The organism is Lacimicrobium alkaliphilum (assembly GCF_001466725.1).
GTDB classification, from domain to species: domain Bacteria; phylum Pseudomonadota; class Gammaproteobacteria; order Enterobacterales; family Alteromonadaceae; genus Lacimicrobium; species Lacimicrobium alkaliphilum_B.
Window position 1 is genome coordinate 344,148 of record NZ_CP013650.1, and the last position, 57,671, is coordinate 401,818.

Here is a 57,671-nt window from a genome sequence, read left to right on the forward strand (position 1 = left end):
CCCGCGCCAGACAGCAGCGATAAACGCGTGCTGTACGCTAATGGTAATGACGCCGTGCGCAGTTGCTAAGTCCCATTCAACTGACTAGTGTTTAATAGCGTTTGTTCAGCCAAGTCTTTATTGAAGGAGAATTATTATGCGCACAGTGCAAAGTCTGATTAGTTTAGGAATTTCTGTTTTGGTGTTGAGCGGATGTGGTGTGCAGTCCGTAACACAATGTACTACTGAACCTGAGGATACCTGGCTGGATCAGGAAACGTTTCAAAGCTCGTTAACTGACAAGGGTTATGAAATATCCGAGTTTAAGGTAACAGAAGGCAACTGTTATGAAATTTATGGTCACAATCAGGCCGGTCAGAAAGTCGAGATTTACTTCAATCCAGTTGACGGCAGTATCGTGAAGGAGGAAATTGAGTAGTGAATGGTGTCAGAGTCTATGTTTGGGACAAGGTGGTGCGTATTTTCCACTGGACCCTTGCAGGGCTCTTCGTCACTAACTACTTTGTTCTGGAACCTGGCAGCAATGTCCATGAATGGATTGGATACAGCGCCGTATCGTTAGTGTTGCTAAGAATCCTCTATGGCTTTTATGCGAAGGGTGCGGCTAACTTTTCTCAGATAAATTTCTCTCAAAGTGCGTTTCGGGCCCATTTTTCTCATCTGAAACAGAGGAGCCTGCCGCAAAATGCCGGCCATAACCCCTTCGGGTGGTTAATGGTGTTGGTCATGTTCGTGCTGTTTATCTGGATGGGGTCCAGCGGGTTCCTGCTGGAAGAAACGGACTACTTTTTTGGCAGTGATTTGATGGAACAACTGCACAAACTTGGCGCTGATCTGCTGTTTATTTGTGTCTGTTTGCATATTGTTGCCGTGCTATTGATTGGCATCATAGGGCGTGTATCTCTGATTGCTCCTATGCTCACCGGATACAGAAAATGCCGGGAAGCCAAAAAGTAAAGCATCCAGGTGCGGGCTGAACTGACAATCTGACCGGGCTGAAACAACAGACAACGAACAATGGCAGGAGATTAGCGGGCAGTCCATATAACTGCCTATATTTAAACTATTTAAAATAAAACGGATCGCAAAACATGAGTAATTTCTCCGATGTGCGTGAACTGCTGATGCACAATAAGCAGTTGCATTTGAGAGCGGCAGTACACTACAAACAGTTGGCTGAAGAGACCGGCAACGCCCGGGCCGCCATGCTGCTGCAAACCCTGTGCAAGCACGAAGCGCAGCTTGTTGAGGAGTTGAAGCGTTACATGGAAGAGGCACCAGAGAAAGTGCTTAACACCTATATTCAATATGACAGACGAGAAAACAGTAATGATCTGTTCAACTGCGATTTTGACCCGGTTAGTTGTTCAGAATCCGATGTAGAGAAGCTGGCGAATAAAGTGGATGAATATTTCTGCCAGCTTTACGAGGATATGGCCCGTTCTGCAGATGTGCAGCCGGTCAGTGAGATGTTCGACAATCTGTATGACCATTTAGTCGAAGAAAAGAAACGCTTGTCTACCGATATTTATTCGTTGGCTGATATCTGATTTTCATTCAATACCCTTTAGCTTCTTAGAGCAAAGCCGGGGATTGAGAAAAGCTGATTTACTAATATCGGGACAGTTTTTAAGGTGTTTCTTTGATGCTCCGCTATTAATGGTCGTAGCTTACCACCCGGGTGATCTGCCAGTTGCCGTCCTGTTGTTTCCAGATATGCAGAAATTTGAACACGCCGCAGTCGGGCTCGCCGTTTTGTGCGGTATGGCAGAATCTGTGCCGGCCGGTCTGAATTGCGCCATAACCCGGGATAGGGTGTACTTCGGTAAATTCCGGCAGCAGCTCCCGGTTCAGATCCGTGCCACTGTTAAACATATTCTCGGTAGCCTTCAGGTTTTGCTGGTAGTTAGTGACACCCGCCTTGTCATGATAGAACTCCAGATCCTGACTGAGCATCGCCTTCATCACCTCAATGTCGCGTTCGTTAAAGGCAGTAAACAATCGGGTATCCAGACTCAGAACGTCTTTGGTCAACTGATCCTGTGATGGTTCAGCCAGTGTCTGACCACTGAACATTAGGGCTACAGTGGCAACGGTTAAAAGACGAAACATAGTGCTTTTCCTGTTATCAGTTTTTATAGCAGGGAACAGCATGGCAAAGGCTCGAAGTTAAGCCAACTTTAAGATGTTACAGGTTGCGAAGTCTGAAACATTCAGAGACTGGTATAAAACAAGTAAATAGAGATAAAGGAGGTTGGGGAAACAGAAAGGGCGGACAGCCTGGCTGCCCGCCCTTGTGATCTACTGGGTGTTTAAGACTAGTCCACCTTTTCGCCGTTAATCAGCACGGCTTTAACATGGGTGGTGTACTCGAAGGGGTCACCGTCAAATAACACCAGATCGGCGTCTTTGCCTGTTTCAATCGAGCCAACCTGCTTATCGATACCCCATAATCTGGCGGGTACAATGGTGGCGGCCTCTATGGCTTTTTGCTTATCCAGCCCGTTGGCAATGGCGACAGCCGTTTCCCACAGCAGCACTCTGGCCTTGGGCACATAGCCTTCATAGCCACCGGCAAACACAAAGGGAATACCGGCCTTATCCAGGATCGCGGCAGCTTCTAAGGTGGTATTCCATTTTTCCATACCGGCGGGGCGCTGCATGGCAGGCGCCATAATTACTTTGGCGCCGGCCTGCTTCAGCTCATCCCGGATCAGATAGGCTTCGGTGCCATAATTGATCAGCGGCGCCAGGCCGAATTCTTTGACAATACGCAGGGCGGTGCCAATATCGTCCTCACGATGGGCAGTAAAGATGGCCTGAGTCTCACCACTGAGCACTTTGGCTAATGCCTGCATGGCCAGATCCGGCTTGCGTTTGTCTTCGTCCTGTTCCATCCATTCCCGGGCTTTATACAGTTCGCCACGGATTCGGGCTGCGGTGGCCATGCGGGTGCCCGGGCCGCCACTTTTACCAAAAGCCGATTTGGGTGCTTCGCCAAGATTAAACAGCATCGCCACATTGTTTTTCAGCAACATCTGGTCTGCCACTTTGCCACTGGTCTTAAACAGCGCAGTGGCGCCGCCGATAGGGGCAAAGGGCTGGGGCGTTACATGGATGGTGGTGGTACCGAACTTTCTGACATGTTCTATCAGCTTTTCTGCCGGGTTAAAGCTGTCCAGTACCCGGTATTCTGCACCCAGCGCGTCGGATTGTTCGAACGCGTCCTGATCTGCAGACACATTGTAGGCGCCGTTGATACCGACCAGGGTATGGCTGTCAATCAGCCCCGGCAGTACCACTTTGGCGGTTAGCACCTCGGTATTCTCAGGTACCCTGATATCATTGTTGCTGATGGTCTTAATTTTGCCCTGTTCAACCAGGATCTGAGCATTACTGAGCACGCCCTGCTCAGAACTGGTATAGATTTTTTCCGCTTTAATCAGGGTCGCGGCCTGAACAGGTATCAGCAGGCTGGCGGCAAGCAGACACAAAAGGCGCTTAGAGGATATTTTCATTATTCTTCTCCCAGGTGCGGATAACGGTCAGCCACGCGAAAACCGCCGGTGGCGTAAAGACGCTGTGATTTATCGCTGCGATCATAGACTTTCTGACCATCGATCCAGGTTTGCTGAACATGGGTGTACAGTGACAGCGGATCGCCATCAAACAACACCAGATCGGCATCTTTGCCCACCTCCAGTGAACCCAGTTGTTTATCCAGATCGAGCATCTTCGCCGGATTGATGGTCAGCGCCCGCAGTGCGCCTTCACGGCTCATGCCGCCGCGTACGGCCAGTGCTGCGGTTCTGAGTAAAAAGCGCGAGTCGATAACCCAGTCATCGGAATGCAGGGCGATTTCGAGCCCGGCCTTTTCCAGCTGTGCAGGCCCTTGCAGGCTGACCTCGGCGGCTTCATGCTTACCGCCTGGGCTGTCGAGCAAAATATAGGACACCATGGCATCCCGTTTCGCCAGCTCTTCGGCCAGCTTGTAGGACTCTATGCCATGTTGAAGCACCAGACGAAAACCGAACTCATCCTGCAGGCGCAGTACGGTCATAATATCGTCAGAGCGGTGGGTGTGATGATGGACGATGCGTTTACCATCCAGCACTTCGAGTAAGGTATTCAGGCCAAGATCCAGATCCGGTGCCTTGCTGTCGCTGTCCTGTGCGGCCTTATCACGTTTTTTGCCATAGGTGATGGCGTCATAATATTTTTGTCTCGCCAGTGCCGCCGCAGCCATCCGGGTATTGGGGGATTTATCATCTCCTTTGGGGTTCTCGCCATTGGCCATTTTCAGGCCCCCTACACTGCCCTTTACCAGCATCTCATCGGCCGTACCATCGCGCAGTTTGACATAGATAGTCTGGCCGCCAATTACATTGCCGCTGCCGGGCATCACGTTGGAGACGGTTATGCCTCCGGCCCGGGCCACTTTGATTCGCGGGTCGCTGGCCCAGAAGGAATCCAGAATGCGCAGTTCCGGATTGAGGGTGGCGGAACCTTCGCCGTGATCACCGGCTACGCCCAGATGGCTGTGGGTATCCACTATGCCGGGCATAATAATTTTGCCCTTAGCATCAACAATGGTTGCGCCTTTGGGCACTGTGACCTCTGAAGCCGGGCCGATAGCGGCAATTTTGCCATCGCGGATGACCAGGGTGCCGTTGTCGATGACCTTGTCGGTGATGGGATAGAGGGTGGCGTTGGTGAAGGCAACAGTTTGCGCTGTTGCGAGTGACGCACTGAGCAGGCCAAGGGCCAGTGCTCCCCAACGCAGACAGAATAAGAGGGTATGCATAGATTTACCTTATTTAGTTCTTGTTATTAAAAACCAGTAAACACTATAGCAGGTGGTTGATTCTGTGATCTTTTTTCGACAACTGGCGGTGCTAACGGGATAAGCCGCGCGGGAATGTACGAAAAAAATAAGGATATGAATTCTTAGCAGGCACATCAGGAGCGGAACAATGCGGTTTGGTCTCTCGGCACAATGGGTTTTCGCCTGAACAAGGCAGTGGATAATCAGGTTCCGGAGCAGCAGACCCTGTGGATGCTGTTTCTGGGAGTTATGGCCATAGCCAGTCTGAGAGGGCAAAACCGGGAAGTGCGCCGATAGCAGAAGCCGGCACAGAGAAACCCGCCTTGCAGGTGGTGGTGGCGAGTCCCACCACCACCCGGGGCCTATTCAGGCTGGTGCTTTAACTGATGGTGTAACATCAGTAAATGGGCTGCACTCCAGCTAAAATTGGTTGCGCCCTGCATGGCGCCGGTTTCAGGATTGTAGTTTTCTCTGATGGCTGCGTTACCCTTGAGCCCCTGAGCATGCTCCAGCAATGCTGATGCCAGGGCTCCTGCCTGCTGCGTATAGCCGTAGTGCTTTAGTGCCATCACGCCGAAATACCACTGATCCAGCCATACCCGGCCGCGCCAGTAAATATCCGGGTGATAGGCTGGATTCGTCTGTGATGCGGTACCAAGAGGGATAAGGGTATTAAATTCATCTACTGCCAACATATTCTGAACCACCTTGCGGGCCTGATTTTTCCCGGCAATGCCAGCCCACAGTGGCGCCCAGCCTTCCGGTCCTTTGCCTCTGGTGATCAGCAGTCTGCCGTCACAATCACCGCTATTATCATCAGCGCTGTCTATCTGACGGTCATAGTAAAAGCCGCTCTGTGCATCAAAGAAACACTGATTAACCCGTTGTGCCAGTCGCCCGGCCCCGGCTTCCCAGTCTGCGGCCTCTTCGTCGCGGCCAAGCAACCTGGCCATTTTTGCCAGAAGGGCTTTTTCCATCGCCAGATACGCATTGAGCTCCACCGATTCCTGATTAATGGAAAAACCCAGTAGCTGGCCATTACTTGCGTGATTCTCAAAAAAACGCACCTGCCAGTCCTGTCGTGCTGTTTTCAGGTTGCCGCTATAGTGCTTGTCGGCATATTTCTTAAGCTGTTCAGAAGTGATAAATCCGAAGCGGGCGGCGTTATCCATGCCTGATTCCCACCCTGCGCCATGTTGAGCGCCAATATCCAGCTGTTTATACTCACCGGAAACCAGCACCGATTCGTAGAATGTCATGCCACTGCACCGGTACCAGTCTTCCTTGATGATTTCGCATTGTTGCTCAGCGTGCCTGGCCAGTTGTGTATTGGCAGCAGGTTGCAGGTCGAAAATGATATTGCCCTGCCCATCGTTGTGCAGCGGGTGGGCCGTGGCACCATATTCTGCCAGCCCATTTTGATTGTGATCGCGGTTCTTATACCACCACTGGTGATAGGCAACGAGTTTCGGATAGAGGTCTGTGATCAGGTCTTTATCAGCACTGGCCTGATAAACCTCCCAGACTGCCCAGCTTGCCAGAGGGGGCTTAGTGTTTCTTTCATTCCAGTTGCCGCCATCGTCACCGCGCTGGCGATCTTTGTTATAAAAAATGGCATCGATGATCATACCGCTGTCTTGCGGGCGTATGCCATCATCGGCTTGCACCTGATAATCAAACATGGCGAGGATATTGTTTCTCGCCACGGCCGGGGCAAAGGAGGCCATCGCCACCGCATGTTTCCAGCTGTCCCAGGCCCAGGCACCATTAAACCAACGTGCGGTAACAGACGGGGTCACCACATCTCTGGTGATATGCCCTGCACTGCTGCGCCAGTTTCCAATCAGTGTCTCTATGGCTTTTAGCGCAACCTGGTCAGTTACAGTGGTTATCTGGTGCTGCGCAATGCCACTGCTCAGATAGTGATGCCAGCGCTTGCGGTTGGCCAGCCACAACGTTTCAGGGTGCCGGAAGCTTTGTTTAATAACGGGCTGCTCTTGTTGCCATTCCTGTTCATTGTGTATATAGGTTTGTGTGGTATAGATCCGGGCAGAACTCTTGCCCTTCAGGGTGATACTGGCAGTACTTTTATAGGTATCCTGGTGCATTTCTGAATGGCTCTTTACTGAGCGCTGGATCACATACCGGCTGGCACCGGATAACATCAGATTCCAGGTATCTCTTACTTCTGGCAAAGTAATACTGAGGCCGTTATTATCCTGCTCCCATTGTGGTGACCAGTCAGAGTAACGCTCTGTAAGGGTCTGCTGTGTGTTCCATTTTTTTAATAATGCCCCTTGCCAGGTCAGGGTCAGTTGTTTTTCTTTACCGGTCAGGTTCTCAATATGGGTTCTGATCAGCGCGCTTCGGCCGGAGATAAAAATCAGCTCTAGTTGCAGTGTCAGATCGGGCCAGTGATAATGTTGTTGCAGCCGTCCGGGGAAGGCCTGGTGCTCTGATACTGCATCGGCAAAAGCATATTTCTTATTCCCGGCAACAATTTCCAGTTGCTCTAACTGGCGCGCCAGATACACAGGATACTCTTCGGCTATGATCATCGGCCCGGTAAAGGCTCCGCCACTGTCGTTGTCACCGGGCAGTAAAAAGCCATGCCAGGCTCCTGCATCAAACATTGGATTGAAGTGTTGGTTACCAAAGCTGTCATGTTGGCGCATAAACTGCGGTGAGCCCTGGCGATCAAGGGCAGAGGACCTGCTATCGGCGAGATTTTCTGCGCGCAGGCTTTGGCAGCCGCTCAGGGATACCAACAGGCTGACAGCCATGCTTATGCAAAAATGTCTTCCTCTGCATCGGGTTAACAAGTTCATTCCAGTCATCTTTATGCCTCTGCTAAACGCCCGGATTATTTTGTCATAAAAGGTTCCGAAGCGGCGTTAATAGGTTGTGAAATTTAAATTAAAGTATTTATACTATAAATATTGCAACTAGAAAGATCCAGTAGTAGTATCGAAAAAGCCTTGAAGCTAAAAGGTTCAAAATGAAGTTAATTAATAAACTAAATCAATAAGTTGGCATGCTCAGCGGAGGCAATTTATGAAAGCTAGGAACTGGAAGTTAGGTTATCTTCCCATGCTCGTCATGGTTAACATGGGAATAACATCGACGTCTTTTGCACAAGATCAGCAGAATGCGGAAGGTGACAATGTAGAAGTTATCAGTGTCACCGGAATCAAAAGCAGTCTGGTCCGGGCGATGGATATTAAACAGGGCAGTGACAATATCGTGGATGCGATTTCTGCTGAGGATATTGGTAAGTTCCCGGATCAAAATGTTGCGGAATCCCTGCAGCGTATCACCGGCGTGTCCATTGATCGTGAAGGCGGTGAAGGGCAATTAGTGACAGTACGCGGAATGGGCCCTGAGTTTAATGCTGTGCTGTTAAATGGACGCACGCTGGCGACAGTGGGCGACCCCTCATCAATGAGCTGGAACGGCTCTCCGGGAGGTCGCGCATTCAGCTTTGATATTTTGCCCTCAGAGCTGATTAATGGCGCAGAAGTTTACAAAACCCAGTCAGCAGAGTTACAGGAAGGGTCTGTAGGCGCCACCATTAACATTACCACCATGCGGCCTTTTGATAATCCGGGAATGCATGTCCTGGCCAGCGCCAAAGCCTTGCATGACGATATGTCGGGCGCAACCAAGCCTCAGTTTTCAGGATTATTCAGCAACACTTTCAATGATGACACCTTCGGTGTGCTGGTTTCTGTTGCCAGTTATGAACGGGAAAGCCGCTATGAAGAAGCGAATACCGCCTATTACTTTAAAGTTGAGGATCCGCTTGATGGCACTGACTATGGTCAGGTCTATTTCCCGCGTAACTATGACCAAATCGTACAAACAGAAGACCGGGATCGCTTAAGTGGCAATGTCGTACTGCAGTATGCGCCCAACGACAGGTTACAGATCTCTGCCGACTACTTACATTCCAAATATGATGTCAGCGGCCGCCAGGATATCTACCCCTCATGGTTTACTCCAGGTAACGTCAGAAATCCCGAACTGGACGAAAATAATACGCTGGTGTATGCCGATTTTGTGGATGTCTTTGTTGAGTCCATGGCTCGGCAGTCAGATGCCTCCAGCAAGCTCAATGCCTATGGTCTGAATATTGACTGGCAGGCAACCGAAGACTGGAACATGGAACTGGATATCAGTGCTTCAAAGGCGGAGTCTGATCCGGGCAAAGGTTGGTCTGATGTAGTGGTTGGTCGTCCCGGAGAATTTTCCTATGATCGCCGTCAGGGGCAGCAGGTCCCTACTATGGCCTTTGACCCTATTCAGGCAGGCGATACCCTGACCGCCGGCTGGACATCTTTGCAAGGTACACGATTAGAAGATGAGGTGAAGGCCGCTAAGTTCGACAACAGCCTGTATGTGAAAGCAGGCCCGCTGGTCGAAGTGAACTTTGGCGCACATTATACGGATCGGACTCTGGGCACCGTGTACGGAGAAACGGAGGGGCCTCTGCCGTGGATTTTCGCAGACAACAGCACCCGCATTCCGCTGCCGGACTCGTTGTTTAACCTGTTCGATGCAGACGGCTTTTTGTCAGGCGCTTCCGGCGACCCCGTGAATCAGTGGCCGACATTCAACACTGATGAAATCATGGCGTATCTGAGCAGTGATGAAGTGATTAACATGCTGGATGATCCTCAGGTCGCGCGGGATATATTGAACCGTAATGGTTTTGGCATCGTGCCGGATCGCACCGCCTATGATGTTAATGAAGAGGTGATGGCACTGTATACAGATCTCAGTTTTGAAGGTGATATCGGTGATATGTTCTGGACGGTTGTAGCGGGTATGCGCTACGTGGATACCACCAGCACCTCCAGTGGTCAGCAAATTGCGCTGTTGGATCTTGTTCCCTCACAAAATGAGCCAAACAAGGTCTTCGCTGAATATTCTGACGATTATGTGCCGGTTTCTATCAGTAATGAATACCAGGACTGGCTCCCCAGCGTCAATGCCAATCTTCATATAACCGATGAGTTAATTGGTCGTGTCGCGGTATCCCGCTCTATTACCCGGCCTGAACTGAATCAGATGAGCCCGCTGACCAACTATGGTGATGGTGAAATTGATGGGTTAACTGGTTCGGGCAGCAATCCTAAGCTTGCCCCTTACACTTCTGAGAATGTCGACCTGTCCCTTGAATGGTACTACGACGAGGGAAGCTATGCGGCCCTGGCCTATTTCAGAAAAGACATCGACGGCTATCTGGGCTACAGCACCTTGTCAGAAACGGTGGTCGTGCCGAGCGGTAGTTATGATTATGAAATTTCCCGTCCCATCAATGAAAGCAGCACAGAGGTGGATGGTTTTGAGTTTGCGGTGCAGCACATGTTCAGCAGCTTACCGGAACCCTTTGATGGGCTTGGCGTGATATTTAACCTGACCAAGGTGGACAGCAGCTCTGAGCAGGATGATCTGCCGCTGATTGGTCTGGGAGATTCTGAGAATCTGATACTTTTCTATGAAAAAGCCGGATTCCAGGTGCGTCTGGCCTATAACAATCGTGGTCGCTTTATGCAGACCAAGCCGGTCGTAACCGGTACCAGACAACGAGATGGTCACTATGTTGACGATTATAAGCAGCTTGATTTGAGTGGTAGCTATGACATCAATGAAAACTTCACTGTGTTCTTTGAAGGTATTAATCTGACCAATGAACTGACAGTCAAAAATGCTGAATATAAGAACCAGACGTTGCAGGTAATAGAAACCGGCCCCCGTTATGCGCTGGGTGTCCGGGCGAAGTTCTGAGCGTAAAAATCAGTCTCCCTGTCTGATGTTTTATCTCACCTGAAAATCCCGGAGGCCTGTCGCCTCCGGGATTATTTTTTGCACTGCATAAAAATGTTCGCCCCCTTTCACGACCTGAGAAAAGTCTTACCCAGGAGGATTTCAGCTATGTCACAGCCTCGTCAGCCCAGTCTTACCCAGGCTCTTGTACCCATTCTGGTATTGTTATCACTGTTATTTTTAGCCGTATACTATTTCGGTGATGCGTCGTCGTCTGGTCCTAATCAGGTAGCGCTATTGCTCTGTGCCGGGGTGGCGACGTTGATTGGTCTGTATAATGGCAATCGCCGTGAACAAATAGAACAGGCTATCATTAAAGGGATTAGCCTGACGCTGGGCGCGGTGCTGATATTGCTGGCTGTAGGTTCGTTGATTGGTAGCTGGTTATTGTCAGGCACGGTACCAACGATGATCTATTATGGTCTGCAATTACTTAACCCCGATTATTTTTATCTGAGTTCTTGCATAATTTGTGCGTTAGTCGCCCTTTGTATTGGCAGCAGTTGGACTGTGGCAGCCACTATAGGCGTGGCTCTGATGGGTGTGGCCAGTGGAATGGGTTTGTCGGAGGTGATTTGTGCCGGAGCCATCGTCAGTGGTGCTTATTTCGGAGACAAACTCTCGCCATTGTCCGATACGACTAATCTGGCACCGGCAGTAGCCGGCACCGATATTTTCACCCATATTCGTTTTATGCTCTACAGTACCTTGCCCAGTTTTGGGCTGACCCTCTTACTGTTTCTTATTCTTGGTCTCAGATCAACAGCAGAGACTAAGTCTATTGAGCTTAGCTCTTTAATGCAGAGTTTGTCCTCACACTTTCATATTGCCTGGTATCTGTTGTTGCCGCTGGCCATTACCCTCTTTCTGGCGCTGCGTAAAATACCGGCTTTTCCTGCTATTGGCATTGGCGCGTTAGTGGGCGGAGTAATGGCGGCCTTTTTTCAGCAAGACTTTATCCAGGCCCAGGCCGCTCCCGCATTGAGTGAGCTGAATGGCACGGTTACTGTGATTTGGAAAGCCATGTATGAAGGTATCAGTGTTACCTCTGACGACCCAAGACTGCAGGATTTGCTCAGTGGCGGTGGAATGGGGTCGATGCTCAATACCATCTGGCTGATTATCTCGGCCATGACCTTCGGCTCTGTCATGGAGGCTACCGGACTGCTTCAGCGGGTGGTGCAGGAGTTGTTAAAAGGCGTGAGAACGGTTGCCGGACTGATTATTACCACTATAACAACGGCTTTTGGTACTAACGTTGTAGCGGGTGATCAGTACATAGGTATTGTGATGCCTGCGCGTATGTTTAAGCCCGAATATGACAAGCGAGGCCTGGCACCGGAAAATCTGTCCCGGGCCGTTGAAGATGGCGGCACTGTTACCTCGGCCCTTATCCCATGGAATACCTGCGGTGCCTATATGCATTCTGTGTTGCTGGTAAATCCCTTAGATTACGCGCTCTATGCATTCTTTAACTGGCTTACGCCACTGTTCGGTATACTGTTGGCGTTAATGGGATTGCAACGCCCTGCCTACAAAAGTAATGACACAGCGGTGATCAGGTCAACATTATAATCGGGGCACAAAAGGAAGTGGAGGCTGTCCGCTCCTTCTTGAGCGGACAGGGGGTTTAAACTATATAATGCTCTAGTGGGAATGACGAGGAAGTTTGTCCCGTAGACGACGATACTTAAGCATATCTTCAAATACCCCTCCGCCGTCCAGGTTCGAGACTTTAGCCCGATAGATCTCCTGCCACCAGGTCTGACTTTCAGGATAATGCAGTTCAGGGCTTAATGCTTCACGGCGTTGTTGCAGTTCGGCGTCACTGAGCTGCACATTGACCAGGCCGGTATTCAGATCCACATTCACCATATCACCGGTTTGCAGTAATGCCAGGCCGCCGCCATCGGCCGCCTCAGGAGATGCGTTGAGAATAGATGGTGAGCCTGACGTGCCGCTCTGACGCCCATCTCCTATGGTAGGCAGGGCATCGATGCCTTTGGCCAGCAGGTAGGTGGGAGGTTGCATATTGACCACTTCCGCCGATCCCGGATAGCCTTTGGGGCCGGTATAACGCATCACCAGCATGCAGTTTTCATCGATGTCGAGGGCAGGATTGTTGATCTCCCGGTGATAGTGTTCTGGCCCGTCAAAAACTATTGCGCGGGCTTTAAAGGCGTTGGGCGTAGCGGGGTCAGAGAGGTAGCGGCGGCTGAAATCCTCGTTGATGGCAGATACTTTCATCACAGCAGAATCAAACAGGTTGCCTCTTAATACCTTCAGTCCGGCGTGAGCTTTGACGGGACGATTGAACGGGCGAATCACCTCTTCGTTGTGACATTGTGCATTGTCGCAGTTTTGTGCCAGTGTTGCGCCGGTTACCGTCAGGCAATTGCCGTCCAGTAAGTTTTCTTGTAACAGCCGCTTAACGACCGACGGCACACCTCCGGCATTATGGAAATCTTCGCTGAGGTATTCGCCCACCGGCTGGCAGTTAACCAGCTGGGGAATATGCTGACCTATTTCCTGCCAGTCGGTGATATTCAGCTCGATACCAGCATGTCTGGCAATGGCGTTGATATGAATGGGGGCATTGGTTGAGCCACCCAATGCTGAGCACAGTCGAATGGCATTTTCAAAGGATTGGCGACTGAGAATTTTACTCGGGGTGAGATCCTCAAGTACCATTTCCACCGCTCGTTTGCCTGTGCGGTAAGCCATTTGTGCTCTTTCCCGATAAGGTGCCGGTATAGAAGCGCAGCCCGGTAACATCATCCCCAGTACCTCGGCCAGACTGTTCATGGTCAGTGCGGTGCCCATGGTATTGCAGTGCCCGGAGGAGGGAGCTGAGCTGGAAACCTGTTGAATAAAGCTGTCATAGTCAATTTCACCCTTAGCCAGGCGTTTTCTGGCCTCCCAGATGATGGTGCCGGAGCCCACACATTGACCTTTGTAGGTACCATTGAGCATCGGCCCCACAGAGAACGCGATAGCGGGCAGATCGACACTGGCCGCACCCATCAGCAGCGCCGGTGTGGTTTTGTCGCAGCCGGTGGTGAGGATCACGCCATCTAATGGGTAACCATGCAACACTTCAATCAATGACAGACATTGCAGGTTGCGATCCAGCGCAGCGGTCGGGCGCCTGCCGGTTTCCTGGATAGGATGAACGGGAAACTCAATGGCGATACCACCGGCATCGCGGATACCGTCTTTCAGCCGTTTCGCCAGCTCAACATGAGCCCGGTTGCAGGGCACCAGGTCTGATCCGGTCTGGGCGATGCCGATGACAGGGCGTGACGATTGCAGCTCTTCAATGGTGAGGCCATAATTGAGATACTTCTCAAGATAGAGCGCCGTCATGTCCGGATTGCTGGGGTCGTCAAACCAGGCGCGGCTGCGCAAGTTGATTTTTTTGCTTTTCATCAGCTTAGTTCCTTTTCCTGCGTCAGTTGCGCAAAGCATTTAATGAGTTCTGAAGCCTGCTTGCGAACATCTGACAAGCTCATATCAGGGGTAAACAGTGCGCCACCCAGGCCAAAGCCCTTACAACCGGCCTCTAAATAGGCGGCCATATTGCCGGTGTTGATGCCTCCTACTGCCAGCAACGGGATGTGTTTGGGGATCACCGTTTTCAGGGCTTTAACTGCAGCTGGTGGCAACTGCTCTGTGGGAAACAGCTTGAGCCCGTCAGCCCCGGCTTTAATTGCTGTAAATGCTTCGGTGGGAGTAATACAACCGGGCATGGATAACATGTCGTAATCTTTAGTCATGCGGATCACGTCCGCATCGGTATTGGGGGAAACAATCAGTTTTCCGCCCGCGTCACGAACCTGGGTGACCTGTTCCGTTGAAAGAACGGTACCCGCTCCAAATACTCCCCGTTCACCGAACTGCTCACTGATCATGGCAATGGAGTCCAGAGGCTGCGGTGAATTCATTGGCACTTCAATCATCTCAAAGCCAAGATCCAGCAGGCATTCGGTAACATCCACACATCGGGATGGTGTAATCCCCCGCAGTATTGCAACCAGAGGAAGCCGGTTCCGTTGTTGATAATGCATTATGTTGCTCCCGTTATACCCTGATAGTTTCAGAAAAAAGTGGGTCCATGCCGGCCAGCACAGCTTCGCTGGCACTGTAAAGTTGGCTTGGATAATCAAAATAGGCCAGGGCAGTCTGGTAGCGTTGGCACAGTGCAGGATCTCCCACCAGATTAATCAGGGCACCACAGGGGAGTGCTGCGCTGGCACTGAGAATTTCACTGGCAATGATAGTGGCTGACAGATAACTGCTGACCTGTCGTGTTTCCAGATAGCCGGTTACGGCCATTGCCCGGGACGTAAACAGCTGGTTCAGTAATGCCGGATTGGCCCGCGCATGCTCTAAGCCCAGTTCAAACAGGTCAGGATCGGGATCTTCGTCATTGCACAGGTTGGCCAGCGAACTGTGTTTACGCATGAGGGTGTACAATTCACCCGTCATATAGGTGGAAAACTGTATGATCTGATGCTGTCTAAGTTGAGCCCATTTGCTATGCGTTCCGGGCAGGCAAAACACACCTTCTGCGATACCGCCAAGGCTCGCCGCACCGAAAATCTGTAGCTCTTCACCACGCATCACATCTGGTACTCCTGATGTTGTGATCGTCTTTACTCCGGGGACAATTTCACAGGAAAAGGGCAAGCTATGTTCGGGAGATACCAACTGCTCAGCCAGATCGTTCAGTGTTGCAGGGCAGGAAACATAAGGGGCTTCGTGCCACCCGTTACGACTACCCGCCATACCGCATATCAGTAGTTTTGATGTGCCGTCGAACCAGTGCCCACAGTTTTTCTGCACAGTGGCTTCGAATTCTTCTCTGCTCAGGCGAAGCGCACCTTCATCGGTGTTACATGTTTCCAGTAACCTGCCGTTGTTGAGCAGATAGGCCCTGAACGAAGTGGACCCCCAGTCAATGGCAATGCACTGCATCAGGCCCGCCCACCATCTACAATCAGGCTCTGACCACTGATCATGCGAGAGGCATCAGAGGCTAAAAACAGAGCAGCGGCCGCGACGTCCTGCTCGCTGATGGTTGATTTGATGGCCTGTTGTTCCAGACAGTCATTAACGGCTTCCTCTGTTGCCCACAGGTTTTTCTGACGGTCGGTCATCACCCAGCCGGGGAGCAGGCAGTTGACCCGAATGGCGTCTGTACCCAGCTCGCGAGCGAGGGTTTTACTTAGCCCGATAATCGCCGACTTGGCGGCAACGTAGGCCGGGTAACCGGTCAGACCCAACAGTGCAGAATTGGAGCCCATATTGATAATGCTGCCACCTTTTTGCTTAAGCCAGGGTAACGCAGCCTGGGCGGTAAAAAAGTGTGGTCTGAGGTTCACGGATTGCAATAGATCCCATTGCTGTGGCGTCAGTTCCTGCAGGCGGTGACGGCTGTCTGAAGCGGCATTATTGATCAGTATATGCAGACCGTTGTGCTGCGCTGCCGCTTCAGTGATCAACTCTTGCAACTGCTCTACCTGAGTCACGTCACAAGGTTTGAAGTGACAGCGTTGTGCATGTTCAGGTGGTAAACGGTCAAGGAGGGATTGCGCGGTATCGGCCTGATTGTCTACAAAGGTCACCTGACATCCCTGCTCCAGAAAAGCTTCGACCATGGTTGCACCAATGCCTGAACCACCACCGGTAATAAAGGCATGTTTGTTTTTTAGGTCGGCGTATTGTCCGGGCATCATGGCACGTTTCTCCTTTGTGCTGGGCGACGAGAATGGTAGCTCGCCACATTGTTATTATTTATAGTATAAATAAACCTGGGCAAGATCAATCCTGCTGATGCAGTTTATGTGGATTAAAAAAGAGGGGTCAGCTTTCCAGGCGACTCTCGATTAATTGCAGCGCTTCCGCTTCCATAATGTAAGAGGTTTTATGAGCCAACTCTCTGTTACCGGCTGCGATGGCATCGAAAATCTTACGGTGTTCAACATAGCTGGCGGTCTCAACCCCTTTGAGTTTGTTGGTAAAGCGTATGCTTACGCGTAATGCTGTCTCGATAAAGCTGCGCAGTTGAACAAAAAACGGGTTTTTACTGGCTCTGAGGATGGCGGAGTGAAAGTCGATGTCAGCCTGTAATGAGTCTCCCCATCCGTCCTCAGCGGCTTTCATTCTGTTCAGGGCATCTTCTATGTCAGAAAGATCCTGCGGCTCGGCATTTTTGGCGGCCAGCGAGGCCGCTTCTGGCTCAATCGCTAAGCGCAATTGCAGGAAGTCTCTCAATCTCTCCAGGCTGGGCACCGTGTTCAGAATCCAGTCCAGTACGTCCGGATCAAACAGATTCCAGTGTTCGTGGCTTTGTACCGTTATACCCTTGCGGGGCCGGGACGTAATCAGCCCTTTGGCTGCAAGCATCTTCACGGCCTCCCGGGTAGCAGTGCGGCTGATATCATATTTTGTACAGATTTCGGCTTCAGTGGGTAAGCCCTGCCCGACAGAAAAGTCTCCGCAAATAATGGCCTTGCCAAGCTCACGGACAAGCTGGTGAGTCAGATTGTTATTGGCAGTTTGCTGTAACATTATGAAAGCCTTTCGCTGAATGATGATTATATTTGGAGGCGGATAGCCGATTTTATCAGAACATCATACAAATATGATTAAGAAAACAACAGGTTTTCGGCCTGATATCTTGGCTCCGGCAGGCCTGTTTGCCCGACTCTGAAAATAAAAAGATTTCCCGCCTGCGGTTGTGCCTGTTTTTGTTTATCCGTCAGGCCGTCCCGGGCGCTGGTGACAAATAGTAACGATGCGTTATGGCCACCAAGGGCCACACAAGTGGGCTGGCTGACTGGCAGCGTAATTCTGAAGTCCTCCAGCCCTTGTGGCGTATACCGTACCACACAGTGTCCGCCCCAATGGGCGCTCCACAGACCACCTTGTGCATCGACAGTGGCACCATCGGGAGAACTGCCCTGTGGTGTCTGTGCCCAGACCTGCCCTGTACTAATATGTCCGTTAGCGTGGTCAAAAACAAAACGTGTGATCTCACCCATGGGCGAATCTGCATGATATAGCCACTGGCTGCAGGGGCTCCAGCTCAGTCCATTGGATATCTGCAGCCCATTGAGTGTTTGTGTAACCTTGCCATTGGGATCGACCCGATAGAGGCTGGCGTTGCTTTGGGGTGGGTTGAGCGCGGCGTTCTCTGTCATTGAACCGACCCAGAAACGCCCCTGGCGATCGACCCGGCCATCATTAAAGCGATTGCCCGGCAGCTCGCGCTCCGGTTGCGCCAGTGTCCTGATTTCACCGCGCTCAGGATGGTACAGGGCGATGCTGTCGATAAAGGCAACGATCAGCCAGCCGGGCACTGTGGTCAGACCGAGGCTGGCAATCCCGGCAGGCGGTTGCCAGCGGAGCAGCTTATCCGTGCCCAGGCTGTAACAAAACAGCTCCCTGCCCTTAATATCTGTCCACCAAATGCAATCTGTGTTGTCATCATAGAGCACACTTTCCCCCAGAGTATTGGCCACAGGAAGTACCTTGAGCGGGGCTAATTCTTTTGTCGTCATGACTACCACCAGGTCAGATAGAGGGCGGCCAGTATCGCGATTACCCCTATTGCAGCCAGATTATAGGAGCCGGAGGTGGCAAAGTTGACGTCTTTTAACAAGGGCGCCGATGAGCGGGTATTCGCCGGTGTCACTCTGGATACCAGCACCGCCAGAATCAGACAGGCAAGAAACACCACCCCAACTCTGTCAATAAAGGGCAGCTCAGGGAAAACCAGTTTCAGCGCTAAAGAGAAGACCGCTGAACCAATCGCTGCCGCCATTGCGCCTTTGGGAGTGGTATGTTTCCAGAACATGCCGAGCAGAAACAGCACCACAATGCCCGGAGTGAAAAAGCCGGTGAATTCCTGAATATACTGAAATGCCTGATCGAGCTGGCCGAGCAGCGGTCTGGCACATAATACGGCCAGTATCATGGCTGATATACTGGCGATCCTGCCGGTGGCGAGGTAATGCTTTTCGCTCTTTTCGGGCTTGTAATAGCGATAAATATCCATGGTAAAGATGGTTGAAATACTGTTTGCCATGGAACCCAATGAGGACACAATGGCTGCTACCAAGGCCGCAAATACAAAGCCTTTGATTCCCTCAGGCATCATATTCAGTAACATCGGATAGGCCTTGTCAGCCGGTTCCAGATCTGAGTTGATGACAAAGGCAGCAATACCCGGTACGACCACGATCAGTGGCATCAGCAATTTCAGAAACGCCGCAAACACTATGCCTTTCTGAGCTTCTCCCAGGCTTTTTGCGGCAAGCGTGCGCTGAATAATATACTGGTTAAAGCCCCAGTAAGAGAGATTCATAATCCACATACCACCAATTAACACCGAGATGCCGGGCAAACTCATGTAATGTTCGTTATCGGGGCTTAGGATCATATCGAATTTTTCCGGCGCCTGATCCAGCAGGATTGAGAAGCCGGCCAACATGCCCCCGCCATTGCCGAGCATATCCAGAGAAAGGTAGGTCAGCATCATGCCGCCGCTGACCAGCACCACCACCTGGATAATATCTGTGTAGGCAACGGCCTTCAGTCCGCCATAAAGGGAGTATGTGAGTGACAGCAGGGCCAGAAATACCAGGCCTGTCTGCATATCGATGCCGGTGATGGTGTTAATTGCCAGAGCACCCAGCCACAGGATTGAAGTCAGATTGACAAATACATACACACCGAGCCAGAAAATGGCTAATACCAGGCGGACTTCATGGCCGTAGCGCTGCTCCAGAAACTGCGGCATCGTGTAGATACGATGCTTGAGAAAGATCGGCAGAAAGTACTTACCGACGATAATCAGGGTCAGTGCCGCCATCCATTCATACGAGGCGATCGCCAGACCAATGGCGTAGCCCGATCCTGACATGCCAATAATCTGTTCGGCGGAGATATTGGCGGCAATCAGTGACGCACCAATCGCCCACCAGGGCAGGCTATTCCCGGCCAGAAAATAATCCTGGGTATTTTTCTGATGTCCTGCCTTTTCTCTGGACACCCACAGGGCGATCGTTACCAGAGCAACGACATAGATGCTGAATAAGATGATATCGGTGTTGGATAAAGACGACATTGGCAAATAAAGACCTTATTAACAATGATGTTACGAACAATGTAATATTTATACTATATATTTACAATACTTTGCGCCAATGGATCGGCCAGTTGTCTATATTTATCAGATTAGAACCCTCAGATTGTTCACAAACAGGGCTTGCCATGGTTAATATCCTGTTATAGAGTTTATTTATATTATAAATAGGATTAATTAGAGTTGAGGTTAATGTGAGTATTCGGCTTGGTTTCTTCGTTCTCTGTTTTATCAGTTCTTCCAGCATAGCCGATGGCCGTGCCCCGTGGGAAGATCATCAGGTGTTCGCCATCAATAAAGAGGATCCCCGTTCCAGCTCGTTTTCCTATGCATCAGAGGCCGAAGCCCTGGTTGATGACTACAGCGGCAGTAACAGATACCTGTCTCTGAATGGATTGTGGAAGTTTGACTGGCAGCGGCGCTTTGCCGATGCGCCGCAGTATTTTCAGCAGCCAGGTTTCGATGCCAGCGCCTGGGGGCAAATCAGAGTACCGGGTAACTGGGAAGTGGAAGGCTATGGCTACCCTATTTATCTGGATGAACGCTACCCTTTTGACAGCACCTGGCCAGACGTACCACAAGAATACAATCCTATCGGTTCATACCGTAAAACCTTCGCACTGCCGGAGCACTGGCATAACAAGCAGGTGTTTTTACATGTGGGTGCGGCACGATCATCGCTGGAAGTCTGGGTCAATGGCCGCAGTGTGGGCTTCAGCCAGGGTGCCAAAACGCCGGCGGAGTTCGATCTGACTCCCTATCTTAAAGCTGGTGAGAATCTGATTGCCATGCAAATCAGGCGCTGGACCGATGCCAGTTATCTGGAAAGTCAGGACATGCTGCGGATGTCGGGGATCGAGCGCGACGTATATTTGTATGCCACACCTAAGCAGCGCATCTTTGATTTTCATGCCCGACCACAGCTCAACAAAGCCCTCAACAAGGGTACACTGAACCTGGATCTCGAATTGCGCAATTATACTACCAGTGCAGACCAGAAGGTGAGTGTACAGGCCCGCTTACTGGATCCGCGCAACGGCATGCAGCCGATATTCGAGCAACAGAAAAACCTCAGTCTTAAGGCTGCCGGCAAGCAAGTGGTCAGTTTTCAGCGCAGTCTGGAGAAACCTCGCTTGTGGAGCGCCGAAACGCCCGAACTGTATACCTTAGTACTGAACCTGTATGACGGTAACGGCGCTTTACTGGAGAGCCTGCGCGATGAAATCGGTTTTCGGCGCATTGAGATTGAAGGAGGCCAGCTTAAGGTTAATGGTCAGGCCATCCGTATTCGCGGGGTCAACCGCCATGAAACATCGCCTGACTGGGGCCATGTGGTGACCCGTGAGTCCATGTTGCAGGATATCCGGCTGATGAAGGCGCACAATATTAATGCGGTGCGCTCCAGTCACTATCCCAATGATCCCTATTGGTACGATCTGACCGACAAATATGGCCTGTATGTAGTGGATGAGGCCAATATTGAATCTCATCCTCTGGCGATCAACGAGCAGACGCAACTGGGTAATGAAAAGAGCTGGCTGCCTGCGCATATTGAGCGCACCCGGCGCATGTTTGAGCGGGACAAAAACCACCCCTCGATCATTATCTGGTCATTAGGCAATGAAGCGGGTAAAGGGAAAATCTTTGAAGCCACTTACCGCTGGCTCAAAGAAGCAGACGGCAGTCGTCCGGTGCAGTATGAACCCGCAGGCACGGCCGACTATACAGACATTTTCGCGCCCATGTACCCAAGCATCGAGCGTCTGGCCGAATATGCCAGTCAACATAATGATCGCCCGGGTATTATGATCGAATATGCCCATGCTATGGGCAACTCGGTGGGCAACCTGCAGGATTACTGGGATCTGATCGAGCAGGAGAAGGTGCTGCAGGGCGGCTTTATCTGGGACTGGGTTGATCAATCACTCAGATATACCAATGAGCATGGTCAGTCTTACTGGGCCTATGGAAAGGATTTTCATCCGGATTTGCCCAGCGACGGTAATTTTCTCAACAACGGTCTGGTGAATCCGGATCGGCAGCCCCATCCGCATTTATATGAAGTGAAAAAGGTCTATCAACCGATCAAATTCAGCGCTGTAGACGCAGCCAGTGGCGAGTTTGAAATCCATAACACCTTCAGCTTCAGTGACCTGTCAGCCTATGATCTGAGCTGGCACATAGAAGCGGACGGCGAAGTGCTCTTTGAGGGGCAACAAGCGATGCCAGCGATAGCCCAAGAGAGTAAAAAACGGGTGCGTCTGAGATTACCGGAGCTACCTTCAACCAGTGCTAAAGAATATTTCATCACCCTTCGAGCGCTGTTACGCCACCCTCAGCCATTGCTCGAGGCCGGCCATGAGGTAGCGTTTGAGCAATTCCGGTTGCCCGTTGCTCAACAGCCTGTACTGATTAAAGAATCAGGCAGTCCGCTGGTGTTGACGCACCAACAGCAGGATCTGCACCTGGCCAATGATATGTTCAGTGTGGTCATTGACGGCAAAACAGGCTTGTTATCCAGCTATCGATATGAAGGCAAGGAGCTGCTGAAGTCGCCACTGACTCCTAATTTCTGGCGCGCACCTACTGATAATGACCTGGGCAATGGCATGCCTGAATGGGCCGCAATATGGCGAGATGCGGGCCGCAACCTTAGCCTGACTAAGCTTGATACGTTCCGCAAGGGGACGGGGTTTCAGGTCAGCGCCACTTTTGATAGTGAGGATTTCGATGGCCAGTACCGGCTCGATTATCTGATTTCTTCCTCTGGCCGTGTCCAGGTAAGCAGCGAACTGGTGTTGGCAGAGGGACAGCAACTGCCAAAAATGCCCAAGTTTGGCATGCAACTGGTGATCCCAGGTGATTATCCGTATATCAGCTGGTTTGGCAGAGGGCCCCATGAGAGTTATGCGGATCGCCAGCACTCTGCGCCAATAGGGCACTATAAGCGTCATGTCACCGAGCAGATACATGCTTATATTCGCCCTCAGGAAAACGGTAATAAAACCGACGTAAGATGGCTAGCAGCGCGGGATGCACAGGGAAATGGGCTGCTCGCTGTGGGTGAGACACCTTTATCCGCCAGCGCCTGGCCTTATCTGCAAGAGGATATTGATTTCTTCGCCGGTGACAGTGAAACCTCTGCCTCGGGTCTGGTGCCCGTAACCAGCAAACATGCTGTTGATGTGCCGGTGCGCGATCTGATTACGCTGAATCTGGATCACCGGCAAATGGGCGTGGGTGGCGACACGTCATGGGGGCGGCCGGTACATGATAAATATTCCGTACCAGCGCAAAGCTATCAATACCGTTTTACCCTGATCCCCTTATCTGGCGGGGAGGACCCTGCACAGCTGGCACGCACCCGAACCACACAGGAGGCAGGCCGTGACTGGGGTTGAGTTAGCCGATACGCTTGCGAGCCACTACGGCTTAACCGGAGTGCTGAAAAAACTGCCCGGCTATGAGGATCAGAACTATCTGCTGAGCACTGACACCCGTCGCTATGTCGTTAAAGTATCGACAGAAGCCGCGCTATATCTGGATTTACAGAATCAGGCGATGACTCATCTTTTTGAGCAGAACCTTGCGGTGCCACAGGTGATAAAAAACCAGGATGGCGGGATGCTCAGCGCTGTGCCCTCAGAAAACGGCCCCGATAGCTGGTTAAGGGTACTGACCTACCTGGAGGGGAGCTTTTATGCTGATATAACGGCATCGCAGCCCCGCCCGGCCCTTTGGCAGGATTTGGGGCGTTTTTTGGGTACCCTGGATATGGCCTTAGAGGACTTCCGGCACCCGGGAGCGTGCCGACGACTGGACTGGGATCTTGCACAGGGCCATGAAGTTTGCCAGCGCAAGATAGGGTATTTATCCGCTTCTCAGCAACGGCAGATCAGGCCTTTTCTGCAAGCTTATCAACAGTGGGTGATCCCCAGGCTGGGAGAACTGCCCAGGGGGGTGATCCACAATGATGCCAATGACTACAATCTGCTGGTTAACAACGCCGAAAATCCTCAGGCTATAAGCGGACTGATCGATTTTGGCGATATGCTTGAAAGTCATCTGGTCAACGAGCTGGCGATTGCCTGTGCCTATGCAATATTGGATCAGGACGATATCGGCGCTGTGATTCTCGCGGTGGTGCGCGGCTATCACAGCCAGCGTCCGTTAACGGCAGCCGAAGCCGACTGTTTGTTTTATCTGATTGGTCTGAGGCTGTGCGTGAGTGTGTGTAACTCGGCCAGGGCCATTCAGGAACAGCCAGACAATCAGTATTTGCTGATATCTGCACGCCCGGCCTGGAGCGCGCTTGAAAAACTTGGCCGGATTGGTGCGTTTGGCATGCAATGCAGAATCAGGCAAGTTTGCGGCTTTGATGCACAGACCGGGCATGATAAAGCCTCCATACAGTCTATGCGCAAGCAACACTTCAGCAGAACCCTCAGTCTGAGCTATCGCGAACCGCTGAAAATTGTCAGGGGCCAGGGAGCTTATCTGTTTGATGAGCACGGCCGGGATTATCTGGATATGGTCAATAATGTCTGTCATGTGGGGCACTGCCACCCCTATGTGGTCGCTGCGGCGCAGCGGCAAATGGCCAGCTTGAATACTAATACCCGCTATCTGCACGATAACCTGGTCGACTACGGTCAGCGCTTGCTGGCAACGTTTCCCGAGCCGTTGTCCGTCTGTTTCTTTGTTAACTCCGGCAGTGAGGCTAACGAACTGGCATTTCGTCTGGCCCGCTGTGCTACCGGACGGCGCGATTTACTGGTCGTTGACGGTGCCTATCATGGCAACACCAATGCCTGTATCGAGGCCAGTTCCTACAAGTTCGACGGGCCTGGCGGTGAAGGCGCAGCTTCTCATGTACACAAAGTGCCTTTGCCCTATCCCTATCGGGGGCGGTATCAGGGAGACCACACGGCCTCTGCCTATGCTCAGGATCTCAATCGCGTGGTAGAGGATCTGGAATGGCGAAACACCCTGCCCGGTGCCTTTATCTGTGAATCTCTGCAGGGCGTGGCCGGTCAGATTGTGATGCCTGAAGGATATCTGCAGCAGGTTTACACCACGGTGCGCGATGCCGGTGCTGTATGCATAGCCGACGAGGTACAGGTGGGTTTTGGCCGGGTAGGGCAGAGCATGTGGGGGTTTCAGACCCAACAGGTGGTACCCGATATTGTCACCCTGGGTAAACCCATAGGGAACGGTCATCCCATGGCCGCAGTGGTAACAACCCCGGCCATTGCCGATGCGTTTGTTACCGGGATGGAATATTTCAATACCTTTGGCGGCAATCCGGTGTCCTGTGCGATTGGCATGGCGGTGCTGGAGGTGTTGGAGCAGGAACAACTGGTCGCCAGTGCCCAGAAAACCGGCGACTATCTCAAGCAGCATCTTGCGGCGCTGGCGAAGGAATATGCCTGTATCGGTGATATTCGTGGTTTGGGTTTGTTTCTGGGGGTAGAACTGGTAACCGATCCACAGGCCAGAACTCCGGCCACCGAACAAACCGCCTGGCTAATCGAATTCTTTAAATCTCATCGTATTTTGCTCTCCAGTGAAGGCCCGGATGCCAATGTGCTTAAGATTAAGCCGCCCATGGTCTTTGGCCAGCGCGAAGCCGATCGCTTCCTGGATATTTTTAATCAGGGGCTGGCAACGATGCCGGCCTTAGCTAACTAAAGGGGGAACCATGGAGTTTCTGAAAAAATTAGGTATCAGTGCAGAAAATGCCGGTGTCAGCACCGGAACCGGCTGGCTGGATAAAAGTGACAGCGCACCCATTGCAATCCATTCACCAGTCGATGGCCGTCTTATCGCCAGGGTAACGCCTTGTTCGCAGCAGCAGTATCATCAGGTGGTGGAAAAAGCACACAGCGCATTTCTGCAATGGCGTCAGGTCACCGCGCCACAGCGAGGCGAGATTGTTCGCCAGATTGGTGAAGCGCTGCGTGAATATAAGCAGCCACTGGGCGAACTGGTCTCCTATGAAATGGGTAAGTCGTTGCAGGAAGGCTTAGGTGAAGTACAGGAAATGATCGACATCTGTGACTTTGCCGTGGGCCTTTCCCGCCAGCTTTGCGGCTCGACCATGCATTCCGAGCGCCCATTGCACCGTATGTATGAGCAATATCATCCCCTGGGTGTGGTCGGTGTGATTTCTGCTTTTAATTTCCCGGTGGCGGTATGGTCATGGAACACTATGATCGCTGCGGTATGTGGTGATGCGGTGATCTGGAAACCATCAGAGAAGACCCCGCTGACCGCTATCGCCTGTCAGAACATTGTGCAGCAGGTACTGGTCCGCAATCATCTGCCCGAAGGGTTGTTGTCTATGGTTGTGGGCGGGCCGGAAATTGGTGAGCTGATGCTGGATGATAAACGCCTGCCACTGATGTCCGTCACCGGCTCAACCCGGGTCGGCCGTCATGCGGGTCAGAAAGTGGCGGCCCGTTTTGGTAAGAGTATTCTCGAACTGGGTGGCAACAATGCCATCATTATTACTGCCAATGCGGATCTTAAAGTCGCTGTGCCCGGCGTGGTGTTTGGTGCGGTAGGCACGGCGGGTCAGCGCTGTACCACCACCCGCAGGGTTATCGTACATGAGTCCGTGTATGACAAGGTTAAGGAATCGCTGGTCAGTGCCTACGGCAAACTGCGCATCGGCGACCCGCTGGATGAAAACAATCACGTCGGGCCCCTTATCGATAAAGACTCAGTGAGCAACTTTGTCAATGCGATCAGCCGTGTTCGTGACGAAGGCGGCACGCTGCTGTGCGGCGGTGAAGTCTTGCAGGGGAAGGGTTATGAATCCGGCTGTTATGTGACCCCGGCGATTGTTGAGGCCGAAAATCACTATGACACAGTGCAGAGCGAGACCTTTGCGCCGCTTTTATACCTGATCAAATACAAAGGTGAACTCGAAGAGGCGATTGCACTGCAAAACGGTGTGGCTCAGGGCTTGTCATCGGCTATCTTTAGTCTGGATATGCGCGAAGTGGAGAACTATCTGGCCCATTGGGGTTCCGATTGCGGCATTTCTAATGTCAATATCGGTACTTCCGGTGCAGAAATTGGTGGTGCTTTCGGCGGTGAAAAGGAAACCGGCGGTGGCCGTGAATCCGGCTCTGACGCCTGGAAAGTCTATATGCGTCGACAAACCAATACCATCAATTACTCTACCGAGTTGCCGCTGGCACAGGGCATTAAGTTCGACCTGTAGAGCGCGATCGCATTTTTAAATGATAACAAGGGGGCGACGCCCCCCTTTTTTGCGTGCAAACAACTCTTTCCTTTCAGATCTCTTAACCCCTAAAATGATCGTCTATGTTGTCTGTTGCAGGAGTGGTTAATGGCAGGCCCGCTTAAAGGTATTAAAGTGCTGGATCTCAGCCGTATTCTGGCCGGACCCTGGGCGACTCAGGTGCTGGCCGATTACGGCGCCTGTGTGTGGAAAATTGAACGCCCGGGTTGTGGAGATGATACCCGCCACTGGGGCCCTCCTTATCTAAAAGATGAGCAGGGTCGGGACACCCAGGAGTCTGCCTATTATCTTGCTGCTAATCGTGGCAAGCAGTCCATTGAAGTTGATATAACCACAGTGCAGGGGCAGCAGGTGATCCGGGAGCTGGCATCCCGGGCCGATGTGCTGGTGGAAAACTACAAGGTGGATGGGCTGAAAAAATATGGGCTTGATTACGCCAGTCTGCGCCAGGTGAATCCAAAGCTGATTTACTGCTCCATTACGGGTTTTGGTCAGGATGGTCCGCTCGCGTTGCGGCCGGGATATGATGCCATGATTCAGGCCATGGGCGGTCTGATGAGTATTACCGGCGAGGCCGATACACTGCCCGGTGGCGGCCCGCAAAAGGCCGGCGTGGCGGTGGCCGATCTGATGACCGGCATGTACGGGGTGTCAGCCATCCTTGCAGCACTCTATGAGCGGGAACATAGTGGGCAGGGCCAGCATATTGATCTGGCGCTGCTGGATACCCAGGTGGCCTGGCTGGCCAATCAGGCCAGTAACTATCTGATAAGTGGTGAGGTGCCACAGCGTATGGGCACCGCGCATCCGAATATCGTGCCTTATCAGTCACTTAAGGTAAAAGATGGTTTTGTTCTGCTGGCGGTGGGGAATGATCAGCAGTTTCAGCGCTGTTGCGCTGTATTAGGCGATCCTGAACTGGCCTTTGATGACAGATTCAGCACCAATGCCAGACGAGTCAAACATCGTCTTGAGCTAATTCCAAAACTTGAAACACTATTATGTGCCAAGCCTCTGGATCACTGGCTGCAGGCGCTGGCGAAGGCCAATGTTCCCTGTGGCCCGATCAATACACTGGACAGAGTCTTCGCAGAGCCTCAGGTACGTCACCGGCAGATGCAGTTTGAGCTGCCCCACCCCAGCGCCGGTAAGGTGCCAATGGTGGCCAATCCGGTGAAGTTCTCCCGCACCAAAGTGGAGTATAATCAGGCGCCGCCCACCTTGGGTCAGCATACTGATGAGGTATTGCGTGGTGTTAAGGGCAATTCAGTTAAATCATAAACAAGTGCGTCAGAGTGCACTGGCAACGTTTTGTAATAACTGCCTTAGCCAGCTCAGCGCCGGGTGAACATCGGTATTTTTGTGCCAGTACAGGTGAATGGCGATATCGGGAATGGATACCGGTACATCACAGATGACTACGCCATCCTGATTCAGGGCTCCGGCAAGTTTGACGGGCATGGTCAACAGCAACTCAGACTGGCGTACCACGTTGATGGCGCTGCCATAACTCTGACAATGCAGGGCAATCTGGCGGTTCACTCCTTGCTGGCGCAGGGCGATATCCTCGATTGCCGGCCCGCTGGCGCGATGGGAAACGCTGATATGGCGGGCTTGTGCATAGGTCTTTCTATCGGGTCTGGCGTGCAAAGGGTGTTTCTGTGCCATCACCACACAGAAGCTGTCTGTAAGCAGAGGCCGGTGCATGATCGGTTCACTCATCGGCAAAGACACGTCAATGGCCATATCTACAGCACCACCGGCCAGTTGCCTTACCATCTGCGAGCGTTCCAGACCATAGCTGGCAAGGGATGTGCCCGGTGCCTGTGCCGCCAGGGCGGTAGCCAATGGCGGTAATATAAGTTTCTCCAGCGCCTCATGAATCCCAGGCGAAAGTAATTGACGGCCGTCTCTGGTGAGAACTGTTCGGAAAGCTGCAGGATTTGACGGAGTTGATCCAGATTATTAATCAGCGCCGGTGCCAGGCTTTCACACAATGCTGTGGGCTGCATCATATTGCCCTGGCGGCTGAACAATGGGTCAGCCAGTTGGTTGCGCAGTCGTTTGATGGCGTGGCTCACAGCCGATGGTGTCAGATGCAGCCGCTGAGCCGCTCTGGACATATTGCGTTCCTGATACAGGGCTTCAAAGATCTTGAGCAGATTCAGATCCAGTTGCTGAAAAGGCGAACTGCTGTGAGTGGGCCTGTTGTGAATATTGTTCATAGTATCTCTGGAATATATTTCATTTTATTCATTAGTGAAAGGGCGCTAGGCTTCTTAAAGTTTTAATAATGAATTCCGGAGCCACCTATGGATTTCCAGACATCGGAAAGAAGTCAGCAGTTTTTACAGCAACTGACAGAGTTTATGCAGCAACATGTTCTGCCGATTGAAGCTGAGGTCATGGCCTTTCATCATCAGCATAATAACCATGGACAGTGGCAAAGCTGGCGGCTCCATCCCGGTATTGAAGCCCTTAAACAACAGGCTAAAGCGCAAGGGCTGTGGAATTTGTTTTTGCCCGATGCTGAACTGGGACAGGGCCTGAGTACCCTTGAATATGCGCCACTGGCCGAGCAGATGGGGCGCTCGCCCATTGCCAGCGAGGTTTTCAACTGCAATGCACCGGATACCGGCAATATGGAAGTGCTGTATCACTTTGGCAGCGCACAGCAGCAGGAAAAGTGGCTGATGCCATTGCTGGAAGGCCAGATTCGCAGCGTGTTTTGTATGACCGAGCCAGAAGTGGCATCCAGCGACGCCACCAATATGCAGGCCAGCATACGTGAAGAGGGAAATGAGCTGGTGCTCAATGGCCGCAAATGGTGGAGTACCGGATTAGGCCACCCTGATGCTAAAGTGGCTGTTTTTATGGGGCTGTCGAATCCTGATGCCGACAAACATGCCCGCCATGCAATGGTACTGGTGGAGCTTGACCGCCCGGGCGTACAAATACAGCGCATGCTCAGTGCTTATGGTGAATATGATGCGCCTTATGGTCATGGTGAAGTGGTATTTGACGAGGTGCGGGTGCCTGAACAGAACCTCATCCTGGGCATGGGGAAGGGCTTTGCTATAGCCCAGGGCAGGCTTGGTCCCGGCCGTATCCATCATTGTATGCGCGCCATTGGTGCTGCTGAGCGGGCGCTGGAACTGGGCATAAAGCGTGCCTCTGTGCGCCAGGCTTTTGGTCAGCCACTGGTTAACTTAGGGGCCAATAAGGCCCGTATTGCCGAGGTACGTATGGCCATCGATCAGGCTCGCCTGCTGACCTTAATTGCGGCCTGGAAAATTGATACTGTGGGTGTGAAACAGGCGATGACAGAGATCTCAGCAATAAAAGTCATCGCGCCACGGGTGATGGAACAAAGCGTGGATCTGGCAATTCAGTTACACGGCGGCGCAGGTATGAGTGGCGATACGCCACTGGCAGCAATGATGGCCATGGCCAGAGCCCTGCGCCTTGCCGATGGCCCCGATGAAGTTCACCAGGCGATGGTGGCCAGATTAGAGCTGGCAAAATATAAAGAGGTGGCAAGATGACAGCACCAGGGGTCACCGATCAGCCCGGTCAGGTGCGTGAAGGCGAAGCGCTGAATCTGGACAATTTGTTGCCCTGGATCAGCGAGCAGTTACCCCATCTGACCGCTACACCGCAAGTGCGCCAGTACAGTGGTGGGGCGTCAAACTGGACCTATTGTTTATCCTTTGCTGAGCAGGATGTGATTCTGCGCCGGGCACCGGCCGGCACTAAGGCCAAAGGCGCTCATGATATGGGCCGGGAGTACCGTCTGCAAAAGGCACTCAGGCCGGTTTACCCTTATGTGCCGGATATGCTCGGATTCTGCTCTGACCCACAGCTAATCGGCAGTGAATTTTACCTGATGCAGCGCTGTGAAGGTATTATCCCCCGGCGCAATCTGCCAAGGGGCGTTAAGCTTAATTCTGCGCAAACCCGCGAACTTTGCCTGAATATGCTGGATGCCATGATAGCGCTGCACGAGGTGGATTATAACGCTGCCGGGCTGGATCAACTGGCCAAAGGTGAAGGCTATATTCAGCGCCAGATCAGCGGCTGGAATCAGCGCTATCTGAATGCCAAAACCTGGAATGTGCCCGGGGCGGGTTATGTGCGCCGCTGGCTGGAGGATAATATGCCGGACAGGGAGCATATCTGTCTGACCCACAATGATTTTCGTTTTGATAATGTAGTGCTTGCCCCCGATGAGCCTACCCGGGTTACGGCTATTCTCGACTGGGAGCTGGCCACTCTGGGCGACCCGTTGATGGATCTGGGTAACACCCTGGCTTACTGGGTGGAAGCCGGTGATGATTTTCTGGCCCAGCAGACCCGCCGTCAGCCCACCCATCTGCCTGGTATGTTAAATCGCCAGGAAGTGGTGGAGTACTATCTGGATAAACGCTCGCTCTCTGTTAATGATTTTACCTTCTATGAGGTCTACGGACTGTTCCGGCTGGCGGCCATTGCCCAACAAATTTACTATCGCTATCACCATAAGCAAACCCGTAACCCGGCCTTTAAACACTTCTGGGTATTTGTACATTATCTTGTCTGGCGTTGCCGGCGCACCATTGGTCAGGGCAGGCCGGTCTGATGCAGAAAATTTATCTGTTGCGTCATGGCCAGGCCGGCTTTGGCGAGGCAAACTATGACGCCCTCTCAGAAACCGGTTATCGGCAAGCCTGGCGGCTGGGACGTTTTCTTACCAATAACGGCATCGGCTTTACGCCGCAGCAGGTTATCACCGGTACCATGGCGCGCCACCACCAGACCCTGAATGCCCTGTTGCAGGGGCTTAATCAGCAACCACTTAACCATGCAGCGGGTACCATCAGTGAGGATATTGAACAAAGCGCTGACTGGAATGAATATGATCATCACAATATCCTGGCGGCATTGAACCCGGATTTCGAGACCCCTGAAGGGTTCAGGGCCTACCTGCTTAAACAATCTGACGCCAGAGTGGCCTTTGCAGAAACCTTCAGTCAGGCCGTCGAAAAGTGGATCGGCGCCGGGCAGAATAAGGCCTATAGTGAAAGCTGGGCAGATTTTTGCGCCAGAGTAAAACAGGGGTTAAAGGCCGTTACTCAGAAACAGCAGCACAAGCTGCTGGTGATCACCTCTGGCGGGCCAATATCCCTGTTGGCACAGCATCTTTTAGGCGTTGAAGAACGACAATTCCTGAATCTAAACTGGGTACTGGCTAATTGTGGCATCAGCCGTGTGCTGAACGGTCGTAATGGTTTGAGACTATCCAGTCTGAATGACTACACCGCCTTTGAAGCCACACCAGAACTTATTACCTACAAATAACGGGACGCATCGTAAAATGTTGAGAAAGAATATTCTTATAACAGGGGCCAGCTCAGGGCTGGGCTGGGGCATGGCGCTGGAGTTTGCCAGAAAGGGCCGTAACCTGGCGCTTTGTGCCCGGCGTACCGACAGGCTGGAAAGTCTCAAACAGGAAATCGCTGCTATCGATCCAAACGTCAGAGTCAGTCTTAAGGCGCTGGATGTCAATGATGATAAGCAGGTGTTTGAGGTGTTTAAGGCCTTTAAACAAGAATTTGGCACCCTCGACAGAATTATTATCAACGCGGGTATGGGTAAAGGTGCCTCTGTCGGCACCGGTTACTTTCATGCCAATAAACAAACGGCCATGACCAATTTTGTGGCGGCTATCGCCCAGGCCGAAGCCGCTATGGAGATTTTTCGTGAGCAGAATCATGGCCACCTGGTGGGCATGTCCTCCTTCAGTGCCATCCGGGGCTTCCGTCGTGCACTGACTGTCTATGCTGCTACCAAAGCCGGATTAACCACACTAATGGAAGGTATTCGGGTTGATATGATGAATAAGCCCATTGTAGTGTCGACTATTCACCCTGGCTTTATCCGCAGTGAAATTAACGAAAAGGTGGAAAAAGTGCCCTTTATCGTGGACCGGGATACGGGCTGCCGGGCACTGGTTAAAGCCATCGAAAAAGAAAAGGCCAGTTGCTTTGTACCCAACTGGCCCTGGTCATTTATGGCGCCGCTGATAAAAATCGCGCCCTTGAGCGTTATCCGTAAGTTCAGCTAGGGGATGAATTCGATGCAGGATAAAAAACGCCTGGTAATCACCGGCGGTGGCTCAGGTCTGGGTCGGGCTCTGGCACTGAGATGGGCCCGTCAGGGTGCGGCGGTCTGTATTACCGACAGAGATGGTGAAGCCGCTGACAAGGTGGCCGAAGAGGTTAATCTGGCTGGCGGCGAGAGTATTTCCGTGCAGGCTGATGTGACCTCCGAAGCCGACTGGCTGACGGTGCTTGAACAGGTGCAGCAGCACTGGGGCACATTGGATATACTGATTAATAATGCCGGCGTGGCCACTGCCGGTGATTTTGAAACCGAAAGCATTGAGCAGTGGCAATGGATCCTGGATATTAATCTGCTCGGTATTGTACGTGGTTGTCAGACCTTCGCGCCGCTGTTCAAACAGCAGGGCCATGGTCAGATGATTAATGTCTCCTCTCAGGCCGGTATTACCCATTTACCCTCAATGGGCAGTTATAATGCCGTAAAAGCCGCGGTTATCGCTTTTTCTGAAACCCTGCGTCTGGAACTGGCCCCGGACAATATTCAGGTGTCTGTGGTGTGCCCGTCATTTTTTAAGACCAATCTGGATAAATCCATGCGCACGGCGCAGCCCCACTTTAAAGCCAAAGTGGGTCGTTATTTTGACCGCGCAACCCTCAGTGCAGAACAGGTGTCAGATTATGTCTACCAGTCGGCGCAAACCGATGCCTTTATGGTGCTGCCCCACAAAGAAGGCCGTAAAGCCTGGTATATGAAGCGCTTTTTACCCAACCTGCGTTATATCAATATGATGCTGAAAATGACCCGACCGAAAAAATAGCCGGTACTATATAGCGGCAAAGCTTTGGTGCACTGGTGTATGAGCCAAGCCGGTGAGATTTGCCACATCGTTGCTGGATAGGGCTGGAATCTCTGCGTTGCACAAATCAGGCGTCCGCTTCTTATCCTGAGGGATGTCCGGCAGGGTCTGCATTATTTGGCTTGTCGATAACAGCGGCGTTTCAGGTAATAAGCGATGCCGGTTACCGGCAGTACAATCAGCGCCAGGCCGGCCAGGGTACTGATGGTCAGATAAAATGCCCCGCCCACTGCGGCAACATGCAACGGATAGATGGTATGGGAAAGCTGATTTCCCTTTGCCGTCTGCCGCACACTTTCCAGCTCAATAAGCTCACCGCTTTTTGGTGCAAACCCAAGGTAACTTCTGCCATTGGGGTGCCATTCATCGTCAAACTTAAGCCGCATCCTGTCTCTGGAGAGGTAAATAAGACGTGGTGAAGCACCCTCAAATAATGCCTCAGCTACCTCAAACCGGCTCTGCCAGTCTGCAGCTTGTGGTGCAGGTAAAGGAATAGCCGGTTGTGTGCCGCTTGCTGGCAGCAGACTGATCAGCGCTGTCCTGACCGGCTGAGAGTACATGATGGCGGTACCGGTAGCGAGAATGACTACAATGGGGATCGCCATTAGCGCAGCACTCACTTTATGCAGTTCGCTAAGGGTTTGCAGGCCTTTGCGGGTTTTCAGACTAAACCAGTGAATACTGAAGTGGCGACGGGAGAAACCGTGACGGGGCCACCAGCGAATAAGTCCGGTCACTATCAGCAATAGGCTGGCAAGACCAAATAGTCCCAACAGATCTTTGCCGGTATCCCCTAGCATCAAATCATGATGCAGTGAGACGAAGATATCGATCAGGTCACCATGCAGCTCCCGCTTTAACAACAGCCCTGACTCGCCAAAGTACCAGCGAGTTTTATCCTCATCGACCACTTCCAGCCAGGGGGCACTGTCTGTTGGCATATAGGCATAGCCCCCGGTCAGTGGTGATGTGAGATTATCCAGCTGACGGGCGGTCTGAGCACGGTTAAGGGGTGCTGCCAGATCGAGCACAGGGTAAGTGAGCTTCAGTAACGCCGGTTTGTAATACAGCACCGTACCGGTCACTGCCATCAACAACACCCACAGGCTCAGCAGGAGGCCGAGCCAGGTGTGGGCGAGCTGGTTTAAGCGCTTTAAAGTTTGGCGCAATGGATTACCATCCGTACTGCCAGCTTAGGGTAACAGTGCGGCCGCGCCCGGTGAAGTTGCGATTATCGCCGCCAACACTTTGTGCATAGTAGGTAAAGTAATACTCATCCAGCAGATTTTCCACGCCCAGAGTAAAGGTTCCTGATGACAGCGTATCCAGTGTCGCGGTGGCGTTAATGGTGTGGTAGCCGTCAAAGTCATTAATGCTGTTACCCTCACCGGCATCGCGGTCAAATAATTGGCTCCACTGCACCCGTGTCAGCAACATATCTGTCCAGCTTTGCTGCCAGGTGAGATTCAGACGACGGGGGGCGATATTGCGGCCGGATAAGTCCTGATCGACCCGTTGGTCGCCATCGCTGTCAAATTCGCCGTTGGTATCGGCGTAGCTGGCAGATAAGCGGGTATCGGCTGACAGCATGTAACTGGCGTTAAGTTCAATGCCGTCAATCTCGGTACGTTCACGCTTTACGCTGTAGATACCATCGGCATCTGCCTGAAGACGGGCACCTAAATCTGAATCAGAGGTGAAATAGCTGGCGCTGAAAGACAACGCATCGCCGCTGTATTCCAGCCCGGCTTCCTGGTTGTCGGCAATTACCGGCTGCAGATCCAGGAAGCTGGAAACACTCAGATCCGGCTCGCTGATACCACGTAAAACCCTACCCACATCAGGCATGCTGAAGCCTTCTGAATAGCTTGCATATACCCGCCAGTTCTCGGTCAGTTGATAGACCGCACCGAGGTTATGCAGTAACTCATTAAAAGAGGGCTCGCCGCCGTTTACGAAGGTACTGTTGTACGATGCCAGAGTGGTGAAATCGTCTACCCTGAGCTTGCCATATTCATAGCGTACACCGGCGCTCAGGTTGATGTTACCTAACTGATAGCGGGCCTGAACATAGGGCGCCCAGTTAACAAACTCGGTATCAGGGACCCACTTACGGCCGGTTTGTGCCAGTTCCTGGAAGGTGGTGTCATTTAAATAGTCGAGACCGGCGGTGATGCCCAGCGGACTTTCTGCCACATCCTGCCAGTTCATAGTGATCCGTGAACCATACTTGCGAGAGTCGTTGCGTGACTGGTCAAACAGGTTGTCACCGAAGTCCGGATCCTGAAAGGTGCCGTAGCGACCACCACCGTAGAGCGCGGAAAAATCCTGAAAAAACAGCTGCCAGTCCAGCCTGCCGGAAAACAGCGCAGTGTGATGATAGGTCAGACTGGAAGTGGTGACGGTATTTTCAGGACTGTCGCCTTCAACGATCCCTTCAACTGAAATCGCCGGAATACCGGCTGCGCGATCGCCATCAAGGGTGCCATAGTTACCGTTACCGGCCATATCGAAGCGGTTGATCATAAACTCTAATGACTGCTCATCATCAATGGTATAACCAAACTTGGCGAACAGGTCATAGCTGGTGGAATCCATGGTGTCGCCCTGTACTCCATCCAGACCAATGAGCTGGCCTTCGCCATCAACATACATGCCGGTTTCTTTAACCTGAACACCGAGCACGGTTTGCCATTTTCCGTCACTTTGTCTGAACAGATAACCGGCCTGATAGGTCATGCTGTCTGACAGTTCATCAGGTGATGCCGTGATACCCGCATTCACTTCGTGGGTCGGCCCGTCTTCTGCTGACTTGGTGACAATATTGATAATACCACCACTGGCACCCATTCCCTGTATGGCACTGGCACCATGAATCACTTCTACGCGCTCAATCATAGAGGGGTCAATAGTATAAGCGGCACGAGAACCATTACGCAGCGGATTTGACTGCGGGATACCGTCAATCAGGTACAGAGGGTCGCGGCCCCGCAAGGTTTCACCGGAGCTGGTGAGTTTCTGACGCGAAGGAGAAAACGCCGGGATCATATTTCCCAGAATATCAGAAAGCGACTGGGCGACGTTGAGTTGCGCACGGATTTCTTCGCCGGTGATCACAGATACAGTCGCAGGAATAGCACTTTGTGGTACAGAAGTGCGGGTCGCAGTGACCTCAATCACATCATCAACCCCTGAACTGGCCATGGCTGGCAAAGAAAGAGCTGAAAGTGCAGATAGTAAGGCAATAGAGACAGGTGTTTTTTCCATGATGACTTCGTGTTGCTGTAAAAATTTAGTTGGGAATGATAATTGTTATCAATATTAAATTCAACAAGGGAAGTACAAGACAAACCGGCAAGTTTTCACTGGCTATTCGTGGGCAGATAACAGCAACAAAGCGGCGTACATCATCAGGCTGGGCGCCAGGAGAGGGTGTCGGATGCGGTCTGAGAGAGATAAAAAAGGGCCCCGAGGGGCCCTTTGAGGTGTTAAGCGTTACTGATCAGCTATCGGTCTGTGGCTCGCTGCCAATGGCCGGCTGGCTCTTGTTGCCGGTGATTTTGCGCCTGGCCCAGCTAAAGGGTCTGCGCAGATCACCGAGGATCAGGTACAGACAAGGTACCAGAATCAGTGTCACCACTGTGGCGTAAAGTACTGCAAAGCCCAGTGCCACCGCCATAGGAATAACAAATCTGGCCTGCAGGCTGGTCTCAAACATAATTGGCAGTACGCCCACAAAGGTTGTGATGGAGGTCAGGGTAATAGCACGGAATCGGGCACAGCCGGCTTCCACCACCGCATCTTTGATGCGAATTCCCTCTTCCCGGCGCTGATTGATAAAGTCTGTCATCACCAGACTGTCATTGATGACCACCCCGGCCGCTGCGATCAGACCGAAGGTCGACATCATGCTCATATCCAGGCCAAAGAAGAAATGTCCCCAGATGGCGCCGGTCATGGCAAAAGGGATCACCGACATTATGATAATCGGCTGCCCATAGCTTTTCAGCGGCACCGCCAGCAGGATATACACGATGATCATACCGGCAATAAAGAACATCATCTGCTCGTTCTGCTGTGCCTGCTGCTCGGCAATATCGCCGCCCAGCTCGGTCATCACTGAGGGGAACTCAGATTTGAGATCCGGCAACAGTTTCTCTTTGATGTTCTTGACAGCGGCACCGGGTTCGACACTGTCCTGATCGATGGCACCCCATACATACACGCTGCGATAACCTCCTTCACGGCGGATATAACTGATGCCGGGCTGTTCGCTTAAGGTCACCACATCACCAAGCATCACTTCCTGGCCATCAGGGGTCGTAATGACGGTATGCTTAAGTTCGGCGAATCGTTCGCGGGTCAGTCGCGGATAACGCACCATTACCCGCACTTCTTCTGTGCCACGGATAACCCGCTGAGCTTCGGTACCGAAGAAGCTGGCACCTACCTGGTTGGCAATGGTGCTAAGATTCAGACCGAGATCATAGGCCACCGGCAGCAATTGAATTTGCACTTCCTTACTGGCCGGATCGATGGTTGAACTGACATCAAACAGACCTTCCTGCTCCTGTAGCATGGCGATAAAACGCCGGCCTGCTTCATTCAGGGTTTTGAGGTCGGAGCCAAACAACAGGTAACCAAAATCGCCGTCATTGCCGCCGCCATTCACATCGTCCTGTATGGAGAATGATTTCATACCGGGGATTTCAGGAATTTTCTCCCTCCAGCGCCGTGACAACTCAAAGGTATTGTAGGGACGATCTTCCTCCTCAATCAGGGGCACCACGATTCTGGCTTCGGTGCGGCCCTGATTAAAGGCCAGCATATCCCGTACCATGCCAATACCATATTCGGCCTCGGTCTCTTTATCCACATCCAGAATCGCCTGCTCGATGGTCATCAGGGCATCGATGGTAGCCTGATCCGATACCGTTTCATTCATCTCGATGCGAATGCTGGGGAAATCATGAGGCACTTTTGGGGTTGGTACGGTACGCACATGACCTGCGCTGATCAGCCCTACGCTGATGAGCAGAATGGCGACAAAGGTACACAACACCAGCCAGCGCAATTCGGTACAGCGGCTGACAAAGTTCTTATAGGGGCCGTTAACAAAACCGAAAAAGCGCCTGTTGAAGCGTGAGCGCCAACTGGTTTCTTTTACCGGTTTGAAATTGGTATGGGCAATATGCGCCGGCAGGATCAGCTTGGATTCAATCAGACTGAAGACCAGACAAAAGATAACCACCATGGCGATAATATAGAAGAAGGTGCCCTCAGGCCCCGAGCTGAAGGTAAAGGGGGCAAATACAGCAATAGTGGTCAGTACCCCGAAGGTGGCCGGGGTGGCCACCCTTTTGGCGCCGCGCACCGCGCTTTCTACCCCGCCGCCATATTTTTCTATCTCAGTGTAGGAACTCTCGCCAATAACAATGGCGTCATCCACCACTATCCCCAGCACCATAATAAATGCGAACAGTGAGAGGATATTAATGCTGATGCCAAACACAGGCATCATCATGACCGCGCCCAGGAAACACACTGGCAGGCCGACCATCACCCAGAACGCGAGGCGGAAGCGCAGGAAAAGAGTCAGCATCAGCGCTACCAGAATCGAACCCTGGAACAGATTTTTAAGCATCATATCCAGGCGGGCATTGAGGTAGTAGGTCATATCCACCAGCACTTTCATTTCTACACCCGGAGGCAGCGTTTTGTTGCGGTGCTCAATAAAACTTTTCACCGAATCGGCCACCGGAATCATATTCTGGTCTTTGGTTGCCTGTACGGCCATAAAAATCGCGTTAATACCTGAGTATTTGAAGTAGCGTTCGCCCTCGGTAAAACCGTCCTCTATTGTGGCCACATCCTGCAACAATACACGGGCACCGCTTGGGCCGATCTTAATCGGGATCTGGCGGAATTCTTCACCGTTGTAATACTGGTTCTCTACCCTTACGGAGATAATGCCGGAGTCTGTGCGCAACTGCCCGGCCGACATATTCGCTGAATAGCGGCGTATGGCCTGCGACACATCACTTAGGGTCAGATTATATTTGCGCAGCATCTCCGGTTTGATTTCAATGGCAATTTCGTCATCCGGCGCATCCAGATTTACCAGTGAGATATTGCCAAGCTGCAATAGCTCCCGTTCCATCTGCCGGGCCAGAACCTTGAGATCGGTCAGCGGCAGATCGCCCACCACTGCCATTTCAATCACGCTTTGCCTGAACTCGGCCTGGGCGATCGTCACCGGCTCCATATCCGCCGGAAAGGTGGCGATACTGTCGACCCGGGATTTCACCTTGTCCATCACCTCCGCCAGTTCGGCATCGGTTTTGATCTCCAGCGATACCCTGCCCGAATTCCTGAACGCTCTGGAGACGGTTTTCTTGATTTCGGTGACATCTTTGAGGGCTTCTTCGATCTTTATCAGAATGCCTTCTTCGATTTCCTGAGGTGATGCGCCGCGGTAGGTGGCATTGATATTGATATAGTTAATCTCAATATTCGGGAACATCTGCCGCTGGATCGTGAAATAGCTGACAATCCCCATCACAATGATGAAAATCATCAGCAGGTTGGCGGCAACCGGGTTATTGGCGAAAAACGCGATCAGGCCGGTTTGTTTTGGTTCCTGAGCAGTCATGAATACTCCTTATTCGGCTTCAGCGCGCTGGGCGACCAGCTTTGGGTCATCTTCACCTTTGGCCAGCTTGACCTTCATGCCTTTCTGCGGATATTCCGGTACGGTGGTCAGTACTCTGTCACCTTCGCTAAGACCATCGTTGATAAGGAAGTATTTACCTTCTTCGCGCAGCACATCCACTTTCACAGGTTGCAGTTGCATGTCCTTATCTACCAGCCACACGGTGCGGTTGGTAACCAGATCCTGCGGCAGGCGATAAACCTGCTCCAGGGTTTGTCCGGCCAGACTCACTTCCACGTAGCTGCCGAATTTAAATACCGGGCCCTGGCTGTGCAGGCTGTAAGGATCCTGAATACGGGCAACCAGCTGGCTCATCCTGGTACTTTTCTCCACTATGCCAAGATCCCGGTCAATTGTGCCCTGACGGGAATAACTGTTGATGCCGCGGCTGGTTACTGTCACTTCGGTGCCAGCAAGGGGGGTGGGAAGAAAAGCACTGTCAAAACCAGCGATGGGCAGGGTGACTTCGGCGGTTTCAATATTATACAACTCCGCTACCTGGGTTCCCTGACTGACATACTGACCGAGGCCAATATTCCGGTTGATAACCAGTGCGTCATAAGGCGCTTTTACCTGACAGTAGGCCAGATCCCGTTTGGCTAGCTTCAGTTTGGCTTCTGCTGATTTCACTGCCGCCTGGGCGCTCATCAACTGAGGTTTGCGTAAGTACAGATCCGTAACCTGGCTGTCGGCCATAGATTTGGCTTCCTGTGCCGCTACTCTGGCCCGGGCCTGCTCTTCAATAAGTTGGGACTGGGCCTGATTCAGTTCGGCTTCTGCCTGCAACATGTTGGCTTCATAGCGCTGTTTGTCGATGCTGAACAAGGTGGTACCACGGGGCACGACGCCACCGGCAACAAAATCCTCATGCCAGTCCACCACTTCGCCGGACACCTGGGCCGAAAGCTGTGTCATCTCCAGAGGGCGCACTTCACCGAAGCTGGTGATCATCACCTGATAATCTTCTGCGCTGATCTCATCGATACTCACCGTAGGGCGGGTATCCACTTCTTCTTTATCTTCTTTTTGCTGGGCGGTGGCATTGATCAACGACATCCCTGCCACGCCAAGGGCGAGCACCACAATTGGCAGTGCTATCTTTATCCATAATTTGTTCATAATCGCATGCATCTAAGTTTTAAAATTGCAGAGCCTTATCATACCGAAGCTGAGCGGATAAAGCGTTACAGATTTGTAAATATATGTGAGCGGGTAAATATGTAGTTTAGTCGCAAATGGTTAATAATCCGCAGGCCGGAATTTATTCCGACCAACGCATTCTTGTCATCCCGACGAATGTCAGGATCTTTTACCGCCAACGGTACTGATTAAGATAATCTCTTCAGCAGTGTAGCCCGGATGCAGCGAAGCGGAATCCGGGTAAGGCATACTTCTCCCGCAATCCAGCAACCTTTGAATTTATCACTGTCGCATTTCCTCATCGAGAGGAGCCAAAGGTGCTGGACATGTCCGCTTCTCTCCTCGCAGGCTACTCCTGCGGTTTACTTAACAGAATGCCTCTAGATAGATGACAACTGCAATAGGCCATGACGGTCGCAGTTGTCATTCTGAACCATACCCTTGTCTGACAGAGAGCCTGACCTGGATCAGGGTGAAGGGATATGCTCTGCCGAGCTGGATTCAGTCCTGGCCTGTTTCAGAATATTTCAGCTCAGGCGTTTTTGCAGCCATTGTGAGACTTCCTGAATTTCTTCCATACAGACATTGTGTTGCATCGGGTAGTCCCGCCACTGAACCGGGTACTCCAGTGCCTGCAGACGTTCAAAGGCCGCTTTACCCAAGGCACAGGGGATCACTTCATCATACAGGCCGTGGGCAATCAGAATATCGGTATGCTGATTAGCCGGATGACGCTCCTGTTCCAGTAGCTCGGGCTGACTGAGATAGGTGGACAAGGCCAGAATCCCGCCAAGCTTTTGTTCAAAGCGTAAACCCAGTTGGTACGCGATCACACCGCCCTGGGAAAAGCCGGCCAGGATGATACGTTCAGGAGACATGCCCTTTTCGATTTCTTCCTCGATCAACGCCTTAACCATTGCCGCCGAGTCCTTTACCCCTTCGCTGTCGGCACGATTCTCAAAATCCAGCGACTTGATGTCATACCAGGCACGCATCTGCATGCCGTTATTGATGGTTACCGGCCGCACCGGTGCATGGGGAAACACAAAACGTACCGACAGGCTGGAGGGTAGCTTCAACTCAGGCACGATGGGGGCAAAGCCGTTGCCCGAGTCACCGAGCCCATGCAGCCAGACTACCAGTGCGTCGGGCTTATTACCGTGAAGTACTTCCACAAAGGGTAATGCTGAATTCATTAATGATCCTTGTTATTTCAAAATCGCCGATCCCAGGTATCGGATATCGCTATAGGTCTACTGTAAAGACTTCTGAGTGACTGTCCAAGTGCCGGGCGCAAAGTTCTTGTGCTAAGATTGCGTTTTTGCAGTCTGACGAGTTTTTTGCGCTATGGCCACCGGCAATCTGTTTATTCTCGCTGCCCCATCTGGTGCAGGTAAATCCAGTCTTATCAAAGCCTTGCTGGAGCGTAACCAGGACGGCTCCATGCAGGTCTCTGTGTCTCATACTACCCGTAGTCCCAGGCCAGGTGAACAGCAAGCTGTACATTATCATTTTGTGGATGAGTCTGCGTTTAAGCAGATGATTGCCGATGATGCCTTTTTTGAATGGGCTGAAGTATTTGGTAAGTACTACGGTACCTCAAAGCAGGCCATTGCCGATACGCTGGAGCAGGGTAAAGACGTATTCCTGGATATTGACTGGCAGGGGGCGCGGCAGGTCAAGGCACAGATGCCGGATACCGCCACCATTTTTATTGCGCCGCCGTCACGGGACGAACTGTTACGCCGCTTAAAGCACCGCAATACAGATTCGGACGAGGTGATTAGCGAGCGTATGGCCAAAGCCAGGGATGAAATCTCCCATTATCAGGAATTTGATTATGTGGTGGTGAATGACGACTTCGAGCAGGCCCTGAAAGAAATCGAAGCGATAGTATTGTGCCAGCGTCTGGCTCAAACCAAACAGGCCCGCCGCCATCAGAAGCTCTTCGCCGAGCTGTTGAAGTAGCACCTTAGTTTTTCAGTTTTAAAAAGCTATTCACCGCAGAGACGCAAAGATCGCTGAAATCTAAAGGGGCAACGCCCAAACATCGCCGCGTTCTTTGCGGCTCTACGTGATGAGAATATCTACCTCTTTACCCGGATTCCGCTTCGCTGCATCCGGGCTACACTCACAACTGACAGTGGCGTAGCCTGCAAGGAGCGCAGCGGATTGCGGGGAAATAATAAATGCTGCGTGTTAAACCCGGATTTCGCTTTGCTGCATCGCGGGCTACTCTGAAAACTGATGGCTGACAACTGAAAGCTTGCCCCTGCAAAAGCATATTTCTTTTACCGTGGAAAAACTGTACACTATGCGGCCTTTTTCCATATTGCTCACGGAGTTTAAGATGGCCCGCGTAACAGTTGAAGATGCAGTAGATAAGATTGGTAACCGTTTTGATCTGGTACTGGTTGCCGCACGCCGTGCCCGCCAGCTCGCAATCGAAGGGCGTGATGCCAAGGTTGAATGGGAAAATGACAAAGCCACAGTGGTTGCCCTGCGTGAAATTGAACGCGGTCTGGTAACGGCTCAGACCATGGATGCCGATGAAATGCGCACCCAGCAGGAGCAGGAACAGGAAGAGTTTTCTTCTGTAGCCAGTATTCTCTCCGGTCAGGAATAAGTTGTCTGACCCCGGGCCGGTGCCCAACCGGCCTGAAAACCTTTGTCTGGCTATTTCTATTCAGGCCAATTCTTCGTATTCTAAGCCCCTGATGTATTAATTCTGCTGAAGCCCACGTGTATCTGTTTGAAGGCCTGAAACAAAAAGTCAGTGAATATCTGCCCGCAAAGCAGGTTGAAGATATTCAGCGTGCCTTTGTGCTGGCCCGTGACGCCCACGACGGGCAGATGCGCTCAAGCGGTGATCCTTATATTACCCATCCGGTGGCAGTGGCTGGCATCCTCGCCGATATGCATCTGGATTATGAAACCCTGATGTCGGCGCTGCTACATGACACCATCGAAGACACGCCGGTTTCCAAAGAACAGCTTATCGAAGAATTCGGCCAGTCGGTGGCGGACCTGGTGGAAGGGGTCAGCAAGTTGGATAAGATCCAGTTTCGCAGCAAAAGAGAGGCCCAGGCCGAAAATTTCCGCAAGATGATGATGGCCATGACCCAGGATATCCGCGTGATCCTGGTGAAGCTGGCTGACCGCACCCACAATATGCGTACCCTCGGGGCGCTGCGGCCTGACAAGCGCCGCCGCATCGCCCGTGAAACCCTGGAAATCTATGCCCCTATTGCCCACCGGCTGGGTATTCATGACATCAAAAATGAACTGGAAGATCTCGGCTTTCAGGCCATGTACCCGATGCGTTACCGGGCCCTTGGCAGCGCCGTGCGTCAGGCGCGGGGTAACCGCAAAGAAATCATCGAAAATACCCGTCAGGAAATCGAAATTCGTCTTAAAGAGAGCACCATTGACGCCCAGGTGCTGGGTCGCGAGAAACACCTTTACTCCATCTATCGCAAGATGAAGAACAAGGAATTGTTATTTAACGAGGTGATGGATATTTACGCCTTTCGCCTGATCGTGGAGGGGGTAGACAGCTGCTATCGAGCGCTCGGGGCTATGCATGGGTTGTATAAACCCATTGAAGGGCGGTTTAAGGATTATATTGCCATCCCCCGTACTAACGGTTATCAGTCGCTGCACACTTCTCTGGTCGGCCCCCATGGTATTCCGGTGGAGATCCAGATCCGCACCATGGAAATGGAACAAATGGCCGACAAAGGCGTGGCGGCTCACTGGATGTATAAAGAACCGGGCGAAACCCGCGGCACCACAGCGCAGGTCAGGGCCCGTAAATGGATGCAGTCACTGCTCGAACTGCAGCACAGCGCCAGTTCTTCGGTGGAATTTATTGAAAACGTGAAAACCGATCTGTTCCCGGAAGAGATCTATGTGTTTACTCCGGATGGGCGCATTATCGAGCTGCCCATGGGCGCCACGGCCGTGGATTTTGCCTATGCGGTGCATTCAGATATCGGTAATTCCTGTGTCGGGGTCAGGGTCGACCGGCGCAATTATTCACTTAACCGGCCGCTGCAAAATGGCCAGTCGGTGGAGATCATCACCTCGCCCAGAGCCAAACCCAATGCCAGCTGGCTGAACTTTGTGGTCAGCGCCAAGGCCCGTTCTTATATCCGTCAGTATCTGAAGAAACAGCGCTCCGAAGAAGCCATCAATATGGGCAACAGGTTGCTGCGCCATGCCCTGGGTACCACTAAACTGGAAGAGATTGCCGAGGCCGATATCGACAGGGTGGTGCAGGAAACCAAGCACGAGAACTTCTATGCCCTGCTGGCGGATATCGGCCTGGGTAATGAACTCAGCGCCATAGTCGCACGGCGGTTACTGGGTAATCAGGAACCGAAAATCATTGATGATGGCCAGGCCCGGGTCGCCATAAAGGGCACGGAAGGGTTACTGGTCAGCTATGGCCGCTGTTGCCATCCTATCCCCGGAGATACTATTATCGCCATTCTCAGTCCGGGCAAGGGCATGGTGATCCACCAGAACGGTTGCCGTAATATCCGCAAGCTGGCTAAAGAAGAGCCGCACCGGGTGCTGCCGATGAACTGGGAAAGCAAAGTGCAGGGTGAGTTTAAGGCATCGGTGAGGGTTGAACTGATTAACCATCAGGGCACGCTGGCCAAGCTCACCAGTGCCATTGCCACGGCAGATTCTGATATCATCAGTCTGCAGACTGAGGAAAAAGAGAGCAATATTTACTATATAGATTTGGAACTTACGACTACCAATCGCGTACATCTGGCAAACGTTATGCGCAAGATCCGTGCAATGCCGGAGGTACAGAAAGTTTCTCGTCACAGTCAATCGAAACAAAATTCCTGAGGAAAGTGTTATGTCTAAGTCCGTTATTCATACTGACAGGGCTCCTGCCGCTATTGGCCCTTACAGCCAGGCCGTAAAATCCGGCACCACAGTGTATTTGTCCGGCCAGATCCCGCTGGTCCCCGAGAGCATGGAAATGGTCTCAGAGGATTTTACCGAGCAGGCCAGGCAGGTATTTGAAAATGTTAAAGCCGTGTGTGAAGCCGCCGGTGGCAGCCCTAATGATCTGACCAAGGTTAATATCTTCTTAACCGATCTGAGCAACTTTGCTGCGGTCAATGAGATGATGAAGCAGTACTTTAAGCAGCCTTACCCGGCCCGTGCCGCTATCGGTGTCAGAGAACTGCCCAAAGGCGCGCAGATAGAGATCGACGGCATTATGGAGCTGCCTGAATAAGTCCCGGCCATGACGCCCGAGCGTTACCGTCGTATCCGCCAGATGCTGGCTCTGCGCCAGCCGGATCTGGCAGTATGCCTGGAAAAAGTGCATAAACCGCACAATCTTGCAGCGATTATGCGTAACTGTGACGCCGTAGGTGCACACAATCTGCATGTGATCTGGAATACCAAGCATCAGATCCGCAGCGGCACCTCGGTAGGCAGTCAGAACTGGCTGAAGCTGCATACCCATGCCGATACCTCCGGGGCTATCGACAGCTTCAACAGCCAGAAGATGCAGATTCTGGTGACTCACCTGTCGGATAAATCGGTGGATTTTCGCGATATCGATTACTGCCGCCCCACCGTCATTCTGTTCGGCCAGGAAAAATACGGTGCCACCGAGCAGGCGCTGGCTGCGGCTCATCAGCATATCGTGATCCCGATGCAGGGCATGGTGCAATCGCTGAATGTATCGGTGGCCGGTGCCCTGGTCTTGTATGAAGCCCAGCGTCAACGCCAGCAGGCCGGTTTATATGATCGGCCGAGACTGGATGAAAAAGAGTGCCAGCGCATTCTGTTTGAAGGGGGCTACCCCAGGCTGAAGACCTTATGTCGCATCAAAGGGCTGGAATACCCGCAGATCGACGAAGAGGGTCAAATCAGTGCCCCACAGAGCTGGTGGCAGCGAATGCGCGAATATCAGGGCGATAAAAGCGAAAAGGTGAAAGTTATCTGAGTCTGTGCGGGTCAATAGAGGGCGAACCTACTTTCCCATCATGGAGCTATTATGTTTATACGTTCTGCTTTATTTGCCTTTATTCTTGCCAGTACTCTGATCAGTCAGCCCTTGTTGGCCCTCGATCGTACCGAAGTGGCCAGCAGCGCCGAACAGGTCACGCCGCTGATGAACGGCCAGATCATCCCCGATGTCAGCGTGAAGCGGCCTGACGGCAGCGACGTCAATCTGCGCGAGCTGGTCAAAGATAAGCCCGCTGTGATCCTGTTCTACCGGGGCGGCTGGTGCCCCTACTGTAATGCGCAGTTAGCAGATTTTCGTGCAGTGGAGCAGAAAATCAGCGAACTTGGCTACCAGATCCTGACTATTTCAACGGACTCTGTCGCGCGCTTACAGTCGCAGAAATTCGATACTGACTATAAGGCTCAGGTGCTCTCAGACCATGATCTCAACGCCACCCGTGGTTTTGGGATCGGTTTTTTCCTGGATGTAGACACCGCCAAAAAATATCGCGGCGCCATGGGGGATGTATTTGCCAGCCTGCCCGGCGACGATCGCATCGTATTACCGGCACCGGCAGTGTATATCGCCGATCAGAGCGGCCTGATCCATTTCCAGTATGTGAACCCGGATTACAAGGTACGTGTTGATCCCGAGTTGGTGTATCATGCTGCCAGGCTGGCAGTGAAATAGAGCAGGGGCAGAACTGAAACGACTCAGGGACGGGATTAATCAGCCATGCACTCGGCCAGTAGCCGGATGCCCGGCTCGATATCCTGTTTTTCGATGCATCCGTAGCCCAGTACAATAGCGTTAAAACCACTGCTCTGGGGGCTAAGTTCATTCAGGGTAAAAAAGTTCAGGCCACGGGCCAGCGCTCTTTGTTTTAGCTTCTGTACATCAACGTGCTGGTCGAACAATACGGTCAGATGCAGGCCAGCATAAGTTTCAGGTACAGTAATTCGAGCAGGAAAAAAATGACTCAGTGCCTGGCGCAATATTCTGTCACGCTCTGCATACCGCTTACGCATACGGGTAACGTGTCGGAATAAACACCCCTGTTCGATAAAGTCCGCCAGTGCCTCCTGCACCATCACCGGGCTGTGCCAGTCCGAAGCATTTCTGGCTGCTACCAGCGACGTTCTGGCCCACTCAGGGCAGAGTACATAACCGATACGCACGTCGGGAAACATGTTTTTAGAAAACGTGCCCAGATAAAAAACTCTTTGTGATAGATCTTGTGTCTTCAGAGCATCAATGGGCCGCTCACCCAGTCTGAAATCGCAATCGTAATCGTCTTCCAGAATCAGCATATCTTCGGCTTCGGCACGACGAAGTAGTGCTTTTCTGCGCGCCCGGCTCAACGCCACACCCAATGGAAACTGATGGGATGGAGTGACGCAGACTAAGTCTACATCTGCCGGAATAGCGTCCACCTGCATGCCATTTTCATCTACTTCCACTTCCACCACAATCGCCCCGGCGGCTTCGAACGCCTGACGGGTTTTAAAGTAGCCAGGATGTTCAATGGCCACGCGGGTTTGTCCCGGACGAACGAACAGCCGTATCAGCAGTTCAACGGCCTGAGCAACACCATTGGTCACGACAAGATCCTCTGCCTCACAAGCCAGTGCACGGCTAAACGAGAGGTGACGGCTAATACTCTGGCGCAAAGACGCCTGACCCTGCGGATCCGGAATCGACTCTGTCAGTACCCGCTGCATTTTATGCACCGCACGGTGCAGGTGACGGCGCCATTCGGCGAAAGGGAAGTCACTGATATCGGCTTTTCCCACGGAAAAATCAAACTCTGTGCGAGCTTGTTGAGCATGGCCGGGAAAGGGCTGACGCTCCCGCCAGTATGGATGAAGGTGTTTCTTCAGAGACAGTCTGTTGGTTGCCTCAGTCTTCAGCTCTACGGGCCTGGCAGCAACAAATGTGCCGCTACCACGTCTGGAATCGAGGTAGCCAAGACTGCGCAGCGCTTCATAGGCGGCCAGTACAGTATTGCGTGATACACCGATTCGCGTTGCCAGAGTGCGGGTCGGTGGCAATCTGAACTCGGGTTGCAAACGTCCCTGGTCAATGGCCTGTTTAAGTTGTTCGGATAGGGTTTCAACCAGGGAGCCCGCATCGCTTCCCCGAAGGTTAAGGTCAACTTCAAAAATTGGATCCGTCAATTTAGTCATGGTTGGTACTACTTCTGTCCCGGTAAAGTGCACATACTCCCGGTCAGGTTAATCTTAAGGAAAACAACATGAAAGCTAAACTCTGGTTATTACTGCTGTGTGGTCTGGTATTCGTTGGTATTGCACTGTATCCCAGGTGTGCCGAAGCAAACTCAGACCATTTGCAACAAGTGGTTCATGATCTCAACGGTAAGGCATTGGTGCTGTCAGCGCTGACGGACAACAAGCCTGTGTATCTTAAGCTTTGGGCGACCTGGTGCAAACCCTGTATGCAACAAATGCCTCATTTTCAGAATGTTCAGCAGAAGTTCGGCGACGATATAGACGTAATCGCCGTCAATATCGACCTGAACGACAGTGATGAAAAGATTCAGCAGGTGCGAGAGCAATTTGACCTGACTATGCCGGTTGTAAAGGACTCACTGGGCGAGGTGGCCAGAGATTTTCAGATGCGTGGTACACCGTATCATCTGATTTTCGACCGTGCCGGTAAGCTGGTACATCAGGGCCATGAAGCGAATGAATCACTGGATAATAAACTGTCTTTACTGGCAGATGGTGAGCTGGATCTGAATGCCCTCTCACTGCCAACGCAGCCGCTTAGCGAACCAAAGCAACCACCAAGGCCACTGGAATTACTGTATTTTACTGCCACCTGGTGTGACTGGTATCTCGAAGAACGACGCCCCGATATGTCGCAGAATTGTATCGAACAGCAAAAACAAGCCAATGCACTCAGTCAGTTATATCCGGATCTGGCCATCACTGGTGTTTTATCTCATCTCTGGACCAATGAAGAGGCACTGGATAAATATAAGCGTCGTCATCAGGTTACCTTTAAACTGACTATAGATGAGGCCGGAAGCCATTTTTTCCGACATAAAATAAAGCGTTTTCCCACGTATCTGATGTTAGTTGATGGTAAGCCTGCGCTGCGCAGCCAGAACGCCGAAGATATAAGACGCTTTATGCAGCAACAACAAAGCAGTGCCGGACACTAACACGCCGGCTAAGGTTTGATTGGCTAGACGCTGCGGACAGTACCTGGTCCGCTTTTTTTGCTGTCACATACCATGCTGTTGTATGCCGGCAAGATGCTCCCATGATTACAAGGTACGTGTTGATCCCGAGTTGGTGTATCATGCTGCCAAACTGGCTTTAAAATAATCATGGATGCAGTCACTCTCTTATCTGAAGCTGACGGAACTTAAAGGTGTAGGCAGCAAAGTTGCCGAAAAGCTGCAAAAACTGGGGCTGGTGACGGTGCAGGATCTGCTCTTTCATCTGCCCCTGCGCTATGAAGATCGCACCCGTATCTATCCTATTGCCGATCTGGTGCCGCACATTCACGCCAGTATTCAGGGCGAAGTGATGTCATCGGACATTCAGTTTGGTCGTAAACGCATGTTGATCGTGCGGGTGTCTGATGGCACCGGCAGCATCAGCCTGCGTTTTTTTCATTTCAGTGCCGCCCAGAAAAATGCCCTGCAGGCGGGGCTGAGTATCCGCTGTTTCGGTGAAGTGCGCCGTGGCAAATATGGTCTGGAAATGATGCATCCGGAATACCGCCTGCAACAGGCAGATGCCCCCGCGCCCACCGAAGAAGCCTATACGCCGGTTTACCCCACCACTGAAGGCTTAAAGCAGATCAGTCTGCGCAATCTCACTGAACAGGCCCTGAAGCTGCTGGATAAAGGTGGGCTGGCAGAATTACTACCCGAAGGACTGTACGACAGCCAAATCAGCCTTAAACAGGCGCTGAAGACGGTACATCGTCCGCAGGCCACAGAGAGCCTGGCGATACTCGAAAACGGCGAACATCCGGCACAGCAGCGTTTAATCCTCGAAGAATTGCTGGCCCATCATTTAAGCGTACTTAAGGTGCGTAAAAACAGTGACAGTCAGCACAGCATGGCGCTGACGCCGGATCCGGCGCTGATAAAACGTTTTCTGGACTCTTTACCCTTTGCACCCACCGGCGCGCAGCAGCGGGTCAGTGATGACATTGCCCGGGATCTGGCTAAAGCGAGGCCGATGATGCGCCTGGTACAGGGAGATGTGGGTTCTGGTAAAACACTGGTTGCGGCCCTGGCCGCCCTGACAGCCATCGGTGCCGGTTATCAGGTGGCCATGATGGCACCCACTGAACTTTTAGCCGAGCAACACGCGAATAATTTCAGGCAGTGGCTGGAGCCGCTGAATATCGAACTGGGCTGGCTGGCCGGTAAACTTAAAGGTAAAGCCAGAGAGGCCTTGTTGGAACGTCTGGCCGCCGGCGACATTCAGATGCTGGTGGGTACTCATGCAATTTTCCAGCAAAGTGTGAATTTTCAGCATCTGGCGCTGGTGATCATCGACGAGCAACATCGCTTTGGTGTGCATCAGCGCCTTGCCCTGCGGGAAAAAGGCCAGCAGCAGGGGCTGTTTCCCCATCAGCTGATTATGACCGCTACGCCTATTCCCCGCACCCTGGCGATGACCGCCTACGCGGATCTGGACACCTCAGTGATTGACGAACTGCCACCGGGGCGCACACCGGTAAAAACCGTTGCCATCCCCGATAATCGCCGCGATGAGGTGGTGGCCCGGGTGCATGAGGCCTGCAAACAGCAGGGGCGGCAGGTGTACTGGGTATGTACCTTAATAGAGGAGTCCGAGGTGCTGGAATGTCAGGCCGCCGAGGATACCGCCCAGGCGCTGGCCATGGCGCTGCCTGATCTGCGGGTGGGGCTGGTACACGGGCGCTTAAAAGCAGCCGAAAAACAGCAGGTGATGCAGGCCTTCAGTGAAGGCAATCTGGATCTGCTGGTGGCCACCACGGTGATTGAAGTGGGCGTGGATGTGCCCAATGCGAGCCTGATGATCATTGAAAACCCGGAACGCCTGGGTCTGGCACAACTGCATCAGTTACGGGGCAGGGTCGGGCGAGGCTCGGTGGAAAGCCACTGTGTACTGATGTATCAGTCGCCATTATCGAAAACCGCCACCCAGCGCTTGTCGGTGTTAAGACAGAGTAATGACGGCTTTTTAATCGCCCAGCGGGATCTGGAGATCCGCGGCCCCGGCGAATTACTCGGTACCCGGCAAACCGGACTGGCCGAACTCAAAATTGCCGATCTGGTGCGTGATGCCCACCTTATCCCTCAGGTACAACAGCTTGCTGAACGGCTCTGGCGTGAACATCCTGATAAAGCCCAGGCGCTGATCAATCGCTGGCTGGCCCACCGCGAAAATTATGGTCACGCCTGATGACAGTGATCCCGGTCATGGCCGCCAGCGGCGAATTTCAGACTCAGGCGCAGGATGTCGCGCAAAAGTGGCGTTTACCGCTGGCCCGGGCTGATCTTAATAGCGGTCTGGTGCTGTGGCTGGATGACAAGGGACTGGCGCTGAAAACGCTGGATGATGCCAAAATGGGGGCCGTACAGGTGGATTTTGCTGCAAGCTCCATAAGCTGGCGTCGTCAGCACGGCGGCGGTAAAAATGAAGCCATCGCCAAAGCGGTGGGCATCAAGGGCAGTTACCGGCCCGCGGTGCTGGATGCCACTGCCGGCCTTGGCCGGGACGCCTTTATTCTTGCCAGTCTCGGTTGCCATCTGACCCTGCTCGAGCGCTCCAATGTGGTCTCTGCACTGCTTGAAGACGGTTTGCAACGGGCAACAAAAGATCAGGAACTTGGCCGCTGGCTGCCACAGAATATGCAACTGTTAAGCGAGGGTGCGGTATCTGTGATGACACACTGGCAGGGAGAAAAGCCCGATGTGGTCTATCTGGATCCGATGTTTCCCCACAGAAAAAAATCGGCACTGGTAAAAAAAGAAATGCGCCTTTTTCAGCAGTTGCTTGGCCCCGATGAAGACGCCGACAGCCTGCTGCCGCCCGCTTTACAGCTGGCGCAAAAGCGCGTGGTGGTAAAACGGCCTGCCGGGGCCCCTTGGCTTGATGAGAAAAAGCCCCATATAGAAATGACGGGCCGGGCCAACCGTTTTGATGTTTATCTTATTCATGGCTCAAAAACCTAAAAAGGAGTCTTCAATGATTCAGCCAGGACAATCTCTCCCCGATATGAAGTTTTCCCTGCGTGAAAATGGCGAGGGCAAAGAAGTAAGCACCGCAGATCTGTTCGCCGGTAAGAAAGTGGTACTTTTTGCGGTTCCGGGCCCTTTTACGCCGACCTGTTCCGAGGCCCATGTGCCGGGTTATGTGGCACTGGCCGACAAGCTCAAAGAGAAAGGTGCCGACAGCATTATCTGTACCGCTGTCAGTGATGCTTTTGTGATGGAAGCCTGGAGTAAAGACCAGAATGCCAGTGAGCTTTTAATGCTGGCCGATGGCGATGCCAGTTTTGCCAAAGCACTGGGCATGGATATGGATACCGGTACCTTCGGTGGCATCCGTTCCAAGCGTTATTCGATGTTGGTAGTGGATGGCAAAGTGGAAAAGGTTAACCTCGAAGAACCCGGCAAGTTTGAGGTGAGTGACGCCCAGACCATGCTGGAACAGCTTTCTTAAATATTAAAGCAAGCGTTCTATCCTGCCTTTCTCAAAGGTCGCTGGATGCCCTATAACAGCACTCGGGCATGACCGAACGTCGTTCCCGCGTGTTGTTGGCGGGAACCCAGTGCCCTTTTGTTTACCACGAAAAACACTAAATGCTCGAAAAGAGAATTTATCGCTGAGTCGCGAAAGGCAGAGGGCACGGAAGGAGAAGTAAAGGGCATTAACCCCTTAATATCTCTGTGTCCTCTGTCTATGGGCCGGCAAATTCCCTGCGTCTTGGCGCCTCTGCGTGATCATTAGCTTTTTTTTTGATCTCGCAGAGACGCGGAGGACGCAGAGAAGAGCAATCTTATGTAGGGCCCAATTTATTGGGCTGGCAGAAGGTATTTGTCGAATAAATTCGACCCTACTCTCAGTGGTGTAGCCTGCAAGGAGCGCAGCGGATTGCGGGATTGCCATAATGCCCGGCTTACCCGGATTCCGCTTCGCTGCATCCAGGCTACGACTTGTTTGACTTTGTGTTCTATCTGGTGAAATACCTCTCCTGGAACTCGCAACCCGGTTAAAACTTTAGCCCTGGAATCTGACGATCCGGTATAATCGCCGTTTTTGTTTGCGGAGATGCGGTATTGGCAAGCTATGATGTGATCGTTATCGGCGCGGGAGCTGCGGGCCTTTTTTGTGCGGCGCAGGCGGCAAAGCGCGGGCGTTCTGTGTTGCTGCTGGATCACGCCAAACGTATTGGCGGCAAGATCCTGATGTCAGGTGGTGGTCGCTGCAACTTTACCAATATGTATGCCGCCCCCGAAAACTATCTGAGCAATAATTCCCATTTCTGCAAGTCAGCCCTGAGTCGCTATACCCAGTGGGATTTTATCGCCCTGGTGGCCGAATATGGCATTGATTACCATGAGAAAACCTTAGGTCAGCTGTTTTGCGATGACTCGGCTAAAGCCATCTTAAAAATGCTGCTCAGCGAATGCGACAAGGCCGGGGTGCAGCTACGCCATCCCGTCGAGGTGCAGCAGATTGAAAAAAACGATGCAGGATTCACCCTTGCCAGCAGCCATGGCGAATTTTGCTGTCAGTCACTGGTTATCGCTACCGGGGGCCTGTCGATTCCCAAACTCGGTGCCAGCCCCTTTGGTTATAAGGTGGCGGAGCAGTTCGGTCTGAAGGTGCTGCCCACCCGCGCCGGTCTGGTGCCCTTTACCCTGCATGAGCAGGATAAAAGCGTGCTGGCAGAGCTCAGTGGCGTGTCCTTAGATGCCACCGCAGAGTGTCATCACACCCGCTTTCATGAAAATATTTTATTTACTCACAGAGGCTTAAGCGGCCCGGCCGTATTGCAGATCTCATCCTACTGGCAGCCGGGTGATGCCGTACTGTTTAACTTAAGCCCCACCCAAGATTTACTGCCCTTGCTGGAACAGCAACAACAGCAACACCCGGACGCACTGCTTTCCACCGCGCTGGCAAAACACTACCCCAAACGTTTTGTGCAGGTGGCCATCGACTATTTCGGGCTTAACAACAAACCGCTCAAACAATTTCAGGGCAAACAGTTGCAACAGGTAGCCCAGGCATTTGAACAATGGGCCTTAAAGCCCAATGGCACCGAAGGCTACCGCACTGCCGAAGTGACCCTGGGCGGTGTCGACACCGACGAACTGTCATCCAAGACCATGGAATCGAAACAGGTACCAGGGCTGTATTTTATCGGCGAAGTGATGGACGTCACCGGCTGGCTTGGTGGCTACAACTTCCAGTGGGCCTGGAGCAGCGGCTGGGTCGCCGGTCAGGTGGTTTAAAAAGGCATACCGGCTTACCATCACTGCCACTTTGTTGTTACTGGCCGCTGAGCCTTTTGCCGAAGGAGATGGCATAAGCAGCGGAGCGCATTTTTAACACCGGATCGTCACTTGGAGAGAATCCGGCAGAGAGTACATTGGGGTCAAAGTTGACTGGTGTGCAATGCTCGCCACCTGAGGAGCTCAGGCGAACCGTGCCGAGTTTCACCTGCTCTCTGTTATCGGGCCACTGTACCGACGGGTCAATATTGGTATCTTCGGGTTTGCCAATGGTGGCCATCAGACTGTAACTGACCTCACCGGCATCCAGTTGTTGTTTCATGGTATCGGCCAGAAAATCAGCCTCCATGGCCTGAGCTTCGTCCTCTGACAAGGTCTTTACACCCAAATCGGGCAGCAGATGCCAGCGGAATTTTGTCTGTTCAGCATCGTCTTTATTGTAGAAAAAGGTATGTAAGCCGAAGAACTCGGTATTGGCATAAGAGGCGGCAGTGCCGGCGCTCTGTTGCCAGGCCAGATTGGCTTTGACACTGGGATTTTGCTCGGCGTATTGGATGGTTTTTTGCGGGTCGCGCTGGCCCTGCTCATCCGGAACAAAGGTCTGCAGCAGGCCGAAGAAGGTCTGAGGGTCTTTTCCGGCAAATACCGGAAAGTTGTTCCCGGTAAATATATGTCTGCTGCCTTCAGGTAAAGTGATTTGCATCCCCATACCCCTTGCACCAGGTGCCCGTTCGTCGGCCTCAGGGTTGCCGCCGCCCACAGAAAAACGCATTACCACCGGCAACTCACCGCCGGATAATAAGGCGGCCCCGGGAAAATGCGCATTTTGCTCAGGAGTAAAGGTGCCGGTGGCACACAGCCCGCGGGCATGGGCCTTGCGAATGCCGGGTTGCTTGCCGGAGAGTTTTTCAAACAGGTTAATAAAATCAACGGCCTGAACCGGGTTAGTGGCAGCCAGCACCGGCGCCGTCAAAGTGGACAACAGGGCGGCTGTAACGCCAGCACTTACAGAATACATCAGTTTCATCATCGCTTTCCTTTAAGCTTAATTGGTACCTTATCCGGTTGAAGCAGACCGCTTATCCAAAGGTTTTCTTGCACAGCGTTTCAGGCCTGCTGAATATCACTGACAAATCATAGCGATATCTGCCGCTGGTATCCTTAGTAGCACGTATCAGTGCAACAGGATCACCAGCCGCTTTCGGGACAATCAACAATAAAGTCAGGTGCATGGCGGCCAGCCCTGAGTTTTCGTAAGGAATGCATGGTGAAAGTCCGGCCTGCCGTTGTTGTAATTTTG

The 57,671-nt window shown here is 52.3% G+C and carries 46 protein-coding genes (1 of these 46 only partly in view); 26 read left to right on the forward strand and 20 right to left on the reverse strand.

Annotation, left to right across the window (positions count from 1 at the left end; genetic code table 11):
• The 4 genes from AT746_RS01645 to AT746_RS01660 form a co-directional block, all read left to right on the forward strand.
• On the forward strand, window positions 1–23 hold the 3' end of the coding sequence (locus AT746_RS01645; protein ID WP_156413601.1) for a hypothetical protein. It extends 229 nt beyond the left edge of the window; only the last 23 of its 252 coding nucleotides appear in the window; the start codon falls outside the window, past its left edge; it ends in the stop codon at window positions 21–23.
• A gap of 113 nt (window positions 24–136) precedes the next feature.
• Entirely contained in the window at window positions 137–418 is a 282-nt protein-coding gene (locus tag AT746_RS01650; RefSeq protein ID WP_062475548.1) for a PepSY domain-containing protein, read from the forward strand.
• A complete protein-coding gene (locus AT746_RS01655) occupies window positions 418–957 on the forward strand; it encodes a cytochrome b/b6 domain-containing protein (protein ID WP_062475551.1) in 540 nt (179 codons plus the stop codon). Before AT746_RS01650 ends, AT746_RS01655 begins: the two co-directional genes overlap by 1 nt.
• Before the next feature lie 134 nt (window positions 958–1,091).
• Complete coding sequence (locus AT746_RS01660) at window positions 1,092–1,550, forward strand: hypothetical protein (protein WP_062475553.1); 459 nt, start codon at window positions 1,092–1,094, stop codon at window positions 1,548–1,550.
• 106 nt (window positions 1,551–1,656) lie between these two features.
• Here AT746_RS01660 and AT746_RS01665 read toward each other — a convergent pair whose 3' ends face one another.
• From AT746_RS01665 to ygjK, 4 genes are all read right to left on the reverse strand, one after another.
• Entirely contained in the window at window positions 1,657–2,112 is a 456-nt protein-coding gene (locus AT746_RS01665; RefSeq protein ID WP_062475556.1) for a nuclear transport factor 2 family protein, read from the reverse strand.
• Between the two features lie 206 nt (window positions 2,113–2,318).
• Window positions 2,319–3,518: an amidohydrolase family protein gene (locus tag AT746_RS01670; RefSeq protein WP_062475559.1), complete on the reverse strand. Its 1,200-nt coding sequence runs from the start codon at window positions 3,516–3,518 to the stop codon at window positions 2,319–2,321.
• On the reverse strand, window positions 3,518–4,804 hold the full coding sequence (locus AT746_RS01675; protein ID WP_082633113.1) for an amidohydrolase: 1,287 nt from the start codon (window positions 4,802–4,804) through the stop codon (window positions 3,518–3,520). The genes AT746_RS01670 and AT746_RS01675 overlap by 1 nt, the downstream gene beginning before the upstream one ends.
• A gap of 383 nt (window positions 4,805–5,187) precedes the next feature.
• A complete protein-coding gene (gene ygjK, locus AT746_RS01680) occupies window positions 5,188–7,608 on the reverse strand; it encodes an alpha-glucosidase (RefSeq protein ID WP_082633114.1) in 2,421 nt (806 codons plus the stop codon).
• Window positions 7,609–7,879: 271 nt separating this feature from the next.
• On the opposite strand from ygjK, the gene AT746_RS01685 reads away from it, so the two are divergent.
• Together AT746_RS01685 and nhaC are read left to right on the forward strand one after the other, a co-directional pair.
• Window positions 7,880–10,615, forward strand: coding sequence for a TonB-dependent receptor (locus tag AT746_RS01685; protein ID WP_062475566.1), 2,736 nt, complete (start codon window positions 7,880–7,882; stop codon window positions 10,613–10,615).
• Window positions 10,616–10,762: 147 nt separating this feature from the next.
• Window positions 10,763–12,229 (forward strand): Na+/H+ antiporter NhaC, encoded by a 1,467-nt coding sequence (gene nhaC / locus AT746_RS01690; protein WP_062475570.1) that lies wholly within the window; start codon window positions 10,763–10,765, stop codon window positions 12,227–12,229.
• A 72-nt stretch (window positions 12,230–12,301) separates the two neighbouring features.
• Here the strand turns inward: nhaC and AT746_RS01695 are convergent, their stop codons facing one another.
• From AT746_RS01695 to AT746_RS01725, 7 genes are all read right to left on the reverse strand, one after another.
• Window positions 12,302–14,083, reverse strand: coding sequence for an IlvD/Edd family dehydratase (locus AT746_RS01695; RefSeq protein ID WP_062475572.1), 1,782 nt, complete (start codon window positions 14,081–14,083; stop codon window positions 12,302–12,304).
• The gene (locus AT746_RS01700) at window positions 14,083–14,721 is read right to left on the reverse strand and encodes a 2-dehydro-3-deoxy-6-phosphogalactonate aldolase (RefSeq protein WP_062475575.1); all 639 of its coding nucleotides are present in this window, start codon (window positions 14,719–14,721) and stop codon (window positions 14,083–14,085) included. Before AT746_RS01700 ends, AT746_RS01695 begins: the two co-directional genes overlap by 1 nt.
• A 13-nt stretch (window positions 14,722–14,734) precedes the next feature.
• A complete protein-coding gene (locus AT746_RS01705) occupies window positions 14,735–15,631 on the reverse strand; it encodes a 2-dehydro-3-deoxygalactonokinase (RefSeq protein WP_062475578.1) in 897 nt (298 codons plus the stop codon).
• Complete coding sequence (locus tag AT746_RS01710) at window positions 15,631–16,392, reverse strand: SDR family NAD(P)-dependent oxidoreductase (RefSeq protein WP_062475580.1); 762 nt, start codon at window positions 16,390–16,392, stop codon at window positions 15,631–15,633. Before AT746_RS01710 ends, AT746_RS01705 begins: the two co-directional genes overlap by 1 nt.
• A gap of 127 nt (window positions 16,393–16,519) precedes the next feature.
• Complete coding sequence (locus AT746_RS01715; RefSeq protein WP_062475582.1) at window positions 16,520–17,227, reverse strand: FadR/GntR family transcriptional regulator; 708 nt, start codon at window positions 17,225–17,227, stop codon at window positions 16,520–16,522.
• Between the two features lie 77 nt (window positions 17,228–17,304).
• The gene (locus AT746_RS01720) at window positions 17,305–18,219 is read right to left on the reverse strand and encodes an SMP-30/gluconolactonase/LRE family protein (RefSeq protein WP_062475585.1); all 915 of its coding nucleotides are present in this window, start codon (window positions 18,217–18,219) and stop codon (window positions 17,305–17,307) included.
• A gap of 2 nt (window positions 18,220–18,221) precedes the next feature.
• Window positions 18,222–19,787: a sodium/sugar symporter gene (locus AT746_RS01725; RefSeq protein WP_062475587.1), complete on the reverse strand. Its 1,566-nt coding sequence runs from the start codon at window positions 19,785–19,787 to the stop codon at window positions 18,222–18,224.
• A 212-nt stretch (window positions 19,788–19,999) separates the two neighbouring features.
• Between AT746_RS01725 and AT746_RS01730 the strand changes: the two genes are divergently transcribed.
• The 4 genes from AT746_RS01730 (at window position 20,000) to AT746_RS01745 (ending at window position 28,359) form a co-directional block, all read left to right on the forward strand.
• Window positions 20,000–23,206 (forward strand): glycoside hydrolase family 2 TIM barrel-domain containing protein, encoded by a 3,207-nt coding sequence (locus AT746_RS01730; RefSeq protein WP_062475590.1) that lies wholly within the window; start codon window positions 20,000–20,002, stop codon window positions 23,204–23,206.
• Entirely contained in the window at window positions 23,193–25,496 is a 2,304-nt protein-coding gene (locus tag AT746_RS01735) for an aminotransferase class III-fold pyridoxal phosphate-dependent enzyme (RefSeq protein ID WP_062475592.1), read from the forward strand. The genes AT746_RS01730 and AT746_RS01735 overlap by 14 nt, the downstream gene beginning before the upstream one ends.
• A gap of 10 nt (window positions 25,497–25,506) precedes the next feature.
• Window positions 25,507–27,036: an aldehyde dehydrogenase family protein gene (locus AT746_RS01740; protein ID WP_062475595.1), complete on the forward strand. Its 1,530-nt coding sequence runs from the start codon at window positions 25,507–25,509 to the stop codon at window positions 27,034–27,036.
• Between the two features lie 129 nt (window positions 27,037–27,165).
• Window positions 27,166–28,359 carry a CaiB/BaiF CoA transferase family protein gene (locus AT746_RS01745; protein ID WP_062475597.1) on the forward strand — a complete coding sequence of 398 codons (1,194 nt, stop codon included), beginning with the start codon at window positions 27,166–27,168 and terminating at the stop codon, window positions 28,357–28,359.
• A 9-nt stretch (window positions 28,360–28,368) separates the two neighbouring features.
• Here the strand turns inward: AT746_RS01745 and AT746_RS19950 are convergent, their stop codons facing one another.
• Both AT746_RS19950 and AT746_RS19955 read right to left on the reverse strand, forming a co-directional pair.
• Window positions 28,369–28,926, reverse strand: a complete 558-nt coding sequence (locus tag AT746_RS19950; RefSeq protein WP_231730987.1) for a LysR substrate-binding domain-containing protein — start codon at window positions 28,924–28,926, stop codon at window positions 28,369–28,371.
• Window positions 28,851–29,303: a LysR family transcriptional regulator gene (locus tag AT746_RS19955; protein WP_231730988.1), complete on the reverse strand. Its 453-nt coding sequence runs from the start codon at window positions 29,301–29,303 to the stop codon at window positions 28,851–28,853. Before AT746_RS19955 ends, AT746_RS19950 begins: the two co-directional genes overlap by 76 nt.
• An 87-nt stretch (window positions 29,304–29,390) precedes the next feature.
• Between AT746_RS19955 and AT746_RS01755 the strand changes: the two genes are divergently transcribed.
• Genes AT746_RS01755 through AT746_RS01775 form a run of 5 tightly spaced genes read left to right on the forward strand, consistent with a single transcriptional unit; the run spans window position 29,391 to window position 33,997 of the window.
• Entirely contained in the window at window positions 29,391–30,623 is a 1,233-nt protein-coding gene (locus tag AT746_RS01755; protein WP_062475600.1) for an acyl-CoA dehydrogenase family protein, read from the forward strand.
• A complete protein-coding gene (locus AT746_RS01760; RefSeq protein ID WP_062475614.1) occupies window positions 30,620–31,696 on the forward strand; it encodes a phosphotransferase family protein in 1,077 nt (358 codons plus the stop codon). Before AT746_RS01755 ends, AT746_RS01760 begins: the two co-directional genes overlap by 4 nt.
• On the forward strand, window positions 31,696–32,415 hold the full coding sequence (locus tag AT746_RS01765; RefSeq protein WP_062475617.1) for a histidine phosphatase family protein: 720 nt from the start codon (window positions 31,696–31,698) through the stop codon (window positions 32,413–32,415). Before AT746_RS01760 ends, AT746_RS01765 begins: the two co-directional genes overlap by 1 nt.
• Before the next feature lie 16 nt (window positions 32,416–32,431).
• Window positions 32,432–33,181, forward strand: a complete 750-nt coding sequence (locus tag AT746_RS01770; protein WP_062475621.1) for an SDR family oxidoreductase — start codon at window positions 32,432–32,434, stop codon at window positions 33,179–33,181.
• Between the two features lie 12 nt (window positions 33,182–33,193).
• Window positions 33,194–33,997, forward strand: coding sequence for an SDR family oxidoreductase (locus AT746_RS01775; RefSeq protein ID WP_062483865.1), 804 nt, complete (start codon window positions 33,194–33,196; stop codon window positions 33,995–33,997).
• A gap of 152 nt (window positions 33,998–34,149) precedes the next feature.
• On the opposite strand, the gene AT746_RS01780 is transcribed toward AT746_RS01775, so the two are convergent.
• From AT746_RS01780 to AT746_RS01800, 5 genes are all read right to left on the reverse strand, one after another.
• Window positions 34,150–35,205, reverse strand: a complete 1,056-nt coding sequence (locus AT746_RS01780; RefSeq protein WP_062475624.1) for a PepSY-associated TM helix domain-containing protein — start codon at window positions 35,203–35,205, stop codon at window positions 34,150–34,152.
• A 4-nt stretch (window positions 35,206–35,209) separates the two neighbouring features.
• Window positions 35,210–37,303 carry a TonB-dependent receptor gene (locus tag AT746_RS01785; protein WP_062475627.1) on the reverse strand — a complete coding sequence of 698 codons (2,094 nt, stop codon included), beginning with the start codon at window positions 37,301–37,303 and terminating at the stop codon, window positions 35,210–35,212.
• A gap of 235 nt (window positions 37,304–37,538) precedes the next feature.
• Window positions 37,539–40,688 carry an efflux RND transporter permease subunit gene (locus tag AT746_RS01790; protein ID WP_062475630.1) on the reverse strand — a complete coding sequence of 1,050 codons (3,150 nt, stop codon included), beginning with the start codon at window positions 40,686–40,688 and terminating at the stop codon, window positions 37,539–37,541.
• 9 nt (window positions 40,689–40,697) lie between these two features.
• On the reverse strand, window positions 40,698–41,867 hold the full coding sequence (locus AT746_RS01795) for an efflux RND transporter periplasmic adaptor subunit (protein WP_062483867.1): 1,170 nt from the start codon (window positions 41,865–41,867) through the stop codon (window positions 40,698–40,700).
• A gap of 548 nt (window positions 41,868–42,415) precedes the next feature.
• Window positions 42,416–43,084 (reverse strand): alpha/beta hydrolase, encoded by a 669-nt coding sequence (locus AT746_RS01800; protein WP_062475633.1) that lies wholly within the window; start codon window positions 43,082–43,084, stop codon window positions 42,416–42,418.
• A gap of 151 nt (window positions 43,085–43,235) precedes the next feature.
• Here AT746_RS01800 and gmk point away from each other — a divergent pair, with 151 nt between their 5' ends.
• From gmk to AT746_RS01830, 6 genes are all read left to right on the forward strand, one after another.
• Entirely contained in the window at window positions 43,236–43,856 is a 621-nt protein-coding gene (gmk, locus tag AT746_RS01805; RefSeq protein ID WP_062475635.1) for a guanylate kinase, read from the forward strand.
• Window positions 43,857–44,238: 382 nt separating this feature from the next.
• Complete coding sequence (gene rpoZ, locus AT746_RS01810) at window positions 44,239–44,514, forward strand: DNA-directed RNA polymerase subunit omega (RefSeq protein ID WP_062483870.1); 276 nt, start codon at window positions 44,239–44,241, stop codon at window positions 44,512–44,514.
• A 116-nt stretch (window positions 44,515–44,630) separates the two neighbouring features.
• Window positions 44,631–46,754 (forward strand): bifunctional GTP diphosphokinase/guanosine-3',5'-bis pyrophosphate 3'-pyrophosphohydrolase, encoded by a 2,124-nt coding sequence (gene spoT / locus AT746_RS01815; RefSeq protein ID WP_062475638.1) that lies wholly within the window; start codon window positions 44,631–44,633, stop codon window positions 46,752–46,754.
• 10 nt (window positions 46,755–46,764) lie between these two features.
• The gene (locus AT746_RS01820; protein ID WP_062475641.1) at window positions 46,765–47,151 is read left to right on the forward strand and encodes a RidA family protein; all 387 of its coding nucleotides are present in this window, start codon (window positions 46,765–46,767) and stop codon (window positions 47,149–47,151) included.
• Between the two features lie 9 nt (window positions 47,152–47,160).
• Window positions 47,161–47,871, forward strand: coding sequence for a tRNA (guanosine(18)-2'-O)-methyltransferase TrmH (gene trmH / locus AT746_RS01825; protein WP_062475645.1), 711 nt, complete (start codon window positions 47,161–47,163; stop codon window positions 47,869–47,871).
• A gap of 51 nt (window positions 47,872–47,922) precedes the next feature.
• Complete coding sequence (locus AT746_RS01830) at window positions 47,923–48,564, forward strand: peroxiredoxin-like family protein (protein ID WP_062475647.1); 642 nt, start codon at window positions 47,923–47,925, stop codon at window positions 48,562–48,564.
• 35 nt (window positions 48,565–48,599) lie between these two features.
• Here the strand turns inward: AT746_RS01830 and AT746_RS01835 are convergent, their stop codons facing one another.
• The gene (locus tag AT746_RS01835; RefSeq protein WP_062475650.1) at window positions 48,600–50,060 is read right to left on the reverse strand and encodes a PLP-dependent aminotransferase family protein; all 1,461 of its coding nucleotides are present in this window, start codon (window positions 50,058–50,060) and stop codon (window positions 48,600–48,602) included.
• Between the two features lie 68 nt (window positions 50,061–50,128).
• Between AT746_RS01835 and AT746_RS01840 the strand changes: the two genes are divergently transcribed.
• The 5 genes from AT746_RS01840 to AT746_RS01865 all read left to right on the forward strand — a co-directional run bounded on the left by AT746_RS01840 (window position 50,129) and on the right by AT746_RS01865 (window position 56,371).
• Window positions 50,129–51,061 (forward strand): TlpA family protein disulfide reductase, encoded by a 933-nt coding sequence (locus AT746_RS01840; RefSeq protein ID WP_062475653.1) that lies wholly within the window; start codon window positions 50,129–50,131, stop codon window positions 51,059–51,061.
• A gap of 172 nt (window positions 51,062–51,233) precedes the next feature.
• On the forward strand, window positions 51,234–53,309 hold the full coding sequence (gene recG / locus AT746_RS01845; RefSeq protein ID WP_062475655.1) for an ATP-dependent DNA helicase RecG: 2,076 nt from the start codon (window positions 51,234–51,236) through the stop codon (window positions 53,307–53,309).
• Window positions 53,309–54,082 carry a class I SAM-dependent methyltransferase gene (locus AT746_RS01850; protein ID WP_062475658.1) on the forward strand — a complete coding sequence of 258 codons (774 nt, stop codon included), beginning with the start codon at window positions 53,309–53,311 and terminating at the stop codon, window positions 54,080–54,082. Before recG ends, AT746_RS01850 begins: the two co-directional genes overlap by 1 nt.
• Before the next feature lie 13 nt (window positions 54,083–54,095).
• The gene (locus AT746_RS01855; RefSeq protein ID WP_062475661.1) at window positions 54,096–54,572 is read left to right on the forward strand and encodes a peroxiredoxin; all 477 of its coding nucleotides are present in this window, start codon (window positions 54,096–54,098) and stop codon (window positions 54,570–54,572) included.
• Window positions 54,573–55,189: 617 nt separating this feature from the next.
• Complete coding sequence (locus tag AT746_RS01865; protein WP_062475667.1) at window positions 55,190–56,371, forward strand: NAD(P)/FAD-dependent oxidoreductase; 1,182 nt, start codon at window positions 55,190–55,192, stop codon at window positions 56,369–56,371.
• Window positions 56,372–56,408: 37 nt separating this feature from the next.
• Here AT746_RS01865 and AT746_RS01870 read toward each other — a convergent pair whose 3' ends face one another.
• Entirely contained in the window at window positions 56,409–57,401 is a 993-nt protein-coding gene (locus AT746_RS01870) for a catalase family peroxidase (RefSeq protein ID WP_156413602.1), read from the reverse strand.
• Window positions 57,402–57,671 lie beyond the last annotated feature (270 nt).

What these genes read in the sequence shown, in the direction of transcription:
- AT746_RS01650 (WP_062475548.1), top strand. Translation starts at nt 137, where the DNA reads ATGCGCACAGTGCAAAGTCTGATTAGTTTAGGAATTTCTGTTTTGGTG.
- AT746_RS01660 (WP_062475553.1), top strand. Translation starts at nt 1,092, where the DNA reads ATGAGTAATTTCTCCGATGTGCGTGAACTGCTGATGCACAATAAGCAG.
- AT746_RS01665 (WP_062475556.1), bottom strand. Translation starts at nt 2,112, where the DNA reads ATGTTTCGTCTTTTAACCGTTGCCACTGTAGCCCTAATGTTCAGTGGT.
- AT746_RS01670 (WP_062475559.1), bottom strand. Translation starts at nt 3,518, where the DNA reads ATGAAAATATCCTCTAAGCGCCTTTTGTGTCTGCTTGCCGCCAGCCTG.
- AT746_RS01675 (WP_082633113.1), bottom strand. Translation starts at nt 4,804, where the DNA reads ATGCATACCCTCTTATTCTGTCTGCGTTGGGGAGCACTGGCCCTTGGC.
- ygjK (WP_082633114.1), bottom strand. Translation starts at nt 7,608, where the DNA reads ATGGCTGTCAGCCTGTTGGTATCCCTGAGCGGCTGCCAAAGCCTGCGC.
- AT746_RS01685 (WP_062475566.1), top strand. Translation starts at nt 7,880, where the DNA reads ATGAAAGCTAGGAACTGGAAGTTAGGTTATCTTCCCATGCTCGTCATG.
- nhaC (WP_062475570.1), top strand. Translation starts at nt 10,763, where the DNA reads ATGTCACAGCCTCGTCAGCCCAGTCTTACCCAGGCTCTTGTACCCATT.
- AT746_RS01695 (WP_062475572.1), bottom strand. Translation starts at nt 14,083, where the DNA reads ATGAAAAGCAAAAAAATCAACTTGCGCAGCCGCGCCTGGTTTGACGAC.
- AT746_RS01700 (WP_062475575.1), bottom strand. Translation starts at nt 14,721, where the DNA reads ATGCATTATCAACAACGGAACCGGCTTCCTCTGGTTGCAATACTGCGG.
- AT746_RS01705 (WP_062475578.1), bottom strand. Translation starts at nt 15,631, where the DNA reads ATGCAGTGCATTGCCATTGACTGGGGGTCCACTTCGTTCAGGGCCTAT.
- AT746_RS01710 (WP_062475580.1), bottom strand. Translation starts at nt 16,392, where the DNA reads ATGATGCCCGGACAATACGCCGACCTAAAAAACAAACATGCCTTTATT.
- AT746_RS01715 (WP_062475582.1), bottom strand. Translation starts at nt 17,227, where the DNA reads ATGTTACAGCAAACTGCCAATAACAATCTGACTCACCAGCTTGTCCGT.
- AT746_RS01720 (WP_062475585.1), bottom strand. Translation starts at nt 18,219, where the DNA reads ATGACGACAAAAGAATTAGCCCCGCTCAAGGTACTTCCTGTGGCCAAT.
- AT746_RS01725 (WP_062475587.1), bottom strand. Translation starts at nt 19,787, where the DNA reads ATGTCGTCTTTATCCAACACCGATATCATCTTATTCAGCATCTATGTC.
- AT746_RS01740 (WP_062475595.1), top strand. Translation starts at nt 25,507, where the DNA reads ATGGAGTTTCTGAAAAAATTAGGTATCAGTGCAGAAAATGCCGGTGTC.
- AT746_RS01745 (WP_062475597.1), top strand. Translation starts at nt 27,166, where the DNA reads ATGGCAGGCCCGCTTAAAGGTATTAAAGTGCTGGATCTCAGCCGTATT.
- AT746_RS19955 (WP_231730988.1), bottom strand. Translation starts at nt 29,303, where the DNA reads ATGAACAATATTCACAACAGGCCCACTCACAGCAGTTCGCCTTTTCAG.
- AT746_RS01755 (WP_062475600.1), top strand. Translation starts at nt 29,391, where the DNA reads ATGGATTTCCAGACATCGGAAAGAAGTCAGCAGTTTTTACAGCAACTG.
- AT746_RS01760 (WP_062475614.1), top strand. Translation starts at nt 30,620, where the DNA reads ATGACAGCACCAGGGGTCACCGATCAGCCCGGTCAGGTGCGTGAAGGC.
- AT746_RS01765 (WP_062475617.1), top strand. Translation starts at nt 31,696, where the DNA reads ATGCAGAAAATTTATCTGTTGCGTCATGGCCAGGCCGGCTTTGGCGAG.
- AT746_RS01770 (WP_062475621.1), top strand. Translation starts at nt 32,432, where the DNA reads ATGTTGAGAAAGAATATTCTTATAACAGGGGCCAGCTCAGGGCTGGGC.
- AT746_RS01775 (WP_062483865.1), top strand. Translation starts at nt 33,194, where the DNA reads ATGCAGGATAAAAAACGCCTGGTAATCACCGGCGGTGGCTCAGGTCTG.
- AT746_RS01785 (WP_062475627.1), bottom strand. Translation starts at nt 37,303, where the DNA reads ATGGAAAAAACACCTGTCTCTATTGCCTTACTATCTGCACTTTCAGCT.
- AT746_RS01790 (WP_062475630.1), bottom strand. Translation starts at nt 40,688, where the DNA reads ATGACTGCTCAGGAACCAAAACAAACCGGCCTGATCGCGTTTTTCGCC.
- AT746_RS01795 (WP_062483867.1), bottom strand. Translation starts at nt 41,867, where the DNA reads ATGAACAAATTATGGATAAAGATAGCACTGCCAATTGTGGTGCTCGCC.
- AT746_RS01800 (WP_062475633.1), bottom strand. Translation starts at nt 43,084, where the DNA reads ATGAATTCAGCATTACCCTTTGTGGAAGTACTTCACGGTAATAAGCCC.
- gmk (WP_062475635.1), top strand. Translation starts at nt 43,236, where the DNA reads ATGGCCACCGGCAATCTGTTTATTCTCGCTGCCCCATCTGGTGCAGGT.
- rpoZ (WP_062483870.1), top strand. Translation starts at nt 44,239, where the DNA reads ATGGCCCGCGTAACAGTTGAAGATGCAGTAGATAAGATTGGTAACCGT.
- AT746_RS01820 (WP_062475641.1), top strand. Translation starts at nt 46,765, where the DNA reads ATGTCTAAGTCCGTTATTCATACTGACAGGGCTCCTGCCGCTATTGGC.
- trmH (WP_062475645.1), top strand. Translation starts at nt 47,161, where the DNA reads ATGACGCCCGAGCGTTACCGTCGTATCCGCCAGATGCTGGCTCTGCGC.
- AT746_RS01830 (WP_062475647.1), top strand. Translation starts at nt 47,923, where the DNA reads ATGTTTATACGTTCTGCTTTATTTGCCTTTATTCTTGCCAGTACTCTG.
- AT746_RS01835 (WP_062475650.1), bottom strand. Translation starts at nt 50,060, where the DNA reads ATGACTAAATTGACGGATCCAATTTTTGAAGTTGACCTTAACCTTCGG.
- AT746_RS01840 (WP_062475653.1), top strand. Translation starts at nt 50,129, where the DNA reads ATGAAAGCTAAACTCTGGTTATTACTGCTGTGTGGTCTGGTATTCGTT.
- recG (WP_062475655.1), top strand. Translation starts at nt 51,234, where the DNA reads ATGCAGTCACTCTCTTATCTGAAGCTGACGGAACTTAAAGGTGTAGGC.
- AT746_RS01850 (WP_062475658.1), top strand. Translation starts at nt 53,309, where the DNA reads ATGACAGTGATCCCGGTCATGGCCGCCAGCGGCGAATTTCAGACTCAG.
- AT746_RS01855 (WP_062475661.1), top strand. Translation starts at nt 54,096, where the DNA reads ATGATTCAGCCAGGACAATCTCTCCCCGATATGAAGTTTTCCCTGCGT.
- AT746_RS01870 (WP_156413602.1), bottom strand. Translation starts at nt 57,401, where the DNA reads ATGATGAAACTGATGTATTCTGTAAGTGCTGGCGTTACAGCCGCCCTG.